At 70.8% G+C, this 56,441-nt stretch carries 51 protein-coding genes and 1 pseudogene (1 of these 52 running past the window's edge); 34 read left to right on the top strand and 18 right to left on the bottom strand.

Translation table 11 applies throughout. The annotated features are described in order from the left end of the window. Positions 1–525, bottom strand: partial view of a response regulator transcription factor gene (locus RCR19_RS08495; protein WP_331264578.1) — the 5' portion only. It extends 162 nt beyond the left edge of the window; the window shows 525 of its 687 coding nt (coding positions 1–525); it begins with the start codon at positions 523–525; its stop codon lies beyond the left edge, outside the window. A gap of 147 nt (positions 526–672) precedes the next feature. Between RCR19_RS08495 and RCR19_RS08490 the strand changes: the two genes are divergently transcribed. After that, positions 673–1,203: a hypothetical protein gene (locus tag RCR19_RS08490; protein ID WP_331264577.1), complete on the top strand. Its 531-nt coding sequence runs from the start codon at positions 673–675 to the stop codon at positions 1,201–1,203. Positions 1,204–1,492: 289 nt separating this feature from the next. On the opposite strand, the gene RCR19_RS08485 is transcribed toward RCR19_RS08490, so the two are convergent. Beyond that, on the bottom strand, positions 1,493–2,416 hold the full coding sequence (locus RCR19_RS08485) for a LysR family transcriptional regulator (RefSeq protein ID WP_331264576.1): 924 nt from the start codon (positions 2,414–2,416) through the stop codon (positions 1,493–1,495). Positions 2,417–2,781: 365 nt separating this feature from the next. Between RCR19_RS08485 and RCR19_RS08480 the strand changes: the two genes are divergently transcribed. Both RCR19_RS08480 and RCR19_RS08475 read left to right on the top strand, forming a co-directional pair. Continuing rightward, the gene (locus RCR19_RS08480) at positions 2,782–3,570 is read left to right on the top strand and encodes an SDR family oxidoreductase (protein ID WP_331264575.1); all 789 of its coding nucleotides are present in this window, start codon (positions 2,782–2,784) and stop codon (positions 3,568–3,570) included. Positions 3,571–3,617: 47 nt separating this feature from the next. Then, positions 3,618–3,965 carry a carboxymuconolactone decarboxylase family protein gene (locus RCR19_RS08475; RefSeq protein ID WP_331264574.1) on the top strand — a complete coding sequence of 116 codons (348 nt, stop codon included), beginning with the start codon at positions 3,618–3,620 and terminating at the stop codon, positions 3,963–3,965. Between the two features lie 142 nt (positions 3,966–4,107). Here RCR19_RS08475 and RCR19_RS08470 read toward each other — a convergent pair whose 3' ends face one another. Further along, the gene (locus RCR19_RS08470; RefSeq protein ID WP_331264573.1) at positions 4,108–4,320 is read right to left on the bottom strand and encodes a DUF4287 domain-containing protein; all 213 of its coding nucleotides are present in this window, start codon (positions 4,318–4,320) and stop codon (positions 4,108–4,110) included. A gap of 254 nt (positions 4,321–4,574) precedes the next feature. Then, entirely contained in the window at positions 4,575–5,024 is a 450-nt protein-coding gene (locus RCR19_RS08465; protein ID WP_331264572.1) for a DUF732 domain-containing protein, read from the bottom strand. A gap of 507 nt (positions 5,025–5,531) precedes the next feature. On the opposite strand from RCR19_RS08465, the gene pcaC reads away from it, so the two are divergent. The 8 genes from pcaC (at position 5,532) to RCR19_RS08425 (ending at position 12,245) form a co-directional block, all read left to right on the top strand. Then, positions 5,532–6,830 carry a 4-carboxymuconolactone decarboxylase gene (gene pcaC / locus RCR19_RS08460; RefSeq protein WP_331264571.1) on the top strand — a complete coding sequence of 433 codons (1,299 nt, stop codon included), beginning with the start codon at positions 5,532–5,534 and terminating at the stop codon, positions 6,828–6,830. A gap of 69 nt (positions 6,831–6,899) precedes the next feature. Next, a complete protein-coding gene (locus RCR19_RS08455; RefSeq protein ID WP_331264570.1) occupies positions 6,900–7,535 on the top strand; it encodes an MBL fold metallo-hydrolase in 636 nt (211 codons plus the stop codon). Between the two features lie 88 nt (positions 7,536–7,623). Next, positions 7,624–8,403 (top strand): exodeoxyribonuclease III, encoded by a 780-nt coding sequence (locus RCR19_RS08450; RefSeq protein WP_331264569.1) that lies wholly within the window; start codon positions 7,624–7,626, stop codon positions 8,401–8,403. 58 nt (positions 8,404–8,461) lie between these two features. Beyond that, positions 8,462–8,902, top strand: coding sequence for a DUF6278 family protein (locus RCR19_RS08445; protein WP_331264568.1), 441 nt, complete (start codon positions 8,462–8,464; stop codon positions 8,900–8,902). Positions 8,903–9,030: 128 nt separating this feature from the next. Next, positions 9,031–9,774, top strand: coding sequence for an amino acid ABC transporter ATP-binding protein (locus RCR19_RS08440; RefSeq protein WP_331264567.1), 744 nt, complete (start codon positions 9,031–9,033; stop codon positions 9,772–9,774). A 19-nt stretch (positions 9,775–9,793) separates the two neighbouring features. After that, complete coding sequence (locus RCR19_RS08435; protein ID WP_331269381.1) at positions 9,794–10,702, top strand: glutamate ABC transporter substrate-binding protein; 909 nt, start codon at positions 9,794–9,796, stop codon at positions 10,700–10,702. Between the two features lie 11 nt (positions 10,703–10,713). Beyond that, on the top strand, positions 10,714–11,358 hold the full coding sequence (locus RCR19_RS08430; protein ID WP_331264566.1) for an amino acid ABC transporter permease: 645 nt from the start codon (positions 10,714–10,716) through the stop codon (positions 11,356–11,358). Continuing rightward, the gene (locus tag RCR19_RS08425) at positions 11,355–12,245 is read left to right on the top strand and encodes an amino acid ABC transporter permease (RefSeq protein ID WP_331264565.1); all 891 of its coding nucleotides are present in this window, start codon (positions 11,355–11,357) and stop codon (positions 12,243–12,245) included. Before RCR19_RS08430 ends, RCR19_RS08425 begins: the two co-directional genes overlap by 4 nt. A gap of 52 nt (positions 12,246–12,297) precedes the next feature. On the opposite strand, the gene RCR19_RS08420 is transcribed toward RCR19_RS08425, so the two are convergent. From RCR19_RS08420 to RCR19_RS08410, 3 genes are all read right to left on the bottom strand, one after another. Then, on the bottom strand, positions 12,298–13,911 hold the full coding sequence (locus RCR19_RS08420; RefSeq protein ID WP_331264564.1) for an alpha/beta fold hydrolase: 1,614 nt from the start codon (positions 13,909–13,911) through the stop codon (positions 12,298–12,300). A gap of 116 nt (positions 13,912–14,027) precedes the next feature. Continuing rightward, complete coding sequence (locus RCR19_RS08415; protein WP_331264563.1) at positions 14,028–14,783, bottom strand: hypothetical protein; 756 nt, start codon at positions 14,781–14,783, stop codon at positions 14,028–14,030. 340 nt (positions 14,784–15,123) lie between these two features. Next, positions 15,124–15,558: a VOC family protein gene (locus RCR19_RS08410; RefSeq protein ID WP_331264562.1), complete on the bottom strand. Its 435-nt coding sequence runs from the start codon at positions 15,556–15,558 to the stop codon at positions 15,124–15,126. Between the two features lie 273 nt (positions 15,559–15,831). Between RCR19_RS08410 and RCR19_RS08405 the strand changes: the two genes are divergently transcribed. Continuing rightward, positions 15,832–16,821: a S66 peptidase family protein gene (locus RCR19_RS08405; protein ID WP_331264561.1), complete on the top strand. Its 990-nt coding sequence runs from the start codon at positions 15,832–15,834 to the stop codon at positions 16,819–16,821. A 293-nt stretch (positions 16,822–17,114) separates the two neighbouring features. Here the strand turns inward: RCR19_RS08405 and RCR19_RS08400 are convergent, their stop codons facing one another. Continuing rightward, positions 17,115–18,014, bottom strand: coding sequence for an aminoglycoside phosphotransferase family protein (locus RCR19_RS08400; protein WP_331264560.1), 900 nt, complete (start codon positions 18,012–18,014; stop codon positions 17,115–17,117). Between the two features lie 554 nt (positions 18,015–18,568). On the opposite strand from RCR19_RS08400, the gene RCR19_RS08395 reads away from it, so the two are divergent. From RCR19_RS08395 to RCR19_RS08385, 3 genes are all read left to right on the top strand, one after another. Further along, entirely contained in the window at positions 18,569–19,519 is a 951-nt protein-coding gene (locus RCR19_RS08395; protein WP_331264559.1) for a hypothetical protein, read from the top strand. 441 nt (positions 19,520–19,960) lie between these two features. After that, positions 19,961–20,878, top strand: a complete 918-nt coding sequence (locus RCR19_RS08390) for an endo-beta-N-acetylglucosaminidase H (protein WP_331264558.1) — start codon at positions 19,961–19,963, stop codon at positions 20,876–20,878. Positions 20,879–21,316: 438 nt separating this feature from the next. After that, positions 21,317–22,120 carry a HEAT repeat domain-containing protein gene (locus RCR19_RS08385; RefSeq protein ID WP_331264557.1) on the top strand — a complete coding sequence of 268 codons (804 nt, stop codon included), beginning with the start codon at positions 21,317–21,319 and terminating at the stop codon, positions 22,118–22,120. A gap of 134 nt (positions 22,121–22,254) precedes the next feature. On the opposite strand, the gene RCR19_RS08380 is transcribed toward RCR19_RS08385, so the two are convergent. Beyond that, on the bottom strand, positions 22,255–22,494 hold the full coding sequence (locus tag RCR19_RS08380; protein WP_059129650.1) for a hypothetical protein: 240 nt from the start codon (positions 22,492–22,494) through the stop codon (positions 22,255–22,257). Positions 22,495–22,897: 403 nt separating this feature from the next. Between RCR19_RS08380 and ggt the strand changes: the two genes are divergently transcribed. Next, positions 22,898–24,697 (top strand): gamma-glutamyltransferase, encoded by a 1,800-nt coding sequence (ggt, locus tag RCR19_RS08375; RefSeq protein ID WP_331264556.1) that lies wholly within the window; start codon positions 22,898–22,900, stop codon positions 24,695–24,697. A 7-nt stretch (positions 24,698–24,704) separates the two neighbouring features. Here the strand turns inward: ggt and RCR19_RS08370 are convergent, their stop codons facing one another. Then, positions 24,705–27,401 carry an ATP-dependent Clp protease ATP-binding subunit gene (locus tag RCR19_RS08370; protein ID WP_331264555.1) on the bottom strand — a complete coding sequence of 899 codons (2,697 nt, stop codon included), beginning with the start codon at positions 27,399–27,401 and terminating at the stop codon, positions 24,705–24,707. A 268-nt stretch (positions 27,402–27,669) separates the two neighbouring features. After that, complete coding sequence (map, locus tag RCR19_RS08365; protein WP_331264554.1) at positions 27,670–28,458, bottom strand: type I methionyl aminopeptidase; 789 nt, start codon at positions 28,456–28,458, stop codon at positions 27,670–27,672. A 73-nt stretch (positions 28,459–28,531) separates the two neighbouring features. On the opposite strand from map, the gene RCR19_RS08360 reads away from it, so the two are divergent. The 9 genes from RCR19_RS08360 (at position 28,532) to RCR19_RS08320 (ending at position 39,742) form a co-directional block, all read left to right on the top strand. Beyond that, the gene (locus RCR19_RS08360; RefSeq protein ID WP_331264553.1) at positions 28,532–28,786 is read left to right on the top strand and encodes a helix-turn-helix transcriptional regulator; all 255 of its coding nucleotides are present in this window, start codon (positions 28,532–28,534) and stop codon (positions 28,784–28,786) included. A 258-nt stretch (positions 28,787–29,044) separates the two neighbouring features. Next, the gene (locus tag RCR19_RS08355) at positions 29,045–30,544 is read left to right on the top strand and encodes a hypothetical protein (protein WP_331264552.1); all 1,500 of its coding nucleotides are present in this window, start codon (positions 29,045–29,047) and stop codon (positions 30,542–30,544) included. 184 nt (positions 30,545–30,728) lie between these two features. Continuing rightward, positions 30,729–31,571: a nitrilase-related carbon-nitrogen hydrolase gene (locus tag RCR19_RS08350; protein ID WP_331264551.1), complete on the top strand. Its 843-nt coding sequence runs from the start codon at positions 30,729–30,731 to the stop codon at positions 31,569–31,571. Further along, the gene (locus tag RCR19_RS08345) at positions 31,568–32,851 is read left to right on the top strand and encodes an aspartate aminotransferase family protein (RefSeq protein ID WP_331264550.1); all 1,284 of its coding nucleotides are present in this window, start codon (positions 31,568–31,570) and stop codon (positions 32,849–32,851) included. Before RCR19_RS08350 ends, RCR19_RS08345 begins: the two co-directional genes overlap by 4 nt. 70 nt (positions 32,852–32,921) lie before the next feature. Further along, positions 32,922–34,481, top strand: coding sequence for a PucR family transcriptional regulator (locus tag RCR19_RS08340; RefSeq protein ID WP_331264549.1), 1,560 nt, complete (start codon positions 32,922–32,924; stop codon positions 34,479–34,481). Positions 34,482–34,629: 148 nt separating this feature from the next. Further along, the gene (locus RCR19_RS08335) at positions 34,630–35,472 is read left to right on the top strand and encodes a nitrilase-related carbon-nitrogen hydrolase (RefSeq protein ID WP_331264548.1); all 843 of its coding nucleotides are present in this window, start codon (positions 34,630–34,632) and stop codon (positions 35,470–35,472) included. A 146-nt stretch (positions 35,473–35,618) separates the two neighbouring features. Beyond that, positions 35,619–37,022, top strand: a complete 1,404-nt coding sequence (hydA, locus tag RCR19_RS08330) for a dihydropyrimidinase (protein ID WP_331264547.1) — start codon at positions 35,619–35,621, stop codon at positions 37,020–37,022. 11 nt (positions 37,023–37,033) lie between these two features. After that, entirely contained in the window at positions 37,034–38,053 is a 1,020-nt protein-coding gene (locus RCR19_RS08325; protein ID WP_331264546.1) for a TIGR03842 family LLM class F420-dependent oxidoreductase, read from the top strand. A gap of 162 nt (positions 38,054–38,215) precedes the next feature. Continuing rightward, positions 38,216–39,742, top strand: a complete 1,527-nt coding sequence (locus RCR19_RS08320) for an NCS1 family nucleobase:cation symporter-1 (RefSeq protein ID WP_331264545.1) — start codon at positions 38,216–38,218, stop codon at positions 39,740–39,742. 24 nt (positions 39,743–39,766) lie between these two features. Here the strand turns inward: RCR19_RS08320 and RCR19_RS08315 are convergent, their stop codons facing one another. Both RCR19_RS08315 and RCR19_RS08310 read right to left on the bottom strand, forming a co-directional pair. Beyond that, the gene (locus RCR19_RS08315; RefSeq protein ID WP_331264544.1) at positions 39,767–40,465 is read right to left on the bottom strand and encodes a hypothetical protein; all 699 of its coding nucleotides are present in this window, start codon (positions 40,463–40,465) and stop codon (positions 39,767–39,769) included. 170 nt (positions 40,466–40,635) lie between these two features. Then, positions 40,636–41,664: a carboxymuconolactone decarboxylase family protein gene (locus RCR19_RS08310; RefSeq protein WP_331264543.1), complete on the bottom strand. Its 1,029-nt coding sequence runs from the start codon at positions 41,662–41,664 to the stop codon at positions 40,636–40,638. 166 nt (positions 41,665–41,830) lie between these two features. On the opposite strand from RCR19_RS08310, the pseudogene RCR19_RS08305 reads away from it, so the two are divergent. Together RCR19_RS08305 and RCR19_RS08300 are read left to right on the top strand one after the other, a co-directional pair. Then, positions 41,831–42,933: pseudogene (locus tag RCR19_RS08305) on the top strand (histidine kinase). Beyond that, complete coding sequence (locus tag RCR19_RS08300; RefSeq protein WP_331264542.1) at positions 42,930–43,592, top strand: response regulator transcription factor; 663 nt, start codon at positions 42,930–42,932, stop codon at positions 43,590–43,592. The pseudogene RCR19_RS08305 and the gene RCR19_RS08300 overlap by 4 nt, the downstream one beginning before the upstream one ends. A 32-nt stretch (positions 43,593–43,624) precedes the next feature. Here RCR19_RS08300 and RCR19_RS08295 read toward each other — a convergent pair whose 3' ends face one another. Continuing rightward, on the bottom strand, positions 43,625–43,891 hold the full coding sequence (locus RCR19_RS08295; RefSeq protein WP_331269380.1) for a DUF6480 family protein: 267 nt from the start codon (positions 43,889–43,891) through the stop codon (positions 43,625–43,627). A gap of 249 nt (positions 43,892–44,140) precedes the next feature. On the opposite strand from RCR19_RS08295, the gene RCR19_RS08290 reads away from it, so the two are divergent. The 6 genes from RCR19_RS08290 to RCR19_RS08265 all read left to right on the top strand — a co-directional run bounded on the left by RCR19_RS08290 (position 44,141) and on the right by RCR19_RS08265 (position 51,122). After that, the gene (locus RCR19_RS08290; protein WP_331264541.1) at positions 44,141–45,970 is read left to right on the top strand and encodes a gamma-glutamyltransferase; all 1,830 of its coding nucleotides are present in this window, start codon (positions 44,141–44,143) and stop codon (positions 45,968–45,970) included. Positions 45,971–46,087: 117 nt separating this feature from the next. Beyond that, complete coding sequence (locus tag RCR19_RS08285) at positions 46,088–46,933, top strand: inositol monophosphatase family protein (protein WP_331264540.1); 846 nt, start codon at positions 46,088–46,090, stop codon at positions 46,931–46,933. 136 nt (positions 46,934–47,069) lie between these two features. Beyond that, a complete protein-coding gene (locus tag RCR19_RS08280) occupies positions 47,070–48,479 on the top strand; it encodes an NAD(P)/FAD-dependent oxidoreductase (RefSeq protein WP_331264539.1) in 1,410 nt (469 codons plus the stop codon). Beyond that, complete coding sequence (locus tag RCR19_RS08275; protein WP_331264538.1) at positions 48,476–48,985, top strand: O-acetyl-ADP-ribose deacetylase; 510 nt, start codon at positions 48,476–48,478, stop codon at positions 48,983–48,985. The genes RCR19_RS08280 and RCR19_RS08275 overlap by 4 nt, the downstream gene beginning before the upstream one ends. Before the next feature lie 166 nt (positions 48,986–49,151). Continuing rightward, positions 49,152–50,630, top strand: coding sequence for an AlkA N-terminal domain-containing protein (locus RCR19_RS08270; protein ID WP_331264537.1), 1,479 nt, complete (start codon positions 49,152–49,154; stop codon positions 50,628–50,630). Positions 50,631–50,639: 9 nt separating this feature from the next. Further along, positions 50,640–51,122 (top strand): methylated-DNA--[protein]-cysteine S-methyltransferase, encoded by a 483-nt coding sequence (locus RCR19_RS08265; RefSeq protein ID WP_331264536.1) that lies wholly within the window; start codon positions 50,640–50,642, stop codon positions 51,120–51,122. A 68-nt stretch (positions 51,123–51,190) separates the two neighbouring features. On the opposite strand, the gene RCR19_RS08260 is transcribed toward RCR19_RS08265, so the two are convergent. Continuing rightward, positions 51,191–52,150, bottom strand: coding sequence for an SDR family NAD(P)-dependent oxidoreductase (locus tag RCR19_RS08260; protein ID WP_331264535.1), 960 nt, complete (start codon positions 52,148–52,150; stop codon positions 51,191–51,193). 116 nt (positions 52,151–52,266) lie between these two features. On the opposite strand from RCR19_RS08260, the gene RCR19_RS08255 reads away from it, so the two are divergent. Continuing rightward, positions 52,267–53,202 carry an AraC family transcriptional regulator gene (locus RCR19_RS08255; RefSeq protein WP_331264534.1) on the top strand — a complete coding sequence of 312 codons (936 nt, stop codon included), beginning with the start codon at positions 52,267–52,269 and terminating at the stop codon, positions 53,200–53,202. 230 nt (positions 53,203–53,432) lie between these two features. Here RCR19_RS08255 and RCR19_RS08250 read toward each other — a convergent pair whose 3' ends face one another. The 3 genes from RCR19_RS08250 to RCR19_RS08240 form a co-directional block, all read right to left on the bottom strand. After that, a complete protein-coding gene (locus RCR19_RS08250) occupies positions 53,433–54,173 on the bottom strand; it encodes a Sir2 family NAD-dependent protein deacetylase (RefSeq protein ID WP_331264533.1) in 741 nt (246 codons plus the stop codon). Between the two features lie 472 nt (positions 54,174–54,645). Further along, positions 54,646–55,107, bottom strand: coding sequence for an NUDIX hydrolase (locus tag RCR19_RS08245; RefSeq protein WP_331264532.1), 462 nt, complete (start codon positions 55,105–55,107; stop codon positions 54,646–54,648). A gap of 57 nt (positions 55,108–55,164) precedes the next feature. Beyond that, the gene (locus RCR19_RS08240; RefSeq protein WP_331264531.1) at positions 55,165–56,241 is read right to left on the bottom strand and encodes an ADP-ribosylglycohydrolase family protein; all 1,077 of its coding nucleotides are present in this window, start codon (positions 56,239–56,241) and stop codon (positions 55,165–55,167) included. Positions 56,242–56,441 lie beyond the last annotated feature (200 nt).

Here is a 56,441-nt window from a genome sequence, read left to right as displayed (position 1 = left end):
GAGGATGTCGGCCTTCGACACCACCTCGCCTGCATGTCGTGCGAGCTGCTCCAGTACCGCGAACTCCTTGGTGGTGAGGGCGACTTCCTCCCCGTCACGGGTCACGCGACGGGCTCCGGGATCGAGACTCAGGCTGCCGACGCGCAGGACGGGCGAGCCGGTGCGGGCACGGCGGCGCAGCAGAGCACGGATACGTGCCTGAAGGACGACGTAGGAGAACGGTTTTGTCAGGTAGTCGTCGGCGCCGGTGTCCAGGCCCTCCGCCTCGTCGTATTCACCGTCCTTGGCGGTCAACATCAGGATGGGCGTGTCGTCGCCGTCGTCCCGGAGCGAGGCGCAGACCCGGTAGCCGTTCAGACCGGGCAGCATGATGTCGAGCACGATCAGGTCGTACTCCTGCTCACGTGCCAAGTGCAGTCCGTCGACGCCGTCATGGGCCACATCCACGGCGAAGCCCTCGGCGGCCAGTCCGCGTGCGAGGGCGGTGGCGAGACGTCGCTCGTCCTCGACTATCAGCAGGCGCATGCCGTCAGGGTGGCAGAACCTTCCTGAAGACGGGTTCAGGTTGCTTCAGCCTGGCTTCAGGGTGCGCGGCGCACGGTGGTCCCCGTCCGGTCGAACACGCCGGACGGACCCCGCGGACGGGCCGCGGGGCGAAGGAAGGGACACGTCATGAACAGTTACCGGTTCACCGGCCGCCGCCGCACCCTCGCAGCCGTGTTCGTCGCCGCGGCGGTGATCGGCGCGGGTGCCGTCACCGCCACGGCCGTCACCTCACCGAGCAGCGGTCAGCCGGTTCCCGGACCGGCCGCCACATCGACACACCACCAGCGGCACGGTACGGACGACCGGGGTGTGGACGACCACGGCCGCCACTCGGGAACCGACGACGGTTCCCGCACCGGTTCGGACGACTCCCGCACCGCACCGGCGACCCGGGGTGTGCCGGGCGTCGCCGTGGAGGACAGGCCGCACGCCGACGACCACCCGACCGCGCATCACGGCCGCTCCGGCGACCGGAGCCCCGAGGCCCGGCACCACGCCGACGACCCGGCCGGCGACGATCGCGGCGGTGTCAGGGGCGGCGGTGCGGACGACCCCGCCGGGGACGACCGCGGTGGTGTACAGGGTCACGGCGTTGACGACCCCGCCGGCGACGACCACCACGGGCGCGGCTCGCACGGCGGTGGGGACGACCACTGACGGCGGCGGCCACGAAGGCGACAGACCGACAAATCGGCAGAGGCCGAACGTCGGCGGATCCACTGGCGCGGCTGACAGGCAGGTCCCGCGGGTCGGCCGACCCGCGGGACCTGCCGCCTTCGCCGTCCTTCGAGCTGCTTCCCCGGGCCGGGTGCCAGGCGGCCGTTGCGGCGGTCGAGAACCAGCCGAGGGTCTCCCGCCGGGCGCCGAGGTCGTGCAGCACGATCGCTGCCGTGTGCCGTCCGCCCGGCACATCCACACACGCGTGGCGACAGCCGGTGGACGCCGTTCAGCGCTCGCCGGCCGGGGCACCGTGCGGGGCGCCGTGGTCCGAGGACGCTCCCGCCGCTTCGGTGAGTGCGACGACGAACTCGTCCAGATCGGCTCCGAGGGGGGTGTCGCAGTCCCAGACGGCCTCGTAGGCGATCTCGACGGGCTCCCCGCCCTGGAGAAGGGGGCGGCAGCCGGTGTGGTCGTGGGTGATCTTGGAGCGGGGCAGAAGTGCCGCACCGAGGCCCATCGCCGCCCACTCGTCGACCGCGCGGAAGCTGGCGGCCTCGCCCGGGTAGGGGTGCAGGACCAGGTCGTTGGCGTGGAAGAGCTCGGTGGTGAAGGTGGTCAGTCCGCAGGTGGCGGGTCCGAGGATGTAGGAAGCGTCCGCCACGGCACGGAGCTCGACGGGGGAGTCGTCCCCGGAGCCGGCGGGATCGATCACCACCACCGGTTCACGAGCGATGACGCGGTGGCGGAAGGCGGGCATTCCGGGAACGGCGGGGACGAGGACGATGTCCAGGCGTCCGGCCTCCAGGTCGCCGCGCAGCGGCTCGAGGTCCGCCTCCCGCAGTACCAGGTCGCGTGGACGCTGCAGGGTGCGAGCGACCTGGAACGCGTGGGCGACCAGGTCGGACCCGATCAGGGGCGACACCCCCATGCGGATCATGTCGACGGCCGGACGGGCCAGCCGCCGGCTCTCCGCGACCAGGGTGTCGAGGGCGCCGAGGACATGGTCGATCAGGGGGAGGACCAGTGCCCCGTGCGCGGTGGGCTTCACGCCCCGCGGTGACCGGTCGAAGAGCTTGACGCCCAGTTCCTCCTCCAGCCGGGCAACGCCGTTCGACAGGGCCGGCTGCGTCACCCCGTAGGCCCGTGCGGCGGCGCTGAAGGACTTCAGACCGGAGACGGCCTGGGCATAACGCAAGGCCTCGATGTTCACGACTCTCTCCTCCGCGCCATAACGGCCCGCTATACCCCCATTCCCCATGATCCTCTACCGCCGCTGTGAGGGGCGCCCTATGGTCGATGACGTCGGGTTATACCGGGGCATACAGAGAGAATTCTCTAAATCATCGTGATCGGTGACGGACGCATACATATGGTTTCACCGTCGTCAGATCGTCAGCGATGTGGAGGCATGCCTACGCTTCCGGGTTCTCTCAGTCCTTCGGCTGCCCTGGCTCGGCGTGAGACGGACACACCTCGTGCTGTGGACCCGCGGACCTGTGGAGGCTCGTGTGCGTCGACCGCCGGTGTCTCGTGCCAAGTCGTCAACTCGCGGAAAAGCAAGATCAGGAGATCAGCATGTCCAGCAACACCCTCGACTTCACCGGGCGGAAAGTCATCGTCATCGGCGGCACCAGCGGTATGGGACTGGCCACCGCCCGCCGCGTCCTCGAGGGCGGCGGCAGCGCCGTCGTCACCGGCCGGAGCCAGGCCGGCGCGGTCAAGGCCGCGGACGAGCTGGCCGCATCCGGAAACGCCGTCGGCCTGGCCGCCGACCTGTCCGACCGCGGCGCGGTGGACCGCCTGCGCGAGCAGCTGACCGAGCAGCACGCCGACGCCACCCTGCTCGTCAACTCCGCCGGAATCTTCGAGCCCAAGTCCTTCCTGGAGCACACCCAGGACGACTACGACCGCTACCAGGCCATCACACGGGCCTTCTACTTCGTGACCCAGACCGTCGCAGGCAACATGATCGCCCGTGGCAGCAAGGGCTCGATCGTCAACATCGGCGGCATGCTGGCGCACCAGGCCATGGCGGCAACGCCTTCCTCGGCGTACTCCGTGGCCAAGGCCGGCCTGCACTCCCTCACCCAGCACCTGGCCATGGAACTCGCCCCGCACGGCATCCGCGTCAACACCGTCCCCCCCGCCGTGGTGCGCACCCCCATCTACGAGGCCTTCCTCCCCAAGGACGAGATCGACTCCACGCTCGACGGGTTCAACAGCTTTCACCCCCTCGGTCGCGTCGGAACCCCCGACGACGTCGCCCCCACCGTCGCCTTCCTCCTGTCCGACCAGACCGACTGGGTCACCGGCGCCACCTGGGACGTCGACGGCGGCGTCCGGGCCGGACGCAACCTCTACTGACCGGCCGTCACCCGCCCACCCCTCGACCGGAAGCACAGGAGCGCATCGTGTCCTACCACGAGCACACCGACCACCAGTACGCCCGGCACATCCGCGCCGGCGCACCTGCGGCCTTCAAGGCCTTCATGGCATGGGACGCCGAGGTCCTGCGCGGCAGCAACAACGTCATCCCGGCCAAGTACACCGAACTCATGGCCGTGGCCGTGGCGTTGACCACCCAGTGCGCCTACTGCATCGAGGCCCACACCAAGGCGGCGCACTCCGCGGGCGCGACCCAGCAGGAACTCGCGGAGACCGTCATGACCGCCGCGGCCCTGCGTGCGGGCGGCAGCTACGCGCACGGTTTCATGGCCATGAAGTTCTTCGACCAGTCCGACAAGAACACCGCCCCGTGACCTGACACGGCCGACCAGCCCTGTGGTCTGCCGTGAGCACCCGGCCGCCGCCCCTCAGCCGTGGGGCGGCGGCCGAGTGCCGGCCCGCCCCCCGATCCGGCCTCCAGCCCTTCATCACAAGGCCGGGGTGTGTGATGTGCCGCTACTTGTCGCGGCCCTCTGCGAGGGTGTGCGCAACGAGGGCGTTGGCGTGGCCGTGCCCGAGACCGTGCTCGGCCTTGAGCCAGTTCACGAGCTCCATGTGCTTCGTCAGGGGCGAGGACCGGATGAGGTCCTTCCACTCCGAGACCGGGCGACCGTACTTCTTCTCGATGGAAGGAAAGTAGCCGGCAGGGCCCTTGACGGCGTCGGTCATAGCGGCAATACCCCATCTCTGGATGCTGGTTGTTCAGGACTGCCGGCCGCGCCGCACGTCCACCGGGCCGCGTAGCAGTGTTGTCGCTCGTTCGACTGATGGGCGGCGCGTGGATCACCGGTCGGCGAATGTGCGCTGCGTCACACGATCGCCGCCGGGTGTGCACGCGTATGCGCCGCGGGCCCGCCCGGCGGGACCGGCCTCACTTCGCCCGTGGCCGCCGGCCCGGCGTCGAGAGCGCCGTCCGTGCCCCGTCAGGCGTCGGGGCAGATGTACGCTCTCGCCGCCGCCAACACGGTCTGTGCCGCTGCCGGGTTCAAGTCCGGCACCTGGGTGGAGAACCGCCGCTGCATGTTGCCGATCTGCGTGGGCCCGGGCTTGTGCTGCAGGATGTCGAGACAGCCGTTGCGCCCGTTGTCGACGGCCTCGTCCGGGTCGGCGGTCAACCGCTGGTCCGCCGTTTCGAGAGTCTGCAGGTAGGCCCTGCGGTGCGGGCCGTCGGGCCCGGACACGCCCGGTACCCCGGCGCCGTCGTCGGTGCCCGAGTCGGCCGACGAGGTCGTCGCCGTCGACACGGTCGAGTTGATCTCCACACGGCTGCTCGGCGTTGAGGTGTCAGGCGTGTCGGCGTCCTCAGCGGCTGTGCATCCGCTGAGGACGAGTACGGCGAGCAACGCGCCCGCCACTGCTGCATTTCGTGACATCCGGTCAGCATGCGGGCCGTAACCCGCACATGTACGCATCGTGACGGCTTCGTGACACCGTGAGAGGGGGCGCTCGGATCCGCGGCCGGTGGTCGGGGTCCGACGCTCTTTGCGCCGCTGCGGGCAACGCCTCGTCGAAGGCGCAGACGGTCTCGGCGGCGACCGCATGGACTCCAGATGCGGGCGGTGGACGGGGACGGCCGGACGAGCGAGTCCGCGAGCGACGCGAGGAGGCGCACCGCCACATGGCGAACCCGTGCTGCGCGCAGGGCGTCTGTACGATGCCCGCGCGTCGGGCTTCGCGCGCCTCGCGGACGACGGCGTCCCGGACCGCACCCGGGCCGGGCCGGCCGGGCGCTGCGACGTGAGGACCACGGGAACCGGTACGTGAAGCCGGATGTGGACGATCTTCGCACGGCCGTCACAACTTGGGAGGGTCTGCATGGGTCCCCGGGCGTACATACCGGGCGGTCGTGAGAAGTTGTGAGATATGAGAGCGTGAGCGGCGTGAGTCAGACACCCCCCACACCCCTGCAATACCGCTTTGACGGGCCAGAAGACGCTCCAGTCCTGATCCTGGGTCCGTCCCTCGGTACAACATGGCACATGTGGGACCGCCAGGTCCCCGAGCTCGCCGAGCAGTGGAGGGTCTTCCGGTTCGACCTGCCCGGGCACGGCGGAGCGCCCGCGTACCCGGCGGGTTCCGTCGGCGATCTCACCGTCCGGTTGCTCGCCACACTGGACGCGCTCGGTGTGCAGCGTTTCGGCTACGCGGGCTGTGCGCTCGGCGGTGCCATCGGGGTGGAGCTCGCACTGCGGCATCCCGAGCGCCTCGCCTCGCTCGCCCTGATCGCCGCCTCGCCCCGCTTCGGCACCGCCGACGAGTTCCGCCAGCGCGGCGTGATCGTGCGGACGAACGGCCTCGACCCGATCGCCCGGACCGCCCCGGAACGCTGGTTCACCGGTGGGTTCGCGGCGGCCCAGCCCGCGATCACCGAGTGGGCGGTGCAGATGGTGCGCACCACCGACCCCGGTTGCTACATCGCGGCCTGCGAGGCGCTCGCCGCCTTCGACGTACGGGCGGAACTGGGCCGCATCGGTGTGCCGACCCTGGTCCTGGTCGGCGCGGACGACCGGGTGACCGGGCCGGCCGAGGCGCGCACTCTCGTCGCCGGGATACCGGACGCGCGCCTCGCGGTCGTCCCCGGCGCCTCGCACCTGGTGCCCGTCGAGCAGCCCGCGGCGGTCACGGATCTGCTCGCCCACCACTTCGCGACCGCGTGGCACCCCGGGTACGACGCGGCGACCGGCCAGATGGCCGCCATCGCGGCGCCCCCCGTGAAGCCGGTGCTGTCCGGCCCCGTGCCGACGGCGCCGGTGGCCGAGATCGCGCCGGCCGTCCGGCCTCCGGTGCCGTCGGGCAGGGCGGACACGTACGACACGGGGATCAAGATCCGCCGCGAGGTCCTCGGTGATGCGCACGTGGACCGGGCTCTTGCCTCGGCCGACGACTTCTCCGGGGACTTCCAGGAGTTCATCACCCGGTACGCGTGGGGCGAGATCTGGGACCGGCCGGGTCTGGACCGGCGCTCGCGCAGCTGTGTCACCCTGACCGCACTCGTCGCGGGCGGCCATCTGGACGAACTCGCGTTCCACACCCGGGCGGCCCTGCGCAACGGACTCACTCCGGAAGAGATCAAGGAAGTGCTGCTCCAGGCGGCGGTCTACTGCGGCGTACCGGCCGCGAACAGCGCGTTCAAGGTGGCGCAGCGGGTGATCCGGGAGGAGACGACCCCTCTGGAGTGACGCTTGCCGGGTGGTGGGAGCACCATGCTCGGCGGGACCCGGCAGACCGGGCCGGGGCAGGATGGGGTCATGAAGCTCACGAAGAAGTCGCACGCCTGCATCCGGCTCGAGAAGGACGGGCGCACGCTCGTCATCGACCCCGGCGCCTTCAGCGAGGAGGACGCGGCGGTCGGCGCCGACGCCGTCCTCGTGACCCACGAGCACATGGACCACTACAGCGAGGACCGGCTGCGGGCCGGGATGGAGGCCAACCCCGGCGCCGAGATCTGGACGCTCGCCTCCGTCGCGGAGCAGATCTCGGCGGCCTTCCCGGGCCGTGTGCACACCGTCGGCCACGGCGACAGCTTCACCGCCGCGGGCTTCGACGTCCAGGTGCACGGCGAGCTGCACGCCGTGATCCACCCGGACATTCCGCGCATCACCAACGTCGGTTTCCTGATCGACGGCGGGAAGGTCTTCCACCCGGGCGACGCGCTCACCGTCCCCGGCCAGGCGGTGGAGACGCTGATGCTCCCCGTGATGGCCCCCTGGAACAAGATCTCCGAGGTCATCGACTACGTCCGCGAGGTCCGGCCGCAGCGTGCCTACGACATCCACGACGCCCTGCTGACGGACCTGGCCCGGCCGATCTACGACAACCAGGTCGGCGCGCTGGGCGGCGCCGAGCACTTGAGGCTGACGCCGGGGGCGTCGGCGGAGGTCTGAGCGTCGCGGCAGCCGGGGGGCCGGGCCGGAGCGGGCTTCGCCCGGACGCGGGGGACCGTTGTCGTACCCGCCAGGTAGGTTGTGGGACATGCGCATCGCCACCTGGAACGTGAACTCGATCACCGCCCGCCTCCCGAGGCTCCTGGCCTGGCTGGAGAGCAGCGGCACGGACGTGCTGTGTCTCCAGGAAGCCAAGGTCGCCGATCAGCAGTTCCCGTACGAGCCGCTGCGCGAGCTGGGCTACGAGGCCGCCGTGCACGCCACCGGCCGGTGGAACGGCGTGGCGGTCCTCTCCCGCGTCGGCATCGAGGACGTGGTCAAGGGCCTGCCCGGCGACCCGGGCTACGAGGGCGTCGAGGAGCCCCGCGCCGTATCCGCGACCTGCGGCCCGGTCCGCGTCTGGTCGGTGTACGTGCCGAACGGCCGCGAGGTGGACCATCCCCACTACGCGTACAAGATCCAGTGGTTCGAGGCACTGAAGGCGGCCGTGGCCGGCGACGCCGCGGGCGGCCGCCCGTTCGCCGTGCTGGGCGACTACAACGTGGCCCCGACGGACGACGACGTCTACGACGTGGCGGCCTTCGAGGGCGCGACCCATGTCACCCCGGCCGAGCGGGCCGCCCTGGCCGAGCTGCGGGAGACGGGTCTCACGGACGTCGTCCCGCGCCCGCTGAAGTACGACCACCCGTACACCTACTGGGACTACCGCCAGCTCTGCTTCCCGAAGAACCGCGGCATGCGCATCGACCTGGTCTACGGCAACACCCCGTTCGCGGCCGCGGTCAAGGACGCGTACGTGGACCGTGAGGAGCGCAAGGGCAAGGGCGCGTCGGACCACGCGCCGGTGGTTGTGGACCTGGAGGTCTAGGGAGTTCCCCCCGGTGTCACTCTGGTGCGACCCGTCGTACCGGTGACACGCTGGGTGCATGAACATCCCCTTCCTGGGCACCTGGCGCAAGAAGCGCGGCCCCGCCCGTGGCGTCGTGGTGTTCTCCGGGGGCGACATCGATACGATCTCTGTCGCCCAACTGCTCTCCGAGTGCGAGTTGCTGCGCTCCCAGGCCGAGGACGCCGGCGTCGAACTCGACGACTCCGCGGCGTCCCTGGAGGCGCTCGACCAACTCGTCCCGCGCTGGCGTGACGACGAGGAGACCCTGCCCTGGCTCGGGAACGACGCGGGACTCTACCTGGGCACGGTCATCGTGCGCACGGTCCCCGGTGCCGCCTGGGAGATCTGGCCGAACGGCCGTCCCGTCGTACGGCTGTCCTCCGGGCGTGAGCTCGATGTGGTGGCCGACGGCCTGACCTGGGCCTCCACGGGTGCTCCGGAACTGTCGTATGTGTATGCCGAGGCGGCCGAGGCGTAGCCCCACCCCGATCGGCACCCTGTAAATACGGCTAATGCCCGAACGGTGCGTGTCGGGTGTCGAGCGCGCCCGCGTCTGGATAGCTTGCGGGACCTGCGACACGGCTGAGCGACTAGGGCGGGCAGGGCATGGCGGTCGATCCGCTGATCGAGCTTCACGGCGTGAACAAGTGGTACGGCGACCTGCACGTCCTGCAGAACATCGATCTCACGGTCGGCAAGGGTGAGGTGGTTGTGGTCGTCGGGCCGTCGGGGTCCGGCAAGTCCACGCTCTGCAGGACCATCAACCGGCTCGAGACCATCCAGTCCGGCGCCATCAGACTCGACGGCCGGCCGCTCCCCGAGGAGGGCAGGGCCCTCGCCCGCCTCCGCGCAGACGTGGGCATGGTGTTCCAGTCCTTCAACCTCTTCGCCCACAAGACCGTGCTGCAGAACGTCTCACTCGCCCCGGTGAAGGTCCGCGGGCGCAGGAGGGACCAGGCGGACACACGCTCGATGGAACTCCTGGACCGTGTCGGCCTCACCTCGCACGCGTCCAAGTACCCGGCCCAGCTCTCCGGCGGTCAGCAGCAGCGGGTCGCGATCGCCCGGGCCCTGGCCATGGACCCCAAGGCACTCCTGTTCGACGAGCCGACCTCCGCACTCGACCCCGAAATGATCAACGAGGTCCTGGAGGTGATGCGCCGGCTCGCCCGCGACGGCATGACGATAGTCGTGGTCACGCACGAGATGGGCTTCGCGCGGGCCTCCGCCAATCGCGTCGTCTTCATGGCCGACGGCCGCCTGGTCGAGGACCGCACCCCCGAGGAGTTCTTCACCAACCCTCGCAGCGACCGCGCCAAGGACTTCCTGTCCAAGATCCTCAAGCACTGACCGGGGGAGTCCGACCGTGATCCGTACCCGACGTGTGTGGGCCGCAGTGGCACTGCTCATGGCGCTGGCGGCCGCAGCCTGCGGCAAGGAGGGCAGTCCCCCCACCAAGGGGCCCGCCACCGACAGGCTGCCGCACTACCAGGTGGCCCGGGGGTTCCGGCTCCCCGAGTCGCCCACCTGGAATCGGGCGAAGAAGCGCGGCTACTTCGTCGTCGGCGCCAAGGAGGACCAGCCCTACCTCGGCGAGCGGGATCCCGCCACCGGCACCTTCTCCGGCTTCGACATCGAGATCGCGAGGATGATGTCGGCCTCGCTCGGCCTGGCTCCGGAGACGATCCGTTTCCGGACCATCGCCTCGGCCAACCGCGAAACCGCCCTGCAGAACGGGCAGATCGACTACTACGTCGGGACCTACACCATCAACGCCCTGCGCAAGAAGCTCGTGGGTTTCGCCGGACCGTACTTCATGGCCGGCCAGGACCTGCTGGTCCGCCAGGACGAGCGCGGTATCGACGGCCCGCAGGACCTCGGCGGCAAGCGCGTGTGCTCGGTCGCCGGTTCGACCCCGTACCAGCGCATGAAGAAGGACTACCCGAAGGTGGTCCTGGTCGCGTACGACACCTACTCCGTCTGCGTCGACAATCTGCTCACCTATCAGGTCGCCGCCGTGACCACCGACGACGCCATTCTCATCGGCTTCGCGGCGAAGGCACCGGACGAACTCCGGGTCGTCGGCAGGCCTTTCTCCGAGGAGCCCTACGGCATCGGGGTTCCGCGCAAGGACAACGCCCTCAGATTCGCACTCGACGACGCACTGGAGGCCCGTATGAAGGACGGCGACTGGAAGAAGGCGTTCGAGGCGACCCTCGGCCTGTCCGGGGTGCCCGCGCCCGCCCCGCCGGCCATCGACCGCTACCCCGCGACCTGAGCGAGGCACGCGTGAACGTACTGACCGACAACATCTCCGTCTTCGCTGAGGGCTTCCTCGGCACCGTCGAACTCACCGTCTACTCCTCCCTGCTGGCCCTCGCACTCGGCTTTGTGATGGCCTCCTTCCGGGTCGCTCCCGTGCGCTCCCTGAGGGTGTTCGGCACCGCGTGGGTGACGGTCCTGCGCAATACGCCGCTCACCCTGCTGTTCTTCGCGGTCCTGCTCGGGCTGCCGCGCTTCGGGCTCGTGCTGCCCTTCATGGTGTTCGCCGTCCTCGCGCTCGGCTGCTACACCTCGGCGTTCGTCTGCGAGGCACTGCGGTCGGGCATCAACACCGTTCCCACGGGCCAGGGAGAGGCGGCCCGCAGCCTCGGCATGTCCTTCGGGCAGACGCTGTCGCACGTCGTTCTGCCGCAGGCCTTCCGGACGGTCATTCCGCCGATCGGCTCCATCCTGATCGCGCTCGCCAAGAACTCGGCGATCGCCGGGGCGTTCAGCGTCACCGAACTGCTCGGCACCTACCGGACCCTGAGCGAGCTCGGTTACAACATCGTCTGGACGTTCCTCTGGATCGCCGTCGGCTATCTGGTCGTCACCGGTGCCATCAGCGCGGTCTTCAACGTCCTGGAGCGCCGCTGGGGATTCGCCCGATGACCGTCAAAGCCGCGGCGGCCACGGCCCTTTACGACATTCCGGGACCGAGGGCCCGCAGGCGGCACCGCCTCTTCGGGGTCCTCGCCACCGTCGTCCTCCTCGCCCTGCTCGGCTGGATCATCCATCTCCTCTTCGCCACGGGCCAGTTCACGTACACGAAGTGGATGCCCTTCGAGTACAAGGGAATCCAGGAGCTTCTGCTGCGCGGCCTCGGCAACACGCTCAAGGCCTTCGCGATCGCGGCCGTGCTCTCCCTGGCCCTGGGCGGGCTCCTCGCCGTCGGGCGGCTCTCCGAACACGCCCCGGTGCGCTGGTTGTCCACACTCGTCGTCGAGTTCTTCCGGGCCATGCCGCTGCTGGTGATGATCTTCTTCATCTTCGTGGCGCTGAAGGTGCAGCCCCTGCCCGCGCTGGTCGCGGGTCTGACCCTCTACAACGGCTCGGTGCTCGCCGAGGTCTTCCGTTCGGGCATCAACTCCGTGGAGAGGGGCCAGAAGGAGGCCGCGTACGCGCTGGGCATGCGCAAGACGCAGGTCATGTCGTACGTCCTGGTGCCGCAGGCCGTACGGGCCATACTGCCCGCCATCATCAGCCAGTTGGTGGTGGCTCTGAAGGACACGTCCCTGGGCTTCCTCATCACCTACGAGGAATTCCTCCACGCCGGCAAGCTCATCGCGTCGAACCTCGACTACGATTTGCCGTTCATCCCCGTGGTGATGGTGATCTCACCGATCTACATCGGGATGTGCATGCTGCTCTCCTGGGTCGCGCAGTGGGTGTCCCGGTGGGAGCGGCGCAGTCCCAAGACCGAGGCCGTGGACGTCGAGACGGCCGGGGCGGGGACGCTGCTGCCGGGTGGGGTTCCCCCCACGGCCCCGGGACCGTAGGGGGAGGGGGGCAGCAGCCACAGGGCCAGGCCCGGCCGGCGGCAGCCGGAGATCACTGCTCGCGCAGCGGAACGGACACATAGGAAGGATCGTCCGCAGGCGAGGAGAAGGTCAGCTGCGCGCCGGACGGGTTGTGCTCGATATAGAGCGGGTCGACCGTGTCGACGACCAGGGCGAGCCGGTGTCCGGCCGGGACGTCGTAGGCCGTGGAGAACAGATCCAGGTCGACGCCGAACGGCTTGCCGGGCGTCCGCCCGTACCAGGTGTACGGCGCGTTGCTGACCAGCTTGCCGAGGCCGAGCGGACCCACGTCGTAGAGATAGGCGACGAGGGTGCCTCTCGCCTTGGTGCCGGTGACCGTGGTGTGCATCTTCACGGTGCCGCGGATCCGCTGGGCGCTCGCGTACTTCTCCGACTGCCACACCGCGGCCCAGCGGCGCGGCAGGAGCGGGATCCACGCGGCGGGGGGCGCCTGGGCGACCTGGTCGAGGATGCTGGAGAGGAAGATGACTCCGCCGTCCGCGCCGGAGTCGACGTTCGCGTGGATTCCGTGCGTCCCGGCGAGGTCGATCTTCCTGCTGGTCGCGGCCACCGACTTCCAGTCCGGATAGCCCTCGTAACCGCCCGCGGAGCGGGGCTTGAGCTGTACGGGCTGCTCGCGGTCGATGCCGTTGTCCACGCCCTTGAGGTAGTGGTCGAGCCACCGCCGGGTGTCCGTCCACACGTCGTTGGGCAGTCCGAACAGGCCGGTCAGCTCGGCCGTGGCATGGTCACCCGGACGCAGCTCCAGCCTCTTCGGACCCGTCAGCTTCTCGTAGAAGTCGGCGTACCCGTTCGCCGGGAAGATCGTGTCGCCCCAGGCGTTGGCGAGCATGACGGCCGCGCCGTTGCGGTTGATCCGGTCGACGTAGGTCGCGGGTGAGCGCTTCTCGCCCCAGGCGATCAACTCCGGTTCCTTGGACAGGTCGGAGGCGTAGAAGTCGTTGAACACCTGCCTCACTTCGGGGCTTTCACGGCCGGTGAGCGTCGCGGCGCCGTCCAGCAGGGCGGCCGCCTGGATGTGCTGGGTGCGGCCGGAGTAGATCGAGCCGATCAGGTCCGACCAGCCGCTGAGGGAGGCGACCGCCTTGATGCGTCTGTCATGAGCCGCTGCCAGCAGGCTGATGCCGGCGCCGTAGGAGACGCCCGCCATGCCGATGTGCCCGGCGTCCGCCGGGGTGTTGGCGAGGGCCCAGTCGATGACCTTGGAGGCGTCGGCCGTGTCGGGTGGGCCTGCCACCTCTATTCGTCCGCCGGACTGCCAGAAACCACGCACGTTGTAGGTGACCACGACATAGCCGGAGTCGGCGAGCTCCCGGGCCTGGGCCAGGTACTCGACCTGCGGCAGGCCCCAGCTGGTGGGGAGCACGACAAGCGGATAGCGCCGAGTGCCGTCGGCGTCCGCGGGCGTGACGACGTTCGCCTTGAGCACCGTGCCGCCGTCGCCTGTGATGTCGACGAAGCGGACGCCGCCGGCTGCCTGTGCGGCGGGGGCGAGTCCGAGGACGCTGCCGGCGACCAGCGTCGCCGAGACGGCGCCCACGGTGGTCGTGCGCAGCGCCTTGCGGGCGGACCCGCCCGTCTCCCGCCGCTCTGCTCGACGGCGCTTCCCGCCCCCATGCGTCATGGGTCACTCCTCACTCGTGTCAGTGCAAAGTGACCCGACGGTAACCTTCGCCGCTTACCAGAGGTAACCCGTCGGTAAGTTACGCACGAGTAACGATTGTTGACGCCTGGAGGAACCTAGGAGGCGCGATGGGACGTGCGAGCGGCGGGCACGGGTGCGGGAGTCTGTGCGACCCGCGTGACATCGCCCACCAGCTCGACCACATCCGGTCCGTACGCCTGGGAGTTGACGACCTTCAGCAGCAGCACGAAGGAGCCGGAGCCGTACTTGCGCGCCAGGCGCTCGTGATGGCGTGCGAGGTAGCGGGTCGCCGCCTGGTTGGTGATCGCGCGCTGGCCGCAGAAGAGGAAGACGGGTCTCGATCCGCGGCCCAGGTCCGCGGTGAGCCGCGCGAGGACGACGTACTCCGCCTTGCCGGGCTCGAGTTGGTACTTCTCCCCGCCGATCCGGAACGCACCGCGTTCCGGGCCCGGTTCGGGATCGGTGTTGACCTGGATGCCGGGCAGGAGGGAGCTGAGGTGCGCCACCATGCGGCGGTTCGAGGAGGGTCCGCCGACGCAGAACTCGGTGCGCTCACCGAAGCCCTGCTGAGCCGCGTCATGTGCGACCACCTGGGCGTTGGCGCCACAGTCCTTGATGAGCGCGGAAAGCTCCAGCAGGGCGAACACGTCGTGGCGCATGACCGTCAACTCGGCGCCGCCCGCTTCCCGGTTGACCACGAGCAGCGACTCCGAATTGTCGGGGAGCCCGAAGAACGCCTGCTTCCGCCGGAGTTTCCGCCTCCATATATAGGTACGGGCCAGCCAGCCGAGGGCGGCGCTGATACCGGCCGCGAGCACCCCGAGGGCGATGTTGCGCACGTCGTCGTTCATGGGCGCGCATGCTAGCGGCTCCGGACGACGATCAGGCGCTCACCGCTGGTCGGAGTGCTGCCGGGCAGGTTGCCCGCTCGTACCGTGATCTTGCGTGACACCCATATGTCTCAGCATCTCTCACAACGGACGTTCAGGGCTCCGCCGAGGCCCTCCCGGGCGCTCGCCGCATCACGCGGATCCTCGACGCCCGGCTCGTGGACACGATCCGTCGTCCGCGGGTTGTACGTCCTCGAACCGGAGGGCGCCGTAGGTGACGAGCTCGCGCGGAGAGGAGGCCGACGCGGGCAGCCGTACTCGGGCGTGCGGCTACCGTCCGCCTCGGCAAGGTAGGCATGTTTCAGTCGATACAGAACTCATTGCCCTCGATGTCCAGCATGGGGATGCACGACTCGTTTTCCTCATCGGCGTACAGCGTTTGCACGTGGGTCGCACCGAGCGCGACCAGTCGTGCGCACTCGGCTTCGAGCGTGGCGAGGCGCTCGTCGCCCACGAGCCCGGTGCCGACCCGGACGTCGAGATGCACCCGATTCTTGACGATCTTGCCTTCGGGGACGCGCTGGAAGTACAGGCGCGGGCCGACGCCCGAGGGATCACTGCAAGCGAACCATGATCCCTGCTTCTCGGGGGGCAGGGTGCGATTGAAATCGTCCCAAGTGGTGAACCCTTCCGGGGGCGGCGGTGTGACGTACCCCAACACTTCACACCAGAAGCGGGCGAGGCGCTCAGGTTCTGCGCAGTCAAAGGTGACTTGGAACTTCTTGATCGCTGACACCGGCGCACCGTAGCGCATGCCAGGGGGGCCCTGCCGGTCATTTCCCCGGACCGATCCGCCCGTCACGGCTCCCGCCGCTCGTTGCCCTCGCAGCTCGTACGGGTGACAGGTCCCGTGCGGGCAGGAGCGGGCGGTGAGGTCTGCGCGCGGTGGCAGGAGCCCGTGCGGGGACTGCCAAGAGCGGCAGATATGACTTGATCACGTCGGTTTGGCGGAATATCGGCGACACAGGCCTTGTTGTTCGCCACTGTTGATCAACAAGGAGGAGGCCCCATGCCCGAGATCCTTCGGCCCCGTGCGCTGAGTTCCGGCGACCTCGTGGTCGTCACCGCGCCCTCGGGCCAGCTTGCGCCGGGTGAGGAACCACTGCTCGCTCGCGGTGTGGCCATACTCGAGCGGATGGGTTTCCGCGTGCGGGTCAGCACCATGGTCGACCCGGCGCGCCATCGCTGGTGGGCGTCGGGCACTCCGGCGGAGCAGGCCGAGGAACTCAATGGTTTGTTGCGGGACCCGGAGGTGCGGGCCGTCGTCGCGCATACCGGTGGACAGGCGACGATCGGCTATCTCGATTTGGTCGATCTGGACGCGATCCGGGCCGACCCGAAACCGATCATCGGCTACAGCGATATCTCGCTGCTGCACATGGCGTTGTACTCCAAGACCGGCCTCGTCGGGCTCCACGCCGACATCGCCACCCACGGTTTCGGCAGCGATTGGTACACGCTGGGCGACGCCGCCCGTCGCTCCGAGCTGGTCGACCTCTACACCCGTGTGCTCACCAAGGCAGAGGCGCCGGGCGTGCTGCCGGCGGGAGGGGCCTGGGAAACCTGGCGGCCGGGCCGCGCGCAGGGGCCACTGTTCGGCGGTTTGCTGAACCGCCTGGTCCTACTGCAGGCGACACCGTTCGCGCTGGCCGCCGAACGGTTCGACGGCGCCGTGTTGTTCTGGGAGGAGCTGCAGCGGCCGGTCTCGCGGATCTGGAACGACCTGCATACCTTGCGGCTGTCCGGTGTGCTGGACCGGATCGCGGGCATGGTGGTCGGCATCCCGACCGAGGTCACGCCCCACGATGACGGCGGAGACCGCGCAGGTCTACGCGATGTGGTGCTCGATGTCCTTGGGCAGCGTGACATCCCGGTCCTCGCCCAGGTCGACTTCGGCCACACCTCGCCGAATCTGCCGCTGCCTGTCGGCGTCCTCGCGGACGTGGACGCGGACAACCGGACGCTGTCCCTGCTCGAGTCGGCGGTCGCGGAAGGCTGAGTTGTGTGGGAGATCATTGGGCCGGGGCGTCCTCGTGCCGTAAGTCTGCGCGGCTCGACAACCGTGCGGCACCCCGTGCTTGCTCACGAGCCGGCGAGGCTCGAGGCGACGGGTCGGCATTGAAGGTGGCTGAATGCTCGCACTGCTTCGGCGAAGAAACGCCGAAGCAGTGCGCTCGGCCGAAGTGCCCGCAACGGTCGACCTCGGCATTCCGACCCCACGGCTCGCGGTACGCAGGAGAGATGATCAGGCGGAAGACCGATCCCATGCCGGCCGCCGGTTCTGCCCCGAGGTCAAAGACCCTGCAAAACACGATCAAGTGACGACCGTCCTGCCGGCCCCCATCCCCTCTTGCCGCCAGGCAGGCCGCGGTCCCCGTTCTGACCCATCAGCATCAAGAACAGGCTCTTCATCACGGCCAGCCCGCGCGCCCGTCTGACCGTCGCCTCATCCGCCTGTGCGTAGCCGGCGAAGAACCGTGAGGCGCCACCCACGGGGAGCAGCACCCAGGCGGCCGCGAGGTCCCATGCCGGGTCGCCGGCGAAGAGGGCGCCGAAGTCGACGACACCCGCCAGCGTGCCGTCCGTGACGACGACGTTCGCGGGGTGCAGGTCGCCGTGCACCCACACTCGCGGACCCTCCCATTCGGGAGCTGCGACCGCGTCGTCCCACACGGCCCGGATGTCGACCTCGGCGAAGCGGCCGAGGTCCACGGCCTGCAGGAAATGCTCGAAGCCGTCCGTGCATTCCTCGGGGTGAGCGCCGAAGTCCGAGGCGTCCGGCGCATCGGTGGGAGCCTCCACATGCAGCGCCTTGAGGAAGCCCGCCAGCGAGTCGGCCGCGTGGTCGCCGCGGGTGATCGAGCCGTGATCCAGTGGTGTGCCCTCGACCCATGTCATGACGGTCCAGACCTTGGGGAACCGCTCGGACGGTGCACCGTCCCGTACCGGAGTCGGAATCGCAAGCGGCAGGCGCGGGGCCAGCAGCGGCAGCCAGCGGCGCTCCTTGAGCTGGAGCTCGGGGGAGGTGTCCATCCGCTGCATCCGGACGGCCAAATCGTCCCCAAGCCGCCACATCTGGTTGCCCCAGCCGCCTGCCACCTCGCGGATCGGCAGCTCGGCCAGGTCCGGATGCTGCTCTCGCAGTAGGGCGCGGACCAGATCTTCGCTGATCTCGAGCTCGGATTCGATCATGGGGAGTCACGGTACTCAATGAAGGCGAAGCCGGCCCCGCCATGTCGGAGGGCCGGTTTCCCGGCGCGACCTGTCTCACCATTTCCCACCGCGGGCGTTCAGGGCTCCGTCGAGGCCGCCTCAAGTCCTTGCCGCGTCGAAGAGGCCGATGGGCAGGGCCGACGCGAGCGGTGAGACGTACGCGAGGCCCGCGCCGCATTGTCGGCACCGCGCCCGCGCACGCACGGTCACGACCAGATGCAAAAGCCCTCGGTCGCACCGTCAGTTCCGGTGCCCGCAGGACGTGTTGGCCCGTCCGGCGAGTGCGTGGCCGATGTCCCTGGCGGAGGCAGTAGCGCGGGGTCGCCCCGGTGCGCGCGGGGAGACGGCTCCTGTGACCGTGGGCCGTAGCGGTCATTGTCCTCGGCCGTACGGGGGAATCCGCGTACCGGCACCGGGGGGCCGTCACCCGGTCGGGGATCCCTTCTGCCGATCACGGGCGCTCACGTGGCTCTTGACGACGACAGTGGTGCCGGGCCGTCGAGCACGCCCTGCGCCGTGACAGGAGGAGTGGGATGTTCAGGCGAACGGACCGGGCCGCGTGGCTGCGGTGGACCACGGTGGCGGCGACGGTGGGAGCCGTCACGTCGGCGGGAGTGAGTGCCACTGCGGCGGACGAGCACACCCCGGTGGACTGCCGCGGCAACCCTTCGGCCCTGCAGCCCGCGATCGCGGCGGCCGCCCAGGGAGCGACGCTCAGCGTGCGAGGGAGGTGCATCGGCCCCTTCACCATTGGCAAGTCCCTGACTCTAGTCGGCCGGGGACAGGCAGTACTCGACGGCAATCGGGCCGGCACCGCCGTGACGATCAGCGGAGCCGTGCATGTGCGGCTGAACCGCCTGACCGTCACCGGGGGACAGGGGAGCAAGGGCGGAGGCATCCTCAACGCCGGTGGCGCACTGACGATGGATCATTCCACGGTGACCAGGAACACCTCCAGCAGCACCGGGGGCGGCATCCGCAACGAAGGCACGCTGACGGTGCAGTTCTCCTCGGTGCACGACAACACCGCTCGGACACTCGGCGGCGGCCTCGACAACGTCGGGCCGGGCGGCAGGCTGCTGGTCATCCGATCGACGGTCCACCACAACACCTCGGACCAGGTCGACGGGGGAGGCATCTTCAACGACGGCACGGCGACGGTGGACTTCTCCGTGGTCAGTGGCAACAGGGCACCCGTCGGAAGTGGGGGCGGCATCCGCGACACAGGCGTCAACGGCAGGCTGACCCTGAACGGCACGGTGGTGCGTGACAACACGGCGGCAGGCGTCGGCGGCGGCGTCAGCGTCGGCGTACCGGCCGTGGCGACGCTGAACCATTCGCAGGTGCGCAACAACTCCGCGGGAACCGCCGGCGGCGGCATCAATGTCGACGGAGGCGCGCTGACGGTGAAGCGCACACGTGTCGTCGGCAATACGCCGAACAACTGCGCCCCGACAGGCGCTGTACCCGGCTGTATCGGCTGAACTCCCCACACCCTCACGGACAGCCGTCGCAACCGGAACTCTCCAACGGCCCACCGGTGCACCCGGGACGTCCTGTCCCGGGTGCACCTGCGTCCTGTGACGAGGATTCTTGGTTGGCACAAAGGAGGGATGGTTGACACCGGTCAGACGTTCGATCCGCGAGGAGCGGACCCTGAGGTTTGCTGGAGAGGAGCCGCTGACCGTCTGCTCCAGTGCTGCGGATCCGCGGCGTGCATGCCTGGTTCGTCCGCGCCGGCGCGGCAGCGCAGTGTTCCGGTAACTCCCTTACCGGGAACCAGGGTTACGGTGCGACGTGGGAGTCGTGAACCGTTCCCGCATGGTTCTGGGGATTCGGTCACGGGAACGGAAGGATCCGGGGGGCTTTCTCGGCGCTCGCGAACAGGTCGGGCGCCGCTCCATGCGATGGGAGACCGATCAACGATGTTCACTCCGGTGCGGAGCAGAATACGGACGGCCGCGCTCGCGCTCTCGGCCATTACGGCCCTCACCTTAGGCGCGACCGCCACGACCGGCGCGGCAGCGGCCCCCGCTCCCGCGAAACAGGGACCAACCTCGGTGGCGTACGTCGAGGTGAACAACAACAGCATGCTGAACGTCGGCAAGTACACCCTCGCCAACGGCGGCGGCAACGTCTTCGACGTCGCCGTGATCTTCGCGGCGAACATCAACTACGACACGGGCACGAAGGCGGCGACCCTGTATTTCAACGAGAACGTGCAACGCGTCCTCGACAACGCTGCCACGCAGATACGGCCGTTGCAGCAGAAGGGCATCAAGGTCGTCCTCTCGGTGCTCGGCAACCACCAGGGCGCGGGCTTCGCCAACTTCCCGTCCCAGCAGGCGGCTTCGACGTTCGCGAAACGACTGTCGGACACCGTGGCCAAGTACGGCCTCGACGGCATCGACTTCGACGACGAGTACGCCGAGTACGGCAACAACGGCACCGGCCAGCCCAACGCCAGCTCGTTCGTCTACCTGGTGTCGGCACTGCGCGCCAACATGTCGGGCAAGATCATCAGCCTCTACAACATCGGACCGGCCGCGTCGCGCCTCTCCTACGGCGGCGTCGACGTCTCGTCCAAGTTCGACTACGCCTGGAACCCGTACTACGGCTCCTGGCAGGTCCCCGGCATCGCACTGCCCAAGTCGAAGCTGTCGCCGGCGGCCGTCGAGATAGGCCGGACCTCGCAAAGCACGGTCGCGAACCTGGCCCGCCGCACGGTCAGTGAGGGGTACGGCGTCTATCTGACGTACAACCTCGACGGCGCCGATCGCAGCGCCGATGTCTCCGCGTTCACCAGGGAGCTGTACGGCAGTGACGCCCACTACACGCCGTAGACCGACCACGCTCCCCGGCGTCCGGTGTCCCCTCGGGGCGTGCTGCATCCCGTAGGGCCGCGATTCGGGCAGGCCGCGCTTTCGACAACGATGTCGGAGGCGCGGTCGCCACAGGTACCGTGACCTGCGCTGTACCAAAGTGCCAACCATCTCCCTGATCCTGTGCTTCCGGCCGCTGAAGTCGGTTGGCATCAGCGCAGGTCACGAACATCGCCCGATGTCAACTAGCAATCTTGGTCACACGTCCGCGGGACGCCTACGCTCAGTTGACCGCTCACCAGGGGCACTTCGAGATCCGGGCGCAAGCGGGGCGCACGACCGCCGGCCCGGACGTACAGCGCCTCGCAAGGACGTCCGACTCGGTGTGCCCGAGGATGTCGGATTGTTCCTTTCGCACCCCGAGTGTCCCGTGGAACACGGCGGATAACATGCCCGGTCATGGCGATGTTCGTGCACTTGACGTCGGCGGCGAACGTACGGAACGTCCGGCGGTCGGGTATCCGGGCGGCCGGCCGAGGACAGGACGGTGCGCGAGGGGTGTACTGCTTTCCGGTGCTGCCGTCGTACACACTCACCCATCAATGGCTGCGCGAACTGGCCCGCTTCGGCACCCGAGGCGGGCTTGCGGCCGTCCATGTACGGCTGGACGACGAGCAGTACGTACTGGTGCGGCACTATGCGGACCGGACACGTGACGCCCGGTCCACCGTTCCCGCGGCCGAGGCGGTGCGGCGGATCGCCGCACTGGACGACCCGCGCGGGTGGGAGGTGTTCGTACCTCGGGCGATCCGGCCGTCCGAAGTGCACCGGGTCCGCACCGCGCCACAGGTCGTGGGCTGGCGGTACCGGCCGGGTGCGCACGGCGTCCGCCCCTGCACCTGCTTCGGATGCCGGGTGAGGGGAGGGTACGGGGCGCGGCGCCTGCGTGAGCGGTTGCCGCATCCGCTGGACGGGCCGCCGCCACCGGCCGAAGTGCTGCTCGCCAGGATCGCGGCGGCCGGCCACCCGGGAGACCCCGCCGTGCTGCGGGAGGCGCTGCATTGGTTCGGCATGCGTCGACGGGGCCCGCTTCCCCAACTCGCCCGCCTTGCCGCCCACCCCGACCCCGGCGTGCGGGAGGAACTCGTGTGGGCGGTCGCCTGCTGGTCCGCCCCCGGGGTGGCCGAGCTGCTGGACGGACTCGCCCACGACCCGCACCCGGACGTCCGGGAGGCGGTGGAGGCCGTCCGTGAGTCGCCGTGACCGCCGACTCCTTGGAGTCCGTCCATCGCCCACAACACCTTGCGCGCTGGGGTGACTTCCTCACGGCCACAGCCCATGGCCCGGCGAACCGACCCGGAGCCGCGTCGGACGGAGTCAAAGGCGTGCCACGCGGTTCAGCCCGGCAGCGGCTTCCACGTCGTCGGACCCGGCGTCCGGCCCTCGGGGGGATAGTCGCAGTCGATGCTGGTGACCTCGCGGTCGCCGTCGTCCGAGTCGACCACGGCGACACCCGTGCAGACCCTGCCGTGCTCGTCGGTCCAGGTGACGACCTCGCTGCGGTCGGCGCAGCCCGCGAGTACCACCATGCCCACGACCGCCGACCCGGCGAGTGCGGTCCTGCGATTCCCCCTCATGCCATCCCCCAACGTGAGGTTGAGCCCCAAGACGCGGGTCCCCGCGTCGATCTCGGCTACAGCCTTGGTACCGCCGGGAGTTGAACAGTCCGCCAACGGGTCGTCACAGACCCGCGAGAGGAGTACGTACCGGGCCTCGACCAAGCCGTCAGCCGCTCCCGGCCGCGCTTCACGCCGGGCCGTTCACCCCAGCGGCCGTAACCGCGGGGGCCTCGCGCATCCGCTCGCCCACCTCGCCGTTCGCGTCGATCGCGCGCCGTCCGGAGGGTGTTGGCCCGGCCGTGCACCGTCTCGTCCACGGGTACGCATGGTGGCGCACCCGCGGCGAGCGGTGTTCGATGGGACTGACGGGACCATGGCAATACGATTACGCTGCGTGGACGGTCGTCCACTGGAGGTGCGAATGCGTCGCCCTGTCGCACGGAAACTGGCGGTGTTGGCGGTCTCGGCCGCTGTGGTGTCGGTGGGAGCGGCGGCGCCGCCGGGGAGCGCCCGCCCGGCCCCCGCGAAGGTGCCCGTGGCCGTGGGCCACGGCGGCGCCGTCGCGAGTGTCGACACGGACGCCACCGCCGCCGGCGTCGAGGTCCTCAGAAAGGGCGGCAACGCGGTCGACGCGGCCGTGGCCACCGCCGCCGCACTCGGCGTCACCGAGCCGTACTCGGCGGGCATCGGCGGAGGCGGTTACTTCGTCTACTACGACGCCAGGACCAGGTCGGTGCACACCATCGACGGCCGTGAGACGGCCCCGCTGACCGCGAACTCCCGGCTCTTCGTGGAGAACGGCAAGCCGCTCGCCTTCGCCGACGCCGTCAGCAGCGGCCTGAGCGTCGGTACTCCCGGCACACCCGCCACCTGGCAGAAGGCGCTGGACGAGTGGGGCACCGAGCGGCTCGGCAAGGTCCTCGAGCCGGCCGAGCGGATCGCACGCCGGGGGTTCACGGTCGACGACACCTTCCGCTCGCAGACCGCGTCCAACGAGACCCGTTTCCGGTACTTCCCGGACACGGCCAAGCTGTTCCTGCCGGGCGGGCAGCTCCCCGTCGTCGGCTCCTCCTTCAAGAACCCCGAGCTCGCGCGCACCTACGGGGAACTGGGCCGCAAGGGCATAGGCACGATCTACCACGGCGACCTCGGCGAGGACATCGTCGCCACCGTGAACAAGCCCCCGGTGGACCCGGCCTCCGGCTGGAACGCCCGCCCGGGCGAGCTGTCCGCACGGGACCTCGCGGCCTACCGGGCCAAGCTCCAGGCACCCACGAAGACCTCGTACCGCGGTCTCGGCGTCTACTCCATAGCGCCGTCCTCCTCCGGCGGCACCACGGTGGGCGAGGCCCTGAACATCCTGGAGCGGACGGACCTGTCGAAGGCGAGCCAGGTGCAGTACCTGCACCACTTCATCGAGTCGAGCCGTGTCGCCTTCGCGGACCGCGGGCGCTGGGTAGGTGACCCCGCCTTCGAGAACGTGCCGACGGACGAGCTGCTGTCGCGGAAGTACGCCGATTCGCGGGCGTGCCTGATCAAGGACGACGCGGTGCTCACCAGCCCGCTCGCACCCGGTGACCCGCGCCACCCGGCGCCCTGCGGCACCGCGGGCAAGGCGGCCCCGACGACGTACGAGGGCGAGAACACCACACATCTGACCGTCGCCGACAAGTGGGGCAACGTCGTCTCCTACACGCTCACCATCGAGCAGACCGGCGGCAGCGGCATCACCGTCCCGGGCCGGGGCTTCCTGCTCAACAACGAGCTGACGGACTTCTCCTTCGCACCCGCCGACCCGGCCGTCCACGACCCGAACCTGCCCGGTCCCGGCAAGCGGCCGCGCTCCTCGATCTCGCCGACGATCGTGCTCGACAAGGACGGCAAGCCGGTCGTGGCGCTCGGCTCGCCCGGCGGCGCGACGATCATCACGACGGTGCTCCAGACCCTGACCGGGTTCCTCGACCGGCATCTTCCGCTGGTGGACGCCATCGCCGCGCCACGTGCCAGCCAGCGCAACGCGGCGAAGACGGAACTGGAACCCGCCCTCTACAACAGCGATCTACGGGCGCAGCTGGAGGCGATCGGGCACTCCTTCACGCTGAACCCGGAGATCGGTGCCACGACCGGTGTGCAGCGGCTGCCGGGCGGCAAGTGGCTGGCAGCCGCCGAGAAGGTGCGGCGCGGCGGCGGGTCGGCGATGGTCGTGTCCCCGGCGCCGTGAGCGGCCCTCACTCGGGACGGCCGGTCCCGTCCCCTTCGGGGCGGGCCGTCTCACCGCCCTGCACCGTGGGAGGGGTGATGCCGCCGCCGGGCGGGCCGGCGGCGGCATCACCCCCGGGCTCCATGGGGCCGCCCTGTGTGCCCCGTTCCACGGGATCGACGGCCGGTTCCCGGCGGGCGGGCGGTTCAGCCCGGAAGGCGAGCCGTCCCTCGTCGGTGTCCACCACGACCCTGCCGCCCCGCTCGATCCGGCCGTCCAGCAGCAACCGGGACAGCTGGTTGTCGACCTCCCGCTGGATGGTGCGGCGCAGTGGGCGGGCGCCGTACTCCGGCTGGAAGCCGCGCTGTGCCAGCCAGTCGACGGCCCCGTCGGTGAAGGAGACGTCGATGTCCTGGGCCTGAAGCATGCGACGCGTCTTGTCGAGCATCAGATCGGTGATGCGCCGGAGTTGCTCGGCGGTCAGCTGCCGGAAGATCACGATTTCGTCGATGCGGTTGAGGAACTCCGGCCTGAAGTGCTCGCGCAGCGGACGCAGGACCTGCTCACGGCGCGCCTCCTCGTCCGCGTCGGCACCGCCCGGCCCGAATCCGATGCCCGCGCCGCGGCGGGTGATCGCCTCGGAACCGAGGTTGCTGGTCATCACGATGACGGTGTTGGTGAAGTCCACCGTGCGGCCCTGGGAGTCGGTGAGCCGGCCGTCGTCGAGGACCTGCAGCAGGATGTTGAAGACGTCCGGGTGGGCCTTCTCCACCTCGTCCAGCAGCAGCAGGGAGTACGGGTGGCGCCGTACGACCTCGGTGAGCTGGCCCGCCTCCTCGTGGCCGACGTACCCGGGCGGGGCGCCCACGAGGCGGCTCACGGTGTGCCGTTCCTGGTACTCGCTCATGTCCAGCCGCACCATGCGCTCGTCGCTGCCGAAGAGCACCTCGGCGAGGGCGCGGGCCAGCTCGGTCTTGCCGACGCCGGTCGGGCCGAGGAAGAGGAAGCTCCCGATCGGCCGCTCCGCGCTGGACAGACCGGCGCGCGAGCGCAGCACGGCGTCGGCGACGGCGCCGACCGCCTCGTCCTGCCCGATGACCCGCTGGTGCAGATGCTGCTCAAGCCCGAGCAGCCGTTCCTTCTCCTCCTCGGTGAGCCGGCTGACCGGGACACCGGTGAGCCGTGAGACGACCTCGGCGATGGCCTCGGCGGTCACCTCCAGGTGCTGCCCCTCGTCGGCCTCGGTGTCGCCGGAGGCCTGCCCGATCCGCTCCTTGAGCCCGGTGATGCGGTCGCGCAGCTGGGTGGCCTGCTCGTACTGCTCGTCGGCCACCGCCTGGTTCTTGTCCCGGGTCAGCTGCTCGACCTCGCGCTCCATGGTCCGTACGTCCGTGCCCTTCGTACGGGCGCGCAGCCGCACCCGGGCGCCCGCCTGGTCGATCAGGTCGATCGCCTTGTCCGGCAGATGGCGGTCGGTGAGATAGCGGTCGGACAGCTCCACGGCCGCCACCAGCGCCTCGTCGGTGTAGCGGACCTGGTGATGGGCCTCGTAGCGGTCACGCAGTCCACGCAGGATCTCGATGGCGTCGGTGACGGACGGCTCGGGCACCAGGATCGGCTGGAAGCGGCGGGCCAGCGCCGCGTCCTTCTCGATACGGCGGTACTCCTCGAGCGTGGTGGCGCCCACGACGTGCAGTTCACCGCGGGCCAGGGCGGGCTTGAGGATGTTGCCTGCGTCCATGGACGCGCCTTCGGCGCCGCCGCCACCGGCGCCGACGACTGTGTGCAACTCGTCGATGAAGACGATCAGTTCGTCGGAGTGCGACCGGATCTCGCCGACGATGTTGTTCAGCCGCTCCTCGAAGTCTCCGCGGTAGCGGGTGCCGGCGACGACGCCGGTCAGGTCCAGGGCGACGACCCGGCGGCCGCACAGGATGTCGGGCACGTCGCCGTCGGCGATGTGCTGGGCGAGTCCCTCGACGATCGCGGTCTTGCCCACCCCCGCGTCACCGATGAGGACGGGGTTGTTCTTGCCGCGCCGGGACAGCACCTCGATGGTCTGCTCGATCTCGTCGTCCCGTCCGATCACCGGGTCGATACGCCCCTGATGGGCGAGGCCGGTGAGGTCGCGGCTGTACTTGTCCAGGGTGGGAGTGGGGCTGGGGCGCGGCCGCTCCGGGCGCGCCTGCGCGGTTTCCCCCGTTTCGGGGGCCGGTCCGGGCGGCGCGAAGTGCGCGGAGTGCAGGATGTGCCCGGCGGCGGAGTCCGGGTTCGCCGCAAGGGCGCTGAGCACGTGCTCGGGGCCGATGTAGCCGGTGCCGCTCGCCCGGGCCAGCTCGTGGGCGTCCAGCAGGGCGCGTTTGACGGCGGGCGTCAGTGACAGAGAGGTGGGCGGAGGCACGTCGCCCGCGCCCTGGGCCGGACCTGAGCGCTGGTCGATCTCCGTCGCCAGCGAGTCGGGATCCGCTCCGGCGCGGGTGAGCAGACTCCTGGTCGGTTCGGCCGAGAGCGCGGCGCGCAGCAGATGCTGGGTGTCGAGGTCGCGGCTGCCGTGCTGGGCGGCGTACTGCGCCGCTCCTACCACGAGCTGCCGGGCCGGCTCGCTCAGCAGCCGGCCGAGGTCGATCTGCCGGGGACCGGGACGCTGTCCGCCGAAGATTCGTGAGAAGAACTCTGCGAAGGGGTCCGAGCCGTAGCCCTGCGGACCGTTGAACCCGCTGGTCATGGCCATCCGTTCCGGCGTCCCGGCGGGGGCCCGGGACACGCTCGTTGATCGACGTGCCGGTGCCGGGTGCCCGGGCGGGGCCCGGTTACACCTGTGGGCGCGCCCGGCGCACGTACCACGATTACACGAACGCACTCGGGCGGCATGTCCAGCAGGACGCGCGCGCTCCGGGTACCGGACGCGGGGCGGGGGCCGTGGGCCGTCGGGGCCGGTCGCGTCACGCGGTGGGAAGGCACGGCCCGCGGCCGGTACCCGGCCCCCGGGCGTCTCACCCGGCCGGGGCCCGCACCTCGCGTGCCGTCAGGATGCGCGGCCCCGCGTCCGTGATCGCCACCGTGTGTTCGGTGTGGGCCGCGCGGGAGCCGTCGTCCGTGCGGAGGGTCCAGCCGTCGGGGGCCGCGTGGTAGGTGTCCGTGCCGCCGCCGATGAGCATGGGCTCGATGGCCAGGACCATGCCGTGGCGCAGCCGGAGCCCGCGGCCCGGGCGGCCCTCGTTCGGGACCGGGGGATCCTCGTGCATCCTGCGGCCCACGCCGTGCCCGCCGAAGTCGTCCATGATGCCGTACCCGGCCGCCCGGCACACCGAGCCGATCGCGTACGCGATGTCACCGATGCGGTTGCCGACGACGGCCGCCTCGATGCCGGCCGCGAGTGCCCGCTCCGCGGTCTCGACCAGCCGCAGGTCCTCCGGCCGGGGCCTGCCCACGACAAAGCTGATCGCCGAGTCGCCCACCCAGCCGTCCAGTTCGGCACCGCAGTCGACGGAGACCAGGTCGCCGTCGCGCAGCCGGTAGCCGTCCGGGATCCCGTGCACGATCGCGTCGTTGACGGACGCGCAGATGACCGCAGGGAAGGGGGTCGGCGCGAAGGAGGGGCGGTAGCCGAGGAACGGCGAGCTCGCACCCGCGTCGCGCAGCACCCCGTGGGCCACCTCGTCCAGTTCCAGCAGGGAGACGCCCACGCCGGCGGCGTTCCGCACCGCCGTGAGGGCCCGGCCGACGACCTGCCCGGCCGCGTGCATGGCATCGATCGACGGGTCTGTCTTGAGTTCCACCATGCCAATTACTATACCGCAGAATCCCAATTACTATACCGGTCGCACCATGGGAGACCGGTATTAGAATGGGCGCATGGTGCGCAATCCGTTGACCCCCGAAGAGCACGAACGCGGCGAGCGGCTCGGGCTGTTGCTGCGCGAGGCCCGCGGGTCCCGCAGCATGGCGGAGGTGGCCGCGGGCGCCGGGATCTCCGCCGAGACGCTCCGCAAGATCGAGACGGGACGTGCGCCGACCCCGGCGTTCTTCACCGTCGCCGCTCTCGCCCGCGTACTCGGGCTGTCCCTGGACGACATCGTCGGGCAGTGCGCGCTGATCGCGGTGGCTTGAGCCGGAAAGGCGCCCTCAGGCGCGCGGTCGAGGTCGGGTGGGCGGGGAGGCGGGAAGCCGGACGGCACGGTGTGCACGGCCGGGGAACGCGCTCCCGGAGGGCTCTGCGCCGGTCCGGAAAACTCTCTGTAGCGCCGTCGTAACACGGCTGGTGTTCCCTACCGCATCGGGGTACTCCACTCGGGCGGGAGCTGGACGATGGCGGTGGATCAACCCCCTGTTCGAGTTCGGGAGTTCGCGGGCTACCTGCAGGAGCTCGTGTCCAGGCTCGACCAGGGCGGCGGCTGGTGCGGGGTGTTCTGGCGGCGTGATCCCGAGGGGATGCGGTCCTGTCTCGAAGGCGGGGAGGTGCCCCCGTGGGACGTCGTGGAGTCGCTGCTGCACGACCTCGCCGGGGTCTGGGGAACCCGGGCCGCCGCGCTGGAGGCGAAGCGGGCGCAGGCACTGCACGGTGCTTCGCTCGCCGCGCACGACGCCCGGCCCGGCGGCCGGGAGGAACTCACCGGCCGGCTGGACGGTCGGCTGCGCGAACAGCGTTACGCGGCCGGGCGCCAGGCGGAGCTGCGACGCCTGCTGGAGTCGGCCGGCACCCGCGAGGAGGTCGAGTCGCTCCGCCTCGATCTCGCCTGGGCCGAGGACGACCACGACCGTGCCACGGCCCGGTGTGCGGAACTCCGCCGGCGGATGGAAGCCGTCGAGGCACGTGTCCCGGGCCCCCGGGAGCGGGGCGAACCGGATTTCCGACCGGAACCCGAGCGGGACGGACGGCGGGCGCCACAGGCCCGGGAAGCGGCCGCTCACCGGGACGAAGGGGCCACCCACGGTTTCGGCGGACCGGCCGGAGCGAGCGCACCGGGGCCGACGGGCGGCGACCGTGAGGGGAGGGGGGACGGCGGCCCGGCCGGGCCGGACCGCGGTGGTGACGGCGGCCCGAGCGCTCCGCGCGGCGTCCTTCGGCCGACGGTGGAGCCCGACGCGGAACACACCCGTGAATCCGAGGAGCCCGTTCGGGCCCCCGAACCCGGCGGCAGGCGGTGGACCGGGCGCCGCCCGCGTGGCAGTGCCCGTTTCGCCGGGGTGCTCGGTGTCCAGGAGGCGTCCGGGGACGCCGTGCCCGCCCCGCAAGCGCCCGCCACGAGCCGTCGCGGCCCCCGTGGCGCCCGCTTCGCCGGAGCCGCAGACGTCGAGAGCACGGAGGTGACCGAGCCGCCCCGGCAGCCCGCCGACGAGTCCGACCGGCGGATCATCGCGGAGGTCGTCGCGACGCTCACCCGGTTGCGTGCCGAGGGCCGCAGCGGTGAGGCGCACGCCCTGCTCGTCGAGGCCGCCCACTGGCCCGTCGGCCGCTACCCGGCACTCGCCTCCGCGCTGCACCGCGCGGGGCTCGGCGCCGACTGGACCACCCTGCTGTGGGAGGCCGCCTCCCTGCCGGCCGCCGACCTGGTCTCCGTGGCCGACACCCTCGCCGTCGCGGGCCGCGCCGCGGACGCCCAACAGGTGCTGCGCCAAGGGGTCGTACGCCCCCCGGCCGAGATCGGTGAGGCGGTCCTCGCACTGAGCGCCGACGGCCGGCACCGCGAGGTCCGCGCTCTTCTGGATGCGTACGTGCGCATCCGTGTTCCGGAGGAGGCGGTCCGCTGCGCGTCGGCCGACCCGCAGCGGCTCGTGCCGCTGCTCCTCGACGTGGCCCGGGGCGTCTCCGACGCCCGGCACCGCGATCTTGTGCACGCCCTGAGGGTCGCCGGATTCACCGGCTGAGCGGCCCGACGACAATCCGACCACTCACCCGCAAGGAGTGCGAAACGTGATCGACTCAGCGGGTTGGCGACGATGGTCTTGGCAAGGCCGTCGCAGGGGCTTACGTTCGACCCTCTACCACCTGTGTCTACGGGCGTAGAGGCTCTGACGTCCCCGCGAGGACAACAGGCAAAGGAGCGGCATCATGGCCCACGTCGTACGCGCCGCACTGGTCCAGGCGACCTGGACCGGTGACACCGAATCCATGATCGCCAAACATGTGGAGCACGCCCGCGAGGCGGCCCGCATGGGTGCGGAGATCATCGGCTTCCAGGAAGTCTTCAACGCCCCCTACTTCTGCCAGGTCCAGGAACCCGAGCACTACCGCTGGGCCGAGCCCGTGCCCGACGGTCCCACGGTCACCCGTATGCGGGATCTGGCGCGGGAGACCGGCATGGTGATCGTGGTCCCCGTCTTCGAGGTCGAGCAGACCGGCTTCTACTACAACACCGCCGCCGTGATCGACGCGGACGGCACCTACCTCGGCAAGTACCGCAAGCACCACATCCCCCAGGTCAAGGGCTTCTGGGAGAAGTACTACTTCAAGCCGGGCAACCTCGGCTGGCCCGTCTTCGACACCAAGGTCGGCAAGGTCGGCGTGTACATCTGCTACGACCGCCACTTCCCGGAAGGCTGGCGGCAACTCGGTCTGAACGGCGCGCAGCTGGTCTACAACCCCTCCGCCACCTCCCGCGGTCTGTCCGCCTACCTCTGGCAGCTGGAGCAGCCCGCGGCAGCCGTCGCCAACGAGTACTTCGTCGCCGCGATCAACCGCGTGGGCCGAGAGGAGTACGGCGACAACGACTTCTACGGCACGAGCTACTTCGTCGATCCCCGTGGGCAGTTCGTGGGGGAGGTCGCCGACGACAAGGAGGAGGAACTCGTCGTGAGGGATCTCGACTTCGACCTCATCGAAGAGGTGCGGCAGCAGTGGGCGTTCTACCGCGACCGCCGCCCCGACGCGTACGAAGGACTGGTGAAGCCGTGAGTGACCTGTACGCCCGCCACAAGGCCGTCCTGCCCGACTGGCTCGCCCTCTACTACAAGGACCCGCTGGAGATCACCCACGGCGAGGGCCGCCATGTCTGGGGCGACGACGGGAGGAAGTATCTCGACTTCTTCGGCGGCATCCTCACCACGATGACCGCGCACGCCCTGCCCGAGGTCACCAAGGCGGTGACCGAGCAGGCCGGGCGGATCCTGCACTCCTCGACCCTCTACCTCAACCGGCCGATGGTCGAACTCGCGGAGCGCATCGCCCAGTTGTCGGGCATCCCGGACGCCCGCGTGTTCTTCACCACGTCCGGCACCGAGGCCAACGACACCGCGCTGCTGCTGGCGACCACCTACCGGCGCAGCAACCAGATCCTGGCGATGCGCAACAGCTACCACGGCCGCTCCTTCAGCGCGGTCGGCATCACCGGCAACCGCGGCTGGTCGCCCACCTCGCTGTCACCGCTGCAGACCCTGTACGTCCACGGAGGCGTCCGCACCCGTGGTCCGTTCGCCCGGCTGAGCGACGCCGACTTCATCGCGGCCTGTGTCGCGGACCTGAAGGACCTGCTCGGGCACACGCGGTCGCCCGCGGCGCTGATCGCCGAGCCGATCCAGGGCGTCGGCGGCTTCACCTCGCCGCCCGACGGGCTCTACGCGGCCTTCCGCGAGGTCCTCGACGAGCACGGCATCCTGTGGATCGCGGACGAGGTGCAGACCGGCTGGGGCCGCACCGGCGACAACTTCTGGGGCTGGCAGGCACATGGCCGCAGCGGACCGCCGGACATCCTCACCTTCGCCAAGGGCATCGGCAACGGCATGTCCATCGGCGGTGTCGTGGCCCGCGCCGACATCATGAACTGCCTTGACGCCAACTCCATCTCGACGTTCGGCGGCACCCAGATCACCATGGCGGCGGGGCTCGCCAATCTCTCGTACCTCCTCGAGCACGACCTCCAGGGCAACGCCCGGCGTGTCGGCGGACTGCTCATCGAGCGGCTGCGGGCCGTCGCCGCCCAGCTGCCCGTCGTACGGGAGGTGCGTGGCCGCGGCCTGATGATCGGCATCGAACTGGTGCGCCCCGGCACCGACGAGGCCCACCCGGACGCGGCGGCGGCCGTGCTCGAGGCGGCCCGCGCGGAGGGCCTGCTGATCGGCAAGGGCGGTGGGCACAACACCAGTGTGCTGCGCATCGCCCCGCCGCTCACGCTCACCGTCGCGGAGGCCGAGGAGGGCGCCGCGATCCTCGAACGCGCCCTCGGGAGCATCCACTGATGACGACCCGTCTCCTCGACAGCGCCGTCACGAGGTGTCTTCGGTAGATCCAGAGCAAGGGAAGACAGCCATGGCCACCGCCCCGGAACCCGCCCTGTCGGTACGCCAGGTCCTCACGCTGGACCGGGTGCTCGCCGGAGAGCCCGAGGTGGTGGCCGGCGCCGGACACCTCGACCGGCCGGTGCGCTGGGTGCACGTCGCGGAGGCACCCGATGTCGGGGTGATGCTCAGCGGCGGGGAGATGGTCCTCACCACCGGGGTGCTGCTCGCCGGTGACGAGCACAAGCAGACCGAGTACATCCGGTCCCTGCACCGCGCGGAGGCCGCGGCCGTGGTCCTCGGACTGGGCCGCGCCTTCCCCGTTCCCCCGGACGTGATGCGCCGGGCCGCGGAGCGCTGCGGGCTTCCCATGGTGGTCCTGCACCGCCCCTTCCCCTTCGCCGAACTGACCGAGGAGGTCCAGTCCCGGCTGGTGCGGCGGAAGTTCGCGGCGGTGAGCCTGTCGGAGTCCGTACGCACGGCGCTGACCGGCCTGATCACCGCGTGTGCCCCGCTCCAGGGGCTGCTCGACGAGATCGCGGTGCATGCCGGCTGCCCCGTGATCCTCACCAATCTCGCCCACCGGGTGCTCGCCACGGCGGGGGAGCGGTCCGCCGTCGACGACGTGCTGCGCGACTGGGAGCGCATCGCGCGGCAGGCCGGCGGCAGCGAGGGCGACGGCTGGGTCCGCGCCGAGCTGAGCGGCGGCGGCGAGCGCTGGGGCCGCATCGTGCTGTGCGGCTACCGCGGTGACCACCCCATCGGACGCCTCCTGGCCGAACGCGGCGCCGAGGCCCTGGTCCTGCACCGGATGCTCCACGGCTCCGCGCACTCCTGGGAGGAGCAGTCCGCACGGGGTCTGCTGACGGACCTCGTCTCCGGGGCCGTACCGGCCCGCCAGCTTCTGCCGCGGGCCCGCGCGGCCGGACTGCCGGTCAACCGCCGCATCTTCGTCCCCCTCGTCGTCCGCGACGGCGACCCGGTCCACCTCGACCGCGTCCTGCGGCTGCTGGGCCTGTCCGGACTCGTCGCGGAACTGGCCGACGGAGCGGCCGCCGTGCTGCTGAGTCTCGCCCGCGACCAGGACGCCGAGTCGTTGACCGCACACTTCGCCGCCCGGTTGCGGACGGAGCATCAGGCGGGCGGGACGGTCGTCGCCGCGGCCGACGCACGAGCCGCCTGGGAGGAGGTGCCCGAGGGGCTGCGCGAGGCCCGGCACGTCGCCGACGCGGTCGCCGACCACTCCGCCGCAGTCGACCTGCCACTCGTGGTGCGACTCAGGGACGTCCATCTGCGCGGTCTGGTCCGGCTGCTGCGCGACGACCCCCACGTCCAGTCCTTCGCCGAGCGGGAACTGGACGGGCTGCTGTGCGGACGCGACGCCGAACAGGAGTTGCTGCCCGTGCTGCGGACGTATCTCGCCACCGGCCGCAACAAGTCCCGTACCGCCCAGCTCCACCACGTCAGCCGACCTGCCCTCTACCGCAGGCTGGAGGCTATCCAGGCGTGCCTCGGAGTCGACCTGGACGACTTCGAGCAGGCGGCGTCCGTGCACATCGCGCTGCTCGCGCACGACGCCCAACAGAGGTGAAACGCCGTGGAAAAGCGGGGGAAACCAGTGCGCACGCACCGGGGTGACACGGTGGAACGCCCGGCGTCCGCAGACGTGACACGGTGCAACTCAAACCGGCTTCCCGGACTTCCTAGGCTCACCGCACACCGAGCGACCGGAGGTCCCGATGAGCAGAGTGATCCGTGCCGCCCTCTTCCAGACCGCCTGGACGGGCGACAAGGAATCGATGATCCAGGTTCACGAGCAGGCGGCGCGCGACGCGGCGGCGCAGGGTGCTCAGGTGCTGTGTTTCCAGGAGCTGTTCTACGGGCCGTACTTCTGCCAGGTCCAGGATCCGGCGTTCTACGCGTACGCCGAGCGGATTCCGGACGGCCCGATCGTCAGGCGCTTCCAGGCGCTGGCGAAGGAACTGGGCATCGTGCTGGTCCTGCCCATGTACGAGGAGGAGCAGCCCGGGGTCCTCTACAACACCGCCGCGGTGATCGACGCCGACGGCTCGTACCTCGGCAAGTACCGCAAGACCCACATCCCGCAGGTGAAGGGCTTCTGGGAGAAGTTCTACTTCCGGCCCGGCAACTCGGGCTGGCCGATCTTCGACACCAAGGTCGGCAAGGTCGGCGTGTACATCTGCTACGACCGTCACTTCCCGGAGGGCTGGCGGGCGCTGGGGCTCGCGGGCGCCGAGGTCGTGTTCAACCCGTCGGCGACCTCGCGCGGTCTGTCCGGCTATCTGTGGCAGCTGGAGCAGCCGGCGGCGGCCGTGGCCAACGAGTACTTCGTGGGCGCGATCAACCGGGTGGGCGTCGAGGAGCTCGGCGACAACGACTTCTACGGGACCTCGTACTTCGTGGACCCCGAGGCGCAGTTCGTCGGCGAGGTGGCGAGCGACAAGGAGAGCGAACTCGTCGTCCGCGACCTCGATCTGGCGAAGCTGCGGGAGGTACGCGACCGCTGGCAGTTCTACCGGGACCGGGCGCCGGGGGCGTACGGGCCGCTGACCGCTCCGTGACGGAGGGGTTTCCCGCGCCCCTGCCGGGGGCGCGGGGCCGCACCACCATGCGGCTCCGCCGCGTGCGCGCGACCAGCCACAGACAACCCGCAGAAACCGACCGCATCCCAGCGGAGCGTCCACGCAGGTAAGGGAGCACAGGGAGCATGAGCAGCCGTACCGTCATCCGCGGTGGCCTCGTCATCACCGCGTCCGACGAGATCCACGCCGACGTCCTGATCGAGGAGGGCCGCATCGCCGCCCTCGCCGCGACCGGCACCCCGGCCGCCGAGGCATTCACGGCCGAGCGGACCATCGACGCCACCGGCAAGTACGTGATCCCGGGCGGCGTCGACGCCCACACCCACATGGAGCTGCCGTTCGGCGGGACCTTCGCCTCCGACACCTTCGAGACCGGCACCCGGGCGGCCGCCTGGGGCGGGACGACCACGATCATCGACTTCGCCGTGCAGAGCGTGGGCCACTCGCTGCGCGAGGGCCTGGACGCCTGGCACGCCAAGGCGGAGGGCAACTGCGCCGTCGACTACGGGTTCCACATGATCGTCTCCGATGTGAACCAGGAGACGCTCAAGGAGATGGATCTGCTGGTCGAGGAGGGTGTCACCTCCTTCAAGCAGTTCATGGCCTACCCGGGCGTCTTCTACAGCGACGACGGCCAGATCCTGCGTGCCATGCAGCGCTCCGCCGAGAACGGCGGCCTGATCATGATGCACGCCGAGAACGGCATCGCGATCGACGTGCTGGTCGAGCAGGCGCTCGCCCGCGGCGAGACCGACCCCCGCTACCACGGCGAGGTCCGCAAGGCCCTCCTGGAGGCCGAGGCGACCCACCGCGCCATCAGGCTCGCCCAGGTCGCGGGCGCGCCGCTGTACATCGTGCACGTATCGGCGCAGGAGGCCGTCGCCGAGCTGATCCGGGCACGCGACGAAGGGCTCGACGTCTTCGGCGAGACCTGCCCCCAGTACCTCTTCCTGTCCACGGACAACCTGGCCGAGCCGGACTTCGAGGGCGCGAAGTACGTGTGCTCGACCCCGCTGCGGCCCAAGGAGCACCAGGCGGCCCTGTGGAAGGGGCTGCGCACCAATGACCTCCAGGTGGTCTCCACCGATCACTGCCCCTTCTGCTTCGTGGGCCAGAAGGAGCTGGGCCGGGGCGACTTCTCCAAGATCCCCAACGGGATGCCGGGCGTCGAGAACCGCATGGACCTGCTCCACCAGGCCGTAGTCGACGGGCACATCTCCCGCCGTCGCTGGATCGAGATCGCCTGCGCCACCCCGGCGCGGATGTTCGGCCTGTACCCGAAGAAGGGCACGCTCGCCCCGGGCGCGGACGCGGACGTCGTCATCTACGACCCGCACGCCGAACAGATCATGTCCGCCGAGACGCACCACATGAACGTCGACTACTCGGCGTACGAGGGCAGGCGCACGACCGGCCGGGTCGAGACCGTCCTCTCGCGTGGCGAACCCGTCATCACCGAGCGGGAGTTCACCGGACGTGCCGGACACGGCGTCTACACCCCCCGCTCCACCTGTCAGTACCTCAACTAGGAGTGGCGCACATGGACTTCGGACTCGTCCTGCAGACCGATCCGCCGGCCTCGAGAGTCGTCAGCCTCATGAAGCGCGCCGAGCGCAACGGGTTCCGCCACGGCTGGACCTTCGATTCGGCCGTGCTGTGGCAGGAACCGTTCGTGATCTACAGCCAGATCCTGGCGAACACCCGGAAGCTGACGGTCGGGCCGATGGTGACGAACCCCGGCACGCGCACCTGGGAGGTCACCGCCTCAACGTTCGCCACGCTCAACGACATGTTCGGCAACCGCACGATCTGCGGCATCGGACGCGGCGACTCGGCGATGCGCGTCGCGGGCCGCAAGCCGAACACGCTGGCCCGCATCAGCGAGGCCATGAAGGTGATCCGGGCGCTGGGCCGTGGCGAGGAGGCCGATCTCGGCGGCACGGTGATCAGGTTTCCCTGGATCAAGCCGGGCGCCGAACTCCCGGTCTGGATGGCCGCGTACGGTCCCAAGGCCCTGAAGATGGCCGGAGAGGAGGCGGACGGCTTCATCCTCCAGCTCGCGGATCTGTATCTGACCGAGTACATGGTCAAGACGGTGAAGGACGCGGCCTCGGCCGCCGGACGCGACCCGTCCGAGGTCAAGATCTGCGTCGCCGCCCCCGCGTACGTCACCGAGGACGACTCGCCGGAGGCGCTGGCCCACGCCCGTGAACAGTGCCGCTGGTTCGGCGGCATGGTCGGCAACCACGTCGCCGATCTCGTCGCCAAGTACGGCGAGCACTCGGGCGCCGTACCCGATGAACTCACCGCTTACATCAAGGCCCGTGAGGGCTACGACTATGCCCACCACGGGCGCAGCGGCAATCCCGACACCCAGTTCGTGCCCGACGAGATCGTCGACAGGTTCTGTGTCATCGGCCCCGCCGAACGGCACGTCGAGAAGCTGACGGCACTGCGCGAGCTGGGTGTCGACCAGTTCGCCCTGTACGACATGCACGACGCCCAGGAAGCCGTCATCGACGCCTACGGCAGCCGGGTCATCCCGGCCGTCAACGCCTGAGGGAGCAGGCTCCCTTCCGTTCGTTCCTCCCCGCTCGCCCCCTTCCCGCTCCCCCGGGAAGGGGGCCCAGGGCGCCCCGTTCCCCGTGGTTCCGGGACGCACCCCCCATGGGCGCCGCCGCCCGCACGGCCTTTCCCGTCCCGTCTCATGATTGGCCTGCCCATGACCGACACCGCTCCTCCGGCACCACCGATGTCCGATCAAGTCACCCTCGCCGACGGGCGTGTGGAGTTCGCTCCGGGCTCCCCGCCGCCGAGCGGTCCGTACGCCAACGAGGACCTGCTGCCGGTCCCCGTCGGCAGACGGACGTGGAACACGTACAACTTCTCCGCGCTGTGGGTCGGCATGGCCCACAACACGGCCTCCTGGACCCTCGCCTCCGGTCTGATCGCCGTCGGCATGGACTGGAAGCAGGCGGTGTTCACCATCGCCCTGGCCAATGTGATCGTGCTGATCCCCATGCTGCTCACCGGCCATGCGGGACCCAAGTACGGCATCCCCTTCCCGGTCTTCGCCCGCTCCTCCTTCGGGGTGCGCGGCGCCAACCTGCCAGCCGTGGTACGGGCGTTGGTCGCCTGCGGCTGGTTCGGCATCCAGACCTGGATCGGCGGTGAGGCGATCTACTTCCTCGCCGGGAAGCTCATCGGCGACAGCTGGGCCGACGCCTCCAAGGTCGGCGGCTACGCCTGGACCATGTGGCTGTCGTTCGCGATCTTCTGGGTGATCCAGGTCGCCATCATCTACCGGGGCATGGAGACCATCCGCCGCTTCGAGAACTGGGCGGCGCCCTTCGTGCTCGTCGGCGCCCTAGTGATGCTGGTGTGGATGAGCAACAAGGCGGGCGGCCTCGGCCCGCTCTTCGACCAGCCCTCCAAGCTCGGTTGGGGCGGCGACTTCTGGAAACTGTTCTGGCCCTCGCTCATGGGCATGATCGGCTTCTGGTCCACACTGTCGCTGAACATCCCGGACTTCACACGCTACGGCAAGAGCCAGAAGGCCCAGACCTGGGGCCAGGCGCTCGGCCTGCCGACCACGATGACGCTGTTCGCGTTCCTGTCGGTGCTGGTCACCTCGGGTTCGCAGGCGGTGTACGGCCAGCCGGTCTGGGACCCGGTGCAACTGGCCGCCAAGACGGACAACGTGGTCGGTCTGCTCTACGCGCTGGTGACCGTGCTGGTGGCGACCCTGTCGGTGAACATCGCGGCGAATCTCGTCTCGCCCGCGTTCGACTTCTCCAACGTCGCCCCCCGGAGGATCAGTTTCCGCACCGGTGCCCTCGTCACCTCCGTGCTCGCCGTGCTGATCTTCCCCTGGAAGCTGTACTCCGATCCGCAGGGCTACATCTTCACCTGGCTCGGTCTCGTCGGGGGCCTGCTCGGTACGGTGGCGGGCATTCTCATCGCCGACTACTGGATCCTGCGCCGCGGCTCCCTCGACCTCGCCGATCTCTACCGACGGGGCGGCCGGTACTGGTACAGCGGCGGCTGGAACTGGCGGGCCGTCGTCGCCTTCGTGGTCGGCGGCGTGCTGGCCATCGGCGGCGCGGACTTCCATCCGCTGGTCGACGGCCGTCCGGTCCCGGCCCTGTCGCCCCTCGCCGACTACGGCTGGGCGGTGGGCCTTGGCACCTCGATGACGCTGTACCTGCTGCTGATGCTGCTGCGTGGACGGGAGCGGGCCGCGGCCTGACGCCGGCCGGCGCGCGGAGGGCGGTCAGCCCTGCTTCTGACCGCCCTGCAGCGCGGCCACCGCGTCCTTCGCGGCCTTGATGGCGCCCTTGTTGATCTCGTCCGTGCTGGGCGCCTTCTTCGACTCGAAGTCGCTGCCGTTGTACGTGATGGACACCAGCGCGTTGGCCATACGGACCAGCACCACACCCTCGCGGGTCTGCTGCTTGTCCTCGGTGGTGAGGTTGACCACCGAGTAGGCGGCGTCCCCGAGACCGGGGACCGCCCCGCCACCGCTCTTCTCCGTGGTGCGCTGGGTGTAGGACTTCTTCGCCTGCTCCTGCGAGTCCGCGATCTCGAAGGACACGTCGAGCCAGCGGTAGTCGTAGCCCTTGAGCGCGTTCCAGGAGCAGGTGCGTCTGATGGACTTGTCCGTCGAAGGGATCTCCTTCCCGGCCGTCTTGGCGCCCGGGACCAGCGACTGGATCGTCTTGACGGACACACCGCCGCACGGCGTGGGCGCCGACGTGTACGTCTTGGCGGCGGCCTCCGTCGCGGGCGCGGAGGCGTCGCCGCTCCCGCTGCTCCGGGCGTCGTGAGTGCTCTGACCCCCCTGCGCGGACTTCTGGTCGGTGGCCGGGGCGGCGGCCAGGGGCCCGGACGACAGGGCCCAGCCCGCCGAGGCGAGCACGGCGACCGGCAGCAGGCGCGCGGTCAGGGCGAGCGGCAGAGGAAGAGACTGCACGGGCGCTCTCGTGGGGACGGTGCGGAGTGGGGTCCACACTGCGGACGGGACGCCAGTGTCACATGACTGACTGTGGTGCGGAAGGGCGAACTCGCTCCGTGCTCGTGCGGTGACAGCGTTGGCTGTTGACGGGCTGTGAGTTCCTGAGGTCCCTTGCCATGGTGTGCCCTTTATGTGCGCGCCGTTTCCCCCGTCGCCGGCAGGGGCAGTGCGCTCTCGATCCGGTCGACGGCGGCGAAGGCCCCGTAGGCGACGACGCGGACAAGACAGCGGTCGGTGTGCTCCGGCCGCCGCCAGGCGGCGACGTCCTCGTCCGTGATGCGGTACGGCGCGAGGGCCGCCAGGATCGCGAGGCGCGCCGCGGGCCGCTCCCGGCGGTCCGGCACCCCGTCCAGGGCGAGCGGCGGGTGCGATCCGTCCCAGGACCGCAGGGCCTCCCGCACGAGGTCCCGGTCCTCGGCGTCGAGGAGGTCGGCCTCCCCGCTCGCCGCCCGGTGAGATCCCCGGGCGGCCGAGCGCAGTGCCGCGTAGGCGGGACCGACACAGGTACCGGCCGTCCAGGCCGGAGCCGGCCCGGGATCGTCCAGCAGGGACAGCGCCGCGCCGGGCACGGCCCGCCTGCGCACGCTCCTGCCGACCGCGCGCCCGGCGACGCTCCGCACCGCCCGCAGTCGCTGGGCGTTCCACGGCAGAAGCTGTTCGGTCAGCAGTGCGGAGACGATCCGGTTGATGAAGTGGAAGACGAGCGCGGTGCCCAGGTAGGCGGGGGCGTGCTCCCGGGGGAACGGGTACGGCATCGGATCGGTGCCCGGGACGCGGGTCGCCCGCCCCCAGTCGAGCACACGCGCGTGTTCCTCGTCCTTCGGCCGCTCCCCGCGCGCCAGTCGCTCGGCGAGCGCGTGGTCGCCCGTGGCGTGCAGCAGCATGGTGTGCGCGTCCACGCAGAACGGGCACTTGTTGGTGAGCGAGACTCCGAGAGCGGCCAGTTCCTTGCCGGTGCGGTCGCCGGCGCCCGCGATCAGCGACTCGCGCAGCAGCGCCCAGGCCGGGACGAGGATCTCGGGCGCGGAGGAGAGGACCACGAAGGTGGGTGGGCGTTCGATGCCGAAGTCCCGGGAGATCTGCTCGTAGACCTCGGCGACGCGTCCGGTGGCCGACCTGGGCGGCGTGGGCTCGGTGTAGCGGAAGGGTGTGGACATGGGCAGTAGCCTGCGCCCCCGAGGTGCCCGCGGTCGTCGTACGGCCGAAGACATCCGTGGGTGGGACGCGCGGCCCGGTCGTCCGGGGCACTACTGCACCGGGAGTAGCGGCGGAGCCGTCCACAGGGCGGACGCCCGGCCCGTCGGCGCGGTCTAGTGTGCGGGCATGGGCGGGCACCCGATGACACGCAGGCGCCTCGCCGACGCGGCCCTGGCGGTCGTGGTCGGCGCTCTCGTCGTGACCGCGGCCGCCTTCCGCGCGGACACCACGGCCGTCGACTACGCACTGATCGCCCTGGGCTCGGCGGCCCTGGCGTGCTACCGCGAGGCGCCGCTCGCGGTGCTGGCCGTGGCGACGTCGACCGGGTCGGCCTATGTGCTGCACGCCCACCCGGGACCGCTCGCCGCCCTTCCTGTCCTGGGCGCCGTGCACACCGCGGCCCGTGCGGGTCACCGCGGCCTCGCGGCGGTGGCGAGCGGTGTGTTCCTCGCCGCGTACGTGGCGACGGGGCCCGCCACCCAGGACGTGGTGGAGCGGACCGCGCTGCTCACGGGCTGGTTCCTCTGCGCGGTGGTCACGGGTCTGGCCGACCGCAACTGGCAGGCCTATCTGCGGCAGACCGAACAGCGCGCCCTGGAGGCCGAGCGCACCCGGGAGGAGGCCGCGCGGCGCCGTGCCGGCGAGGAACGCCTGCGGATCGCCCGGGAGTTGCACGACTCCCTCACCCACAGCATCTCGATCGTCAAGCTCCAGGCGGGAGTCGCGGCCCACCTCGCCCGCAAACGGGGCGAGGAGGTGCCGCCCGCTCTGCTGGCCATCCAGGAGGCGAGCGGCGAGGCGATGCGCGAACTGCGCTCCACCTCGAGGTGTTGCGTTCCGACGAACGGGCCGGCTCGCCCGCCCTGCTCGTGGAGCGGGCGTGTGCGGCGGGCTTGGCCGCCGAGCTCACGGTGACCGGAGAGGCGCGGCCCCTGAGCGCGGCGGTGGACCGCGCCGTGTACCGCATCGTCCAGGAGGCCCTCACCAACGCGGTGCGGCACGCGGGAGCGGCGCGGGTGAGCGTGGGACTCGACTACGGCGAGCGGGAGTTGACGGTACGGGTGGACGACGACGGCAGCGCCGACCCGGCCCGTCCGCCGGTGCCCGGAACCGGCCTCACCGGTATGCGGGAGCGGGTCACCGCCCTCGGCGGCACCCTGCAGGCCGCGCCGCGCGCGCAGGGCGGCTTCTCGGTGCTGGCGCGGCTGCCGAGCGGAGGACCGGGATGATCACCGTGGCGCTCGTCGACGACCAGGCGCTGATGCGGGCCGGCTTCCGGGCGCTGCTGGACGCCGAGGAGGGGATCGAGGTGGTCGGCGAGGCGGCCGACGGTGAGCGGGGCCTCGCGCTCGTGCGGGCCGCGGTGCCCGACATCGCACTGATCGACGTGCAGATGCCGGTGATGACGGGCATCGAGGCGACCCGCCTGATCGCGGCGGATCCCGTGCTCGCCTCCGTCCGCGTGGTCATCCTGACCAACTACGGCCTGGACGAGTACGTCTTCGAGGCGCTGCGGGCCGGTGCGAGCGGCTTCCTGCTGAAGGACACCGAACCGGAGGACCTGCTCCGGGGACTCGAGGTGGTGGCACGCGGTGACGCCCTGCTGTCGCCGTCGGTCACGCGCACCCTGATCGGCGAGTTCGTCTCACGGCCGCCGGACCGGTCCACCGCCCCGGACCTGGAGTGTCTGACCCGCCGCGAACGCGAGGTGACGGCGCTGGCGGCCCGCGGCCTGACCAACGAGGAGATCGCCGCCCACATGGTCATCAGCCCGTTCACGGCCAAGACGCACATCAGCCGCGCGATGACCAAACTGGGCGCACGGGACCGCGCCCAGCTCGTCGTCTTCGCCTATGAGTCGGGTCTGGTCAGGGCGCGCGAGACGTGAGGTCCCGCGCGCGGGGCCGGCGGTGCCGGCGCTCACACCATCAGCGCGATCGCATAGGCCAGGAAGAATCCGGCCACCAGGACCACAAGGATCATGATCACGGTCAGCGGCGCCGCGGCCCAGCCCCGGCTCCTCATGTACTCCTGCTGCGGAACGGCCTCCTCGACGCTGCTCTCGCCCGGCGGAGTCTCGCCCGGCGGAACGCCGCCCGGCTCGACCCTGGGCCTCCATGACGGCGCGGCGCCGGGTGCCCCGTATCGGTGGTCCCAAGCGCCGCCCGCCCCGCTCGTCCCGTGCATCTGGTTCATGTTGTCCGAATACCCTCACCATCGACGGTCAAGCGGACATAGTGCAGCAAAACAGACAGCTTCCTGGTGCGGTGGCGCGGGTTCCGGGCCGACGGCGGGGCAGACGGGGCGTGGCGCGGTCGATAGCCTGCTCGGTGATCAAGCGAACGCATGTCCCGGCCGCGGCCTCCCGGCCGATCGCCAGGACGGTTCCCGAGCGCCGATCGGACCGACCGACGCGTGCACTCAGCGAGGTGAGAGATGCAGTTCACCACCCGGCCCACGCTTCAAGGCACCTTCGGCATGGTGTCCTCCACCCACTGGCTGGCCTCGCAGTCGGCGATGGCCGTGCTGGAGGACGGCGGCAACGCCTTCGACGCGGCCGTCGCCGGGGCGTTCGTGCTGCACGTGGTGGAGCCGCACCTGAACGGGCCCGCCGGTGAGGTGCCGATCCTCCTCGCCCCGGCCGGCGGCGAGGTCCGGGTCCTGTGCGGGCAGGGCGTCGCCCCCGCGGAAGCGACCATCGACCACTACCGGGGACTCGGTCTCGATCTCGTGCCCGGCACGGGGCCCCTCGCCGCGGCCGTTCCGGGCGCCTTCGACGCATGGATGCTGCTGCTGCGCGATCACGGGACGAAGAGCCTCGCCGACATCCTGAAGTACGCCATCGGGTACGCCGAGCACGGGCACGCGCCCGTGGACCGGGTCGGCGAGACCGTCGAGAGCGTACGCCGGCTGTTCGAGACGGAATGGACCTCGTCGGCCGAGGTGTACCTGCGAGACGGCAAGGCGCCCGTGGCCGGTGAGCTGCTGCGCAATCCGGCCCTGGCCGCGACCTGGAAGCGGCTGCTGACCGAGGTGTCCGGGGCGGGTGACCGGGAGGCGCAGATCGAGGCGGCACGACAGGTGTGGCGGTCGGGGTTCATCGCCGAAGCGCTGGTGCGCCAGTCGGCGCGGCCCACCATGGACACCAGCGGCGAACGCCACAGCGGGACCCTGACGGCCGCCGACCTCGCCGGCTGGTCCGCCGGCTACGAGACCCCGGCCACCTACGACTGGAACGGCTGGACCGTCTGCAAGGCGGGCCCTTGGAGCCAGGGCCCGGTCCTGCTCCAGCAGCTCGCCCTGCTCCCGCCCGAGCTGCCGGCATACGGCTCCGCGGAGTACGTCCATCTGCTGATCGAGGGCTGCAAGCTCGCCATGGCCGACCGTGAGGCCTGGTACGGCGACGCGGCCGAGGTGCCGCTCGACGACCTGCTCTCGGACACGTACAACGCCGAGCGGCGCGCTCTCGTCGGCGGCAAGGCGTCCTACGAACTGCGCCCGGGCGCGCCCGGCGGGCGTCCTGCGAGGCTGAGCGTGCGCGCCCGCGCGGTGGCCGCCGACGAGCCCGGATTCGATCCCATGGGCGTCGGTGAGCCGACGGTCGCCAAGAGCCCCACCTCCCCGGTGCCCGGGGAGCCGGACGTCGCCGCCGACGGGACCACCCGCGGCGACACCTGCCATCTGGACGTCGTGGACCGCTGGGGCAACATGGTCGCCGCCACACCCAGCGGCGGCTGGCTCCAGTCCAACCCGGTCGTGCCCGAGCTGGGCTTCCCGCTCGGCACCCGGCTCCAGATGACCTGGCTCGACGAAGGGCTGCCGAACTCCCTCACCCCGGGCCGGCGCCCCCGTACCACCCTCACCCCCTCGATCGCGCTGCGCGACGGGGTGCCGGTGCTCGCGTTCGGCACACCCGGCGGCGACCAGCAGGACCAGTGGCAGCTGCACTTCTTCCTGGCGGCGGCCCTGCGGCCCGCGATCCGCGGCGGCCTCGACCTCCAGGGCGCCATCGACGCCCCGAACTGGCACAACGACAGCTTCCCCGGGTCCTTCTTCCCGCGCGGCATGCGTCCCGGCAGCGTCACCGTGGAGTCCCGTACGGACCCCGAAGTGGTCGAGGAACTGCGCCGGCGCGGTCACGACGTGACGGTCGGCGAGGCCTGGTCGGAGGGGCGGCTGTGCGCGGTCGCCCGGGACCCGCGGACGGGTGTGCTGTCCGCGGCGGCGAATCCGCGCGGGATGCAGGGGTACGCGGTCGGACGGTGACGGCCGCTCCGGCCCGGCTCGGCCGGAAGGGCCCCCGAAGCCCCGTATTCACGCCGAATCCACCCGGAGTGCACCGGCTGGGGTCGGATTGTCAGTCATGCGTGCTCTCATGGAGACATGATCGACGACATCGAAACCATCGACGAGTTTCTCGCTCACCACTCATCCGAGGTGGCCGAGGCCCTGCGCCAGGCCGCCGCCGCCGAGATCATGCCCCGCTTCCGCCGGCTCGCCGAACACGAGATCGACGAGAAGAGCGGCCCCCACGACCTGGTCACGGACGCCGACCGCAAGGCCGAGGCCTACCTCACCGAGGCGCTCGTCAAGCTGCTGCCCGGTTCGGTGGTGGTGGGCGAGGAGGCCGTCCACGCCAACCCGGCGACCTACGACGCCGTGCGCGGCGACGCCCCCGTCTGGATCGTCGACCCCGTCGACGGCACCCGGCAGTTCGTGCACGGCGACCCCGGCTTCTGCACGCTGGTCGCGCTCGCCCAGGGCGGCGTCCTGTACGCCTCGTGGACATACGCACCGGTCCACGACCGGCTGGCCACGGCCGTCAGGGGCAAGGGCGCCTTCCTCGACGGAGTGCGCCTGCACTCCGGCTCCCCGGCGCCGGACCGCGATCTCGAGGTCGCCACCTCCCACCCGTACTACACGACGGACGACCAGAAGCGCGCACTGCTCGGCCTGCAGACCGAGGGGATCCGTCCGCGGTCGTGCGGTTCCGCCGGACTGGAATACCTGCAGATCGCGCAGGGCCTGCTGGACGCGACGGCCTTCTCCTGGGAAGCGGCCTGGGACCACGCGGCCGGGCTTCTGCTGGTCGAGGAGGCGGGCGGTGCCCACCTCACCCTCGCGGGCGAGCCGTTCCGCATCACCGGCGGCAACGCCCTGCCCTTCACCGCGGCCAGGGACGAGGCCACGGCCCGCCGGGTACTGGGCCTGCTGTCCGGCGGTGCCTGACCCCGCGATGCCCCGCCGAAAGCGGAACGGCCGCCTCAGTCGAGGGCTGCCCCCCGCCCCGATGGGGTGTCAGTCCCGCGGCATATCCTGAGGGGCACTGGGCGTGGACTGACGAAGGAGTCCGAAGGTGCCGTCGATGCTCGATGCGGTCGTGGTGGGAGCGGGGCCCAACGGACTGACGGCCGCCGTGGAGCTGGCCCGGCGCGGATTCTCCGTCGCCGTGTTCGAAGCCCGCGACACCATCGGCGGGGGCGCCCGCACGGAAGAGCTCACGCTCCCCGGTTTCCGGCACGACCCGTGCTCCGCGGCGCATCCGCTCGGCGTCAACTCACCCGCGTTCCGGGCGTTGCCCCTGGAGCGCTACGGCCTCGAATGGCTGCACGCCGAGCTTCCGATGGCGCATCCCTTCCTGGACGGCACCGCGGCGGTGCTGTCCAGGTCGGTGGCCGAGACGGCCGCCTCCTTCGGGCCGCGCGACGCGGGGACGTACCGCCGGCTGGTCGAGCCGTTCCTGAGCCGCTGGGACACCCTGGCCAGGGACTTCATGTCCCTGCCGCTCACCTCCCTCCCACGGGACCCGCTCACCCTGGCCCGGTTCGGACTCGCCGGCCTGCCTCCGTCGACATGGCTGATGCGCCGTTTCCACGACGAACGGGCCAAGGCGCTGTTCGCCGGGCTCGTCGCCCATGTGATCGCCCCGCTCGGCGGCCCGGCCACGGGCGCCGTAGGTCTGATCTTCGCCCTCGCGGCGCACGCCCGCGGCTGGCCGGTGGCCCGCGGCGGCTCCCAGTCCATCTCGGACGCGCTCGCGGCCTACCTCGAGGACCTGGGCGGGAGTATCCACACCGACTACGAGGTCAAACGCCTCGACGACCTGCCCCCGGCGCGCGCGTACATCTTCGACACCTCGCCCACCGCGCTGGCCCGGATCGCGGGCCTCGGCAGGTACTACGACGGCTACCGCTACGGCGCCGGGGTGTTCAAGGTGGACTACGCCCTGGACGGCCCCGTGCCGTGGACCGCGAAGGAGGCGCGGGTCGCCGGCACCGTTCAAGTCGGGGCCGACCAGGCGGAGATCGGCACCGCCCTGCGCGCCGCGTCCCGCGAGGGCCGGGCCCCCGACACACCGTTCCTCATCACCGTGCAGCCCGGCGTCGCGGACCCCACCAGGGCGCCCGAGGGCAAACAGGTCTTCTGGGCGTACGGCCATGTGCCGAACGGCTGGCGGGGTGACCTCACCGACGCGCTCGAACGCCAACTGGAGCGCTTCGCACCGGGCTTCCGTGACCGCGTGCTCGCCCGTGCCACCGCGGGCCCGCCCGAACTGGCCGCCCGCAACGCCAACTACGTCGGCGGTGACATCGCCTCCGGCGCGGTGTCCGGACTGCAGATGCTGCTGCGCCCCAGACTGTCCCTGTTCCCGTACAGCACACCGCACCCGGCCGTCTTCATCTGCTCGTCGGCCACGCCGCCGGGGCCCGGTGTGCACGGCATGTCGGGCCACAACGCGGCGAAGGCCGTGTGGAGGAGGCTGAGACAGGCATGACCACCATCACCCTGGTCCAGGGCGACATCACCCGGCAGAGCGTCGACGCGATCGTCAACGCCGCCAATTCCTCGCTGCTCGGCGGGGGAGGCGTGGACGGCGCGATCCACCGCCGGGGTGGCCCCGCGATCCTCGAGGAGTGCCGCGCACTGCGTGCCTCCCGCTACGGCAGGGGCCTGCCCACCGGGCAGGCGGTCGCCACGACCGCGGGCGAACTGGACGCCCGCTGGGTGATCCACACGGTGGGCCCGGTCTTCGCCGACTCGGAGGACCGCTCGGAGCTGCTCGCCTCCTGCTACCGGGAAGCACTGCGGGTCGCCGACGGACTCGGCGCCCGTAGCGTCGCGTTCCCCGCCGTCTCCACCGGTGTCTACCGCTGGCCGATTCAGGACGCGGCACGCATCGCGGTCGAGACGGTGCGCTCGACGGACACGGCCGTCGAGGAGATCAGGTTCGTCCTGTTCGACGAGCGGGCCTACGAGGCGTTCGCCGCGCAGGCAGGCTGACCCCGCGCCGCACACCGAACCGGGTCCCCCGGCGGGGTCGCTGCCGTGCTGCACGGCGGGGACAGAACCCCAGGTCGGCGGGCGGGCAGAAGAGAATTCCTGGTAGACCCACGTTCATGTCGGATTTTCGCCAGCCCGCTCCCGGTCCATGGCCGATGCTGGAGGCATGCGGAACGGGATGCACACCGACTGGGATCGCTGCGTGCGCGCCGTCCAGTCGAAGGACGCGCGATTCGACGGCTGGTTCTTCACCGCCGTCCTGACCACGAGGATCTACTGCCGCCCCAGCTGCCCGGTCGTACCTCCGAAGCCGGAGAACATGACCTTCTACCCGAGCGCCGCCGCATGTCAGCAGGCCGGATTCCGCGCCTGCAAGCGGTGCCGGCCCGACACGAGCCCCGGCTCGCCCGCGTGGAACCAGCGCGCCGACCTGGTCGCCCGCGCCATGCGGCTGATCGCCGACGGAGTCGTCGACCGGGAGGGCGTGCCCGGCCTCGCCGCCCGCCTCGGCTACAGCACCCGCCAGATCGAGCGCCAGCTCGTCGCCGAACTGGGCGCGGGACCCCTGGCGCTCGCCCGGGCCCAGCGCGCACAGACCGCCCGGGTCCTCATCGAGACGACCGCACTGCCGATGGCCGAGATCGCCTTCGCGGCGGGCTTCTCCTCGATCCGCACCTTCAACGACACCGTCCGGGAGGTCTTCGCGCTCGCCCCGAGCGAACTGCGCAGCCGCCTGCCGAAGAAGACGGTGGTGGCCCCTGGCGTCCTGAGTCTGCGCCTGCCGTTCCGGGCCCCGCTGAACCCCGACAACCTCTTCGGCCACCTCGCCGCGACCGCCGTACCCGGCGTGGAGGAGTGGCGCGAGGGCGCCTACCGGCGCACACTCCGGTTGCCCTACGGGCACGGGATCGTGGCACTGACCCCCAAGGCCGACCACATCGCCTGCCGTCTGACCCTCAGCGACATGCGCGATCTGCCCGTCGCCATCAGCCGCTGCCGCCGCATGCTCGACCTCGACGCGGACCCGGTCGCGGTCGACGACCAGTTGCGGGCCGACCCGGTGCTGGCGCCGCTGGTCGACAAGGCCCCCGGCCGCCGGGTCCCGCGCACGGTCGACGAGGCCGAGTTCGCCGTACGGGCCGTCCTCGGCCAGCAGGTCTCCACGGCCGCCGCCCGCACCCACGCGGCCCGGCTGGTCACCGCGCACGGCGAGCAGGTCGAGGACGCCGAGGGCGGCCTCACCCGTCTCTTCCCGGCTCCCGAGGCGCTCGCAGCGCTCGATCCCGAGTCCCTGGCGATGCCGCGCACCCGGCGCACCACGTTCACCACCCTCGTCCGTCAACTCGCCGAAGGAACCCTCCATCTGGGCGTGGAGAGCGATTGGGAGGAGAGCCGGGCCCGGCTGGGGACGCTGCCCGGCTTCGGCCCCTGGACCGTCGACGTGATCGCGATGCGCGCCCTCGGTGACCCGGACGCCTTCCTGCCGACGGATCTCGGTATCCGGCGCGCGGCCCAGGAATTGGGCCTGCCCTCCACTCCGGCCGCGCTCACCGCACGCGCGGCCGCATGGCGGCCGTGGCGGGCCTACGCGGTCCAGTACCTGTGGGCGACCGACAGCCACCCGATCAACTTCCTCCCGGTGTAAGGACGTTTTATGAAACAGCACAACGTCATCGACAGCCCCTACGGCCCGCTCACCCTTGTCGCCGACGACGGTGTCCTGTGCGGTCTGTACATGGACGGACAGCGCCACCGCCCGCCGGAGGAGACCTTCGGGGAGCGCGACGACACGCTCTTCGGCGAGGCGACCGCACAACTGCGGGCCTACTTCGCGGGCGAGTCGAAGGACTTCACCGTCGACATGCGCCTGCAGGGAACCCCGTTCCAGCTCAGTGTGTGGGAGCAGTTGCGGAAGATCCCCTACGGCGAGACCCGCTCGTACGGCGAACTGGCCGACGCCCTCGGCAACCCGGGTGCCTCACGCGCGGTCGGACTGGCCAACGGCAAGAACCCCGTCAGCATCATCGTGCCGTGCCATCGGGTCGTCGGCGCGAACGGTGATCTGACGGGCTACGGCGGCGGCCTCGCCCGCAAGCGGCGCCTGCTGGACTTCGAACGGGGGGCGGGCCTGTTCTGAGCGCGGCGCTCCGGGCCTGCGCGCCTCGCACCTGCGTCTCACGGGCACCGTCCCCCGGCAGGCGGACGTCAGCGGCGTACGGCCTCGACTGCGTAGTCCCACAGGCGGTCCGCCGCCTGCTGATCGAGGGCGTGAGCGGCCACCCGGCCGGAACGATCGGAGTCCGATACGACCGATGCCTCCTGGTTGTCTTCGAAGTAGCGGCCGGCCACCCCCTTGACCAGCGGCGATGCGGCCAGCAGCACCGAGGTGGCGGCGCCCTGGGCCGGGTTCTTGTAGTGCGGCAGCGGGGTCAGGTTCCCCTCGTCGTCCATCACGCCGAACGAACGCATGGCGTCGTCGTCGAGATGGCGCTGGAGGTTGGTGAGGATGGCGCCGGGAGCGACCGCGTTGGCCGTGATGCCGTCGTCGGCCCAGCGGCGGGCCCCCACGGCGAGGAGCACATCGGCCGTCTTGGACTGCCCGTAGGCCCCCCAGGGGTCGTAGGGACGCCGCTCGAAGTGCGGGTCGTCGAAGTCGAAGGGCGAGTTCAGGTGGGCACCCGAGCTGACGACCACGACGCGGGCCGAGCCCGACTCGCGCAGAGCGGGGTGGAGGGCGTCGGCCAGGGCGAAGTGACCGAGGAAGTTGGTGGCGAGCTGCAGCTCCCAGCCCTCCGCGCTGACCTGGCGCGTGGGAAGCGCCATGATCCCGGCGTTGGCCACCAGGATGTCCAGCGGGCCGCGCCACGCCTGTGCGAAGGCCAGGGCGGAGTCGATGTCCGACAGGTCGAGTGCCTCGGCACGCACCGATCCGGCACCGGGGGCGGCGGCGAGTTCGCGGACCAGCGGCTCGGCGGTCTCCGGACGACGGGTGGCGACGACGACCTCGGCGCCGGCGAGGGCCAGGGCCCGGACCGTCTCGGTGCCGATGCCGGAGGCGCCGCCGGTGACCACGGCGCGGCGTCCGGTGAGGTCGACGCCTTTGATCACTTCGGTGGCCGTGGCGTGGGAGTGGAAGGGGGTGGTGAGTCGGGATTCGGCGTTCACGGGCAGTCTTTCCTGAGGTGTGAAATCACGTACGCCATTCACCGTAGGTCCACAGCGCTGGACGATGTATAACTTATCGTCCGGACTTCTTCAGTCATCGTCCAGAGGAGGTGCTCATGGATCCGCTGGAGGATGTGCTGGGCCTGCTTGAGACGCAGAGCCATCTGTCGACGGGCCTGGCGGCGGGAGGGCGATGGGCCCTGCGGTTCGACGCGCCCTCCGGCGTGAAGTTCAACGCCGTCAGGCGTGGACGGTGCCGGCTCGAGGTCGACGGGCTCCCGGCACCGGTCGATCTGGCGGCCGGTGACTGCTACCTGCTCACCCGGCCGCTGCGCTTCACCCTGCGCAGTGATCCCGACGCCACCGCGGTGGACGCGGGCCCCGTCTTCGAGGCGGCCGCGGACGGTGTCGCCCGGGTCGGTACCGCTGACGAGGTGTACATGATCGGCGGCCGCTTCTCCTTCGGCGAGCGTGCCCAGGAGCTGCTGCTTGACGGGTTGCCCCCGGTCGTCCACGTGCCCGCGGGAACCGAGCAGGCGGATGCCGTGGAGTGGGCGCTGACCGCCATCGAACAGGAACTGCAGCACGGCCCACCGGCCTCGCGCCTGGTCGCCGAGCACCTCGCCGTCGTCATGCTCATCCACGTTCTGCGGCTGCACCTCGCCCGCCGGCCGCACGCGGTGTCGGGCTGGCTGTCCGGCCTCGCCGACCCCGTGGTGGCCACGGCCCTGGCATCGATGCACGAAGCCCCCGAGCGATCCTGGACGGTGGCCGAACTGGCGCAGGCAGGGGCGGTGTCGCGGTCCACGCTGGCGGCGCGCTTCAAGGAGACGGTCGGCCAGGGGCCCCTGGAGTATCTGACCCGCTGGCGGATCGAACTCGCCTCCCGGCAGCTGCGGGAGAGCACCGACACGGTCGCCCTCATCGCCCGCGCCGTCGGATACGGCTCGGAGAGCGCACTCAGCGTGGCCTTCAAGCGGGTCACGGGAATGTCGCCCGGTGCGTATCGCAAGCAGGTGGGGGCCGGCCGCGAGGCCATGTCGGGTGCGTGAGCGGCGCCTGCCGGACCTCCGCAGTGCGCGGACCGGTGCCACCTGAAGCGCCGGCACGCCGTCGAGCGCACCGCCGAGGCGCAGGAGGAGAGCGGGGTCGCCGTCGACGGTCGTGGGCCCGCCGGAGAGGGCCCCGTCCTCCGGGCGGTGGCTGTGGACACCGTGCCCCACCACCTGGAAGCCGGGCGGTGGGGCACGGTGTCGAGGGCGGCTCGGGCTCGGGGCGGCTGTCAGGCCCGGCCGTCCGCGGGGACGAGGTCGCGCAGCAGAGTGGGCAGGGCGGTGCCGATGGGTTCGCGTACGACGTCGTCGGCGCGGTCGTCGTACGGGGTGGGTTCGGCGTTGACGATGACCAGGCGTGCGCCGTGGTCGGCGGCGACTGCGGCGAGTCCGGCGGCGGGCTGGACCTGGAGGCTGCTGCCGACGGCGACGAAGATCTGGCAGGCCTTGGTGATGGCGAGGGCTTCGCCGAGGACGACGGGGTCGAGTCGTTCGCCGAACATGACGGTGGCGGACTTGAGGATGCCGCCGCAGTTCAGGCAGGGCGGGTCGTCCTCGCCGGCCTCGACGCGGGCGAGGGCGTCCTCCATGGGGCCGCGGGCGTGACAGCGGGTGCAGACGAAGCTGCGGGCCGTGCCGTGCAGCTCCAGCACCTTGCGGGCGGGCATGCCGGCGAGCTGGTGCAGCCCGTCCACGTTCTGTGTGATGACCCGTACGGGGACCCCGGACCGCTCGAGCTCGGCCACGGCCCGGTGTGCGGTGTTGGGTTCGGCCTTCAGCGTCCGGTTCTTGCGCCGCATCTGCCAGGAGCGCCGCCGGATCTCGGGATCGCCCATGTAGTACTCGTACGTCACGAGCTTCTCGGCCTCGGGATCCTTCCGCCACAGCCCGTTGGGCCCGCGGTAGTCGGGGATCCCGGAGTCGGTGGAGATACCGGCGCCGCTGAGAATGGCTACGAGGGGCCTGTCCATGCGCCGAGCGTAGGACGCCCTCCTGCTCGGAGCGAACGGATATCCGCGAGACCTGCTTGTCGCACGGGTAGCCGTTCGACGGTGACTCCGACCTGGCCAGAGCGGTTGCCGTCCTCGCCCGCGCCCAGCAGGACTCGGCCCGGGACCGCACTCGCGCTCACAATCGTCGCCGTTTTTCTGCGCGCCGTTGTCCCAGGGGCAGGTCGCCTGCGCCGGCAGAACGCCGCTGTCGTAGCGGACGAGACGGACCGTGGGGCGCAGTTCGAGCAGGTCGGCGTATGCGTGTGCCGGGACGGTCACGACGACCTGGAGGCAGCCGAGCAGATGGCAGAGAATCCCCGTGGTGGCGGGGCCCTTGACGATGCAGGCGAGCCGCCGGCCCTCGAGCCGGACGAAGGCGAGGCCACAGCCCACCAGGAGAACCGCCAGGAACCAGGAAGCCATCACTCTGCGGAGCCCGAGAGAAGCTCGGTCAGCCCACGCGGTGGCCGTTCTCCAGTTCCGCCGTGCCCGTGCCCTCCGCCAGCACCTCGAGGGCGGCCAGGACCCGGCGGCCCAGTTCGCCCGGAAGGTAGGCGGTGAGCAGTTCCTCCTCCTGGAGCCGGATCGACTTGAGGTCGTTCTCGGCGAGGACCCCGCCGTCGTACAGATACGCCACCAGTGGCGGCCGTGCCGTCCCGTGCACCCAGTCCACCGCGAGGAGCCGCCCGAGCTCGACGTCGAGCCCGATCTCCTCCTCGGTCTCGCGCCGGGCGCCCTGCCGGGGTGTCTCACCCGTGTCCGATTCGATCGTCCCGCCGGGCAGTGCCCATCCGTCGCGGTAGTTGGGCTCGACGAGCAGCACGTGCCCCTCGGCGTCGCGGAAGAGCGCGGCCGCGCCGGCGAGGACGCGCGGCAGGGACGCGATGTACGTGGCGAAGTCCGGTGTGGTCACCCAGGAAGAGTAACCACACCGGTCCTGCAGCCGCGGTCGGATGGTCCGGCCCGCGGATCACCTGCTCTCGGTGTGCGCGAGACGCAGCGTCCGGTCCGCCAGTTCGTCGATGCTGACGCAGTCGAAGCCGAAGACGGCACTGCGGACCGTGTCCTCCAGGGGGTCCTTCCACTGCCCCGGGATGGCCCGGGCTCCGGTGAGGACGCCGGCGACCGACCCCGCCGTGGCGCCGTTGGAGTCGGTGTCCAGTCCGCCGCGGACGGTGAGCGCGATCGTCCGGGTGAAGTCGCCGTCGCCGTACAGGAGCCCGGCGGTGAGCACCGCCGCGTTGGGGACGGTGTGGATCCAGCCGAGCCCCGTCGTCTCCCCGGTGGCCGTGTCGAGCGTCTCCTCCCAGCTCAGCCGAGTCTCGTGCAGCGAGATCACCCGGCGTACGGTCCGGGCGAGGCGGCTGCTTGCGGGGATCACGGTCAGAGCGGTGTCGAGTGCCTGCCGGACCGTGGGCGCGGTGAACGCCGCGGAGATCAGCGCTGCCGCCCACATGGCCCCGTACACCCCGTTGCCGGTGTGGGACAGGACCGCGTCCCTGCGGGCCAGTGCGGCCGCCTGGTGGGGCAGGCCCGGGCAGGTCCAGCCGTAGACGTCGGCGCGGATCAGGGCGCCGATCCACTCCTGGTAGGGGTTGTCGTACGTGGCTGTGACCGGTGGCTTGAGGCCGTTGGCGAGATTGCGGTACGCGACCCGCTCGGCCGTGAACGTCTGAAGGTACGGCAGCCGCAGCAGCCACAGGTCGCCGACCTGTTCGGTGCTGAAGCCGAAGCCGTGCGTCTCGAGCAGGTCCAGGCCCAGGATCGCGTAGTCGACGTCGTCGTCCCGGCAACTGCCGTGGATGCGTCCGCGTACGCACTGGCGCCACTCGGGCCGCAGTTCGAAGCCGTCCGTCTCGGTGGCGGGTTCGGGCAGGTAGTCGGTCAGCGGCAGGGCCGAGGCCTGCCGCAGATAGCGGTCGATACGCTCGCGTGTCCACAGGTCGCCCTGCTCGACCGGCTTGCCGAGCATGTTGCCCGCGATCCGGCCGAGCCAGCCCCCGAGGATTCGGTCCGCGAGCTCTGGCTCAGTGCCCACAGGGGTCATAGCTCCGGTCTACCCGATTCCGGCCGCGATGTGCCGCATTCGACCCTGCGCACCGGGGTTTCCCATCCCGGTCGTACGTTGTTCCCGCCCCGTTCCCGGGGACCGGACGGGAGGACCATGGCGGGTTCCCGGTCCGGCACCGAGGCCGTCTCCACGCGCTCGGCTGGGGGCCGGCGCCGGGCGGGCGGCCGCGTGACCAC

This window comes from Streptomyces sp. WAC07094 (assembly GCF_036320405.1).
GTDB lineage: Bacteria > Actinomycetota > Actinomycetes > Streptomycetales > Streptomycetaceae > Streptomyces > Streptomyces lannensis.
Note: the sequence above shows the minus strand (reverse complement) of the source record. Positions and strands in the feature narration are given on the sequence as shown.

Coding starts and splice junctions, on each gene's coding strand:
- RCR19_RS08490 (WP_331264577.1), top strand. CDS start 673: ATGAACAGTTACCGGTTCACCGGCCGCCGCCGCACCCTCGCAGCCGTG.
- RCR19_RS08480 (WP_331264575.1), top strand. CDS start 2,782: ATGTCCAGCAACACCCTCGACTTCACCGGGCGGAAAGTCATCGTCATC.
- RCR19_RS08470 (WP_331264573.1), bottom strand. CDS start 4,320: ATGACCGACGCCGTCAAGGGCCCTGCCGGCTACTTTCCTTCCATCGAG.
- RCR19_RS08465 (WP_331264572.1), bottom strand. CDS start 5,024: ATGTCACGAAATGCAGCAGTGGCGGGCGCGTTGCTCGCCGTACTCGTC.
- RCR19_RS08455 (WP_331264570.1), top strand. CDS start 6,900: ATGAAGCTCACGAAGAAGTCGCACGCCTGCATCCGGCTCGAGAAGGAC.
- RCR19_RS08450 (WP_331264569.1), top strand. CDS start 7,624: ATGCGCATCGCCACCTGGAACGTGAACTCGATCACCGCCCGCCTCCCG.
- RCR19_RS08445 (WP_331264568.1), top strand. CDS start 8,462: ATGAACATCCCCTTCCTGGGCACCTGGCGCAAGAAGCGCGGCCCCGCC.
- RCR19_RS08440 (WP_331264567.1), top strand. CDS start 9,031: ATGGCGGTCGATCCGCTGATCGAGCTTCACGGCGTGAACAAGTGGTAC.
- RCR19_RS08425 (WP_331264565.1), top strand. CDS start 11,355: ATGACCGTCAAAGCCGCGGCGGCCACGGCCCTTTACGACATTCCGGGA.
- RCR19_RS08420 (WP_331264564.1), bottom strand. CDS start 13,911: ATGACGCATGGGGGCGGGAAGCGCCGTCGAGCAGAGCGGCGGGAGACG.
- RCR19_RS08415 (WP_331264563.1), bottom strand. CDS start 14,783: ATGAACGACGACGTGCGCAACATCGCCCTCGGGGTGCTCGCGGCCGGT.
- RCR19_RS08405 (WP_331264561.1), top strand. CDS start 15,832: ATGCCCGAGATCCTTCGGCCCCGTGCGCTGAGTTCCGGCGACCTCGTG.
- RCR19_RS08400 (WP_331264560.1), bottom strand. CDS start 18,014: ATGATCGAATCCGAGCTCGAGATCAGCGAAGATCTGGTCCGCGCCCTA.
- RCR19_RS08395 (WP_331264559.1), top strand. CDS start 18,569: ATGTTCAGGCGAACGGACCGGGCCGCGTGGCTGCGGTGGACCACGGTG.
- RCR19_RS08390 (WP_331264558.1), top strand. CDS start 19,961: ATGTTCACTCCGGTGCGGAGCAGAATACGGACGGCCGCGCTCGCGCTC.
- RCR19_RS08385 (WP_331264557.1), top strand. CDS start 21,317: ATGGCGATGTTCGTGCACTTGACGTCGGCGGCGAACGTACGGAACGTC.
- RCR19_RS08380 (WP_059129650.1), bottom strand. CDS start 22,494: ATGAGGGGGAATCGCAGGACCGCACTCGCCGGGTCGGCGGTCGTGGGC.
- ggt (WP_331264556.1), top strand. CDS start 22,898: ATGCGTCGCCCTGTCGCACGGAAACTGGCGGTGTTGGCGGTCTCGGCC.
- RCR19_RS08370 (WP_331264555.1), bottom strand. CDS start 27,401: ATGACCAGCGGGTTCAACGGTCCGCAGGGCTACGGCTCGGACCCCTTC.
- map (WP_331264554.1), bottom strand. CDS start 28,458: ATGGTGGAACTCAAGACAGACCCGTCGATCGATGCCATGCACGCGGCC.
- RCR19_RS08360 (WP_331264553.1), top strand. CDS start 28,532: ATGGTGCGCAATCCGTTGACCCCCGAAGAGCACGAACGCGGCGAGCGG.
- RCR19_RS08350 (WP_331264551.1), top strand. CDS start 30,729: ATGGCCCACGTCGTACGCGCCGCACTGGTCCAGGCGACCTGGACCGGT.
- RCR19_RS08340 (WP_331264549.1), top strand. CDS start 32,922: ATGGCCACCGCCCCGGAACCCGCCCTGTCGGTACGCCAGGTCCTCACG.
- RCR19_RS08335 (WP_331264548.1), top strand. CDS start 34,630: ATGAGCAGAGTGATCCGTGCCGCCCTCTTCCAGACCGCCTGGACGGGC.
- hydA (WP_331264547.1), top strand. CDS start 35,619: ATGAGCAGCCGTACCGTCATCCGCGGTGGCCTCGTCATCACCGCGTCC.
- RCR19_RS08325 (WP_331264546.1), top strand. CDS start 37,034: ATGGACTTCGGACTCGTCCTGCAGACCGATCCGCCGGCCTCGAGAGTC.
- RCR19_RS08320 (WP_331264545.1), top strand. CDS start 38,216: ATGACCGACACCGCTCCTCCGGCACCACCGATGTCCGATCAAGTCACC.
- RCR19_RS08310 (WP_331264543.1), bottom strand. CDS start 41,664: ATGTCCACACCCTTCCGCTACACCGAGCCCACGCCGCCCAGGTCGGCC.
- RCR19_RS08300 (WP_331264542.1), top strand. CDS start 42,930: ATGATCACCGTGGCGCTCGTCGACGACCAGGCGCTGATGCGGGCCGGC.
- RCR19_RS08295 (WP_331269380.1), bottom strand. CDS start 43,891: ATGCACGGGACGAGCGGGGCGGGCGGCGCTTGGGACCACCGATACGGG.
- RCR19_RS08290 (WP_331264541.1), top strand. CDS start 44,141: ATGCAGTTCACCACCCGGCCCACGCTTCAAGGCACCTTCGGCATGGTG.
- RCR19_RS08285 (WP_331264540.1), top strand. CDS start 46,088: ATGATCGACGACATCGAAACCATCGACGAGTTTCTCGCTCACCACTCA.
- RCR19_RS08280 (WP_331264539.1), top strand. CDS start 47,070: ATGCTCGATGCGGTCGTGGTGGGAGCGGGGCCCAACGGACTGACGGCC.
- RCR19_RS08275 (WP_331264538.1), top strand. CDS start 48,476: ATGACCACCATCACCCTGGTCCAGGGCGACATCACCCGGCAGAGCGTC.
- RCR19_RS08270 (WP_331264537.1), top strand. CDS start 49,152: ATGCGGAACGGGATGCACACCGACTGGGATCGCTGCGTGCGCGCCGTC.
- RCR19_RS08265 (WP_331264536.1), top strand. CDS start 50,640: ATGAAACAGCACAACGTCATCGACAGCCCCTACGGCCCGCTCACCCTT.
- RCR19_RS08255 (WP_331264534.1), top strand. CDS start 52,267: ATGGATCCGCTGGAGGATGTGCTGGGCCTGCTTGAGACGCAGAGCCAT.
- RCR19_RS08250 (WP_331264533.1), bottom strand. CDS start 54,173: ATGGACAGGCCCCTCGTAGCCATTCTCAGCGGCGCCGGTATCTCCACC.
- RCR19_RS08240 (WP_331264531.1), bottom strand. CDS start 56,241: ATGACCCCTGTGGGCACTGAGCCAGAGCTCGCGGACCGAATCCTCGGG.